57 protein-coding genes (2 of these 57 cut by a window edge) are annotated in these 55849 nt (G+C 59.3%); 20 read left to right on the plus strand and 37 right to left on the minus strand.

What is annotated here, in order from left to right:
- A protein-coding gene (locus ACN0SD_RS01985; RefSeq protein ID WP_417806533.1) for a phospholipase D-like domain-containing protein crosses the window boundary here: on the plus strand, positions 1–938 show its 3' portion. 637 nt of this gene lie to the left of the window's left edge; the window shows 938 of its 1575 coding nt (coding positions 638–1575); its start codon lies beyond the left edge, outside the window; its stop codon occupies positions 936–938.
- On the opposite strand, the gene ACN0SD_RS01990 is transcribed toward ACN0SD_RS01985, so the two are convergent.
- Entirely contained in the window at positions 939–1976 is a 1038-nt protein-coding gene (locus tag ACN0SD_RS01990) for an AI-2E family transporter (RefSeq protein ID WP_417806534.1), read from the minus strand. It abuts the gene before it with no gap.
- A gap of 137 nt (positions 1977–2113) precedes the next feature.
- Here ACN0SD_RS01990 and ACN0SD_RS01995 point away from each other — a divergent pair, with 137 nt between their 5' ends.
- A complete protein-coding gene (locus tag ACN0SD_RS01995; RefSeq protein ID WP_417806535.1) occupies positions 2114–2311 on the plus strand; it encodes a CsbD family protein in 198 nt (65 codons plus the stop codon).
- A 134-nt stretch (positions 2312–2445) separates the two neighbouring features.
- On the opposite strand, the gene ACN0SD_RS02000 is transcribed toward ACN0SD_RS01995, so the two are convergent.
- On the minus strand, positions 2446–3453 hold the full coding sequence (locus ACN0SD_RS02000) for a hypothetical protein (RefSeq protein ID WP_417806536.1): 1008 nt from the start codon (positions 3451–3453) through the stop codon (positions 2446–2448).
- Entirely contained in the window at positions 3450–3869 is a 420-nt protein-coding gene (locus ACN0SD_RS02005; protein ID WP_417806537.1) for a phage holin family protein, read from the minus strand. The genes ACN0SD_RS02000 and ACN0SD_RS02005 overlap by 4 nt, the downstream gene beginning before the upstream one ends.
- A 249-nt stretch (positions 3870–4118) precedes the next feature.
- On the opposite strand from ACN0SD_RS02005, the gene ACN0SD_RS02010 reads away from it, so the two are divergent.
- Positions 4119–4292 carry a DUF1328 domain-containing protein gene (locus ACN0SD_RS02010; protein ID WP_038075379.1) on the plus strand — a complete coding sequence of 58 codons (174 nt, stop codon included), beginning with the start codon at positions 4119–4121 and terminating at the stop codon, positions 4290–4292.
- Positions 4293–4372: 80 nt separating this feature from the next.
- Here the strand turns inward: ACN0SD_RS02010 and gyrB are convergent, their stop codons facing one another.
- The 9 genes from gyrB to mutM form a co-directional block, all read right to left on the minus strand.
- The gene (gene gyrB / locus ACN0SD_RS02015) at positions 4373–6823 is read right to left on the minus strand and encodes a DNA topoisomerase (ATP-hydrolyzing) subunit B (RefSeq protein ID WP_417806538.1); all 2451 of its coding nucleotides are present in this window, start codon (positions 6821–6823) and stop codon (positions 4373–4375) included.
- Between the two features lie 82 nt (positions 6824–6905).
- Positions 6906–7526 (minus strand): LysE family translocator, encoded by a 621-nt coding sequence (locus ACN0SD_RS02020; RefSeq protein ID WP_417806539.1) that lies wholly within the window; start codon positions 7524–7526, stop codon positions 6906–6908.
- Positions 7523–7951 (minus strand): VOC family protein, encoded by a 429-nt coding sequence (locus tag ACN0SD_RS02025; RefSeq protein ID WP_417806540.1) that lies wholly within the window; start codon positions 7949–7951, stop codon positions 7523–7525. Before ACN0SD_RS02025 ends, ACN0SD_RS02020 begins: the two co-directional genes overlap by 4 nt.
- Positions 7948–9006 carry a DNA replication/repair protein RecF gene (recF, locus tag ACN0SD_RS02030; RefSeq protein WP_417806541.1) on the minus strand — a complete coding sequence of 353 codons (1059 nt, stop codon included), beginning with the start codon at positions 9004–9006 and terminating at the stop codon, positions 7948–7950. The genes ACN0SD_RS02025 and recF overlap by 4 nt, the downstream gene beginning before the upstream one ends.
- Positions 9007–9058: 52 nt before the next feature.
- The gene (gene dnaN / locus ACN0SD_RS02035) at positions 9059–10177 is read right to left on the minus strand and encodes a DNA polymerase III subunit beta (RefSeq protein ID WP_417806542.1); all 1119 of its coding nucleotides are present in this window, start codon (positions 10175–10177) and stop codon (positions 9059–9061) included.
- A 117-nt stretch (positions 10178–10294) separates the two neighbouring features.
- Positions 10295–11659 carry a chromosomal replication initiator protein DnaA gene (dnaA, locus tag ACN0SD_RS02040; RefSeq protein WP_417806543.1) on the minus strand — a complete coding sequence of 455 codons (1365 nt, stop codon included), beginning with the start codon at positions 11657–11659 and terminating at the stop codon, positions 10295–10297.
- A 479-nt stretch (positions 11660–12138) separates the two neighbouring features.
- Entirely contained in the window at positions 12139–12405 is a 267-nt protein-coding gene (rpsT, locus tag ACN0SD_RS02045; RefSeq protein ID WP_417806544.1) for a 30S ribosomal protein S20, read from the minus strand.
- 206 nt (positions 12406–12611) lie between these two features.
- Positions 12612–13388 (minus strand): enoyl-CoA hydratase, encoded by a 777-nt coding sequence (locus ACN0SD_RS02050; RefSeq protein ID WP_417806545.1) that lies wholly within the window; start codon positions 13386–13388, stop codon positions 12612–12614.
- An 87-nt stretch (positions 13389–13475) separates the two neighbouring features.
- Positions 13476–14321, minus strand: coding sequence for a bifunctional DNA-formamidopyrimidine glycosylase/DNA-(apurinic or apyrimidinic site) lyase (mutM, locus tag ACN0SD_RS02055; protein ID WP_417806546.1), 846 nt, complete (start codon positions 14319–14321; stop codon positions 13476–13478).
- An 88-nt stretch (positions 14322–14409) separates the two neighbouring features.
- Between mutM and ubiE the strand changes: the two genes are divergently transcribed.
- The gene (gene ubiE / locus ACN0SD_RS02060) at positions 14410–15162 is read left to right on the plus strand and encodes a bifunctional demethylmenaquinone methyltransferase/2-methoxy-6-polyprenyl-1,4-benzoquinol methylase UbiE (RefSeq protein WP_417806547.1); all 753 of its coding nucleotides are present in this window, start codon (positions 14410–14412) and stop codon (positions 15160–15162) included.
- Complete coding sequence (gene ubiB / locus ACN0SD_RS02065) at positions 15163–16692, plus strand: 2-polyprenylphenol 6-hydroxylase (RefSeq protein ID WP_417806548.1); 1530 nt, start codon at positions 15163–15165, stop codon at positions 16690–16692.
- A gap of 14 nt (positions 16693–16706) precedes the next feature.
- On the opposite strand, the gene ACN0SD_RS02070 is transcribed toward ubiB, so the two are convergent.
- Both ACN0SD_RS02070 and ACN0SD_RS02075 read right to left on the minus strand, forming a co-directional pair.
- Positions 16707–17372: a flagellar hook capping FlgD N-terminal domain-containing protein gene (locus ACN0SD_RS02070; RefSeq protein WP_417806549.1), complete on the minus strand. Its 666-nt coding sequence runs from the start codon at positions 17370–17372 to the stop codon at positions 16707–16709.
- Between the two features lie 10 nt (positions 17373–17382).
- The gene (locus ACN0SD_RS02075; RefSeq protein WP_417806550.1) at positions 17383–19386 is read right to left on the minus strand and encodes a flagellar hook-length control protein FliK; all 2004 of its coding nucleotides are present in this window, start codon (positions 19384–19386) and stop codon (positions 17383–17385) included.
- A 110-nt stretch (positions 19387–19496) separates the two neighbouring features.
- Here ACN0SD_RS02075 and ACN0SD_RS02080 point away from each other — a divergent pair, with 110 nt between their 5' ends.
- The 6 genes from ACN0SD_RS02080 to ACN0SD_RS02105 all read left to right on the plus strand — a co-directional run bounded on the left by ACN0SD_RS02080 (position 19497) and on the right by ACN0SD_RS02105 (position 22849).
- Positions 19497–19796 (plus strand): rod-binding protein, encoded by a 300-nt coding sequence (locus ACN0SD_RS02080; RefSeq protein WP_417806551.1) that lies wholly within the window; start codon positions 19497–19499, stop codon positions 19794–19796.
- Entirely contained in the window at positions 19783–20127 is a 345-nt protein-coding gene (locus ACN0SD_RS02085) for a hypothetical protein (protein WP_417806552.1), read from the plus strand. Before ACN0SD_RS02080 ends, ACN0SD_RS02085 begins: the two co-directional genes overlap by 14 nt.
- Positions 20128–20341: 214 nt before the next feature.
- A complete protein-coding gene (locus ACN0SD_RS02090) occupies positions 20342–21169 on the plus strand; it encodes a flagellin (protein ID WP_417806553.1) in 828 nt (275 codons plus the stop codon).
- 86 nt (positions 21170–21255) lie between these two features.
- Complete coding sequence (gene flaF / locus ACN0SD_RS02095; protein WP_417806554.1) at positions 21256–21633, plus strand: flagellar biosynthesis regulator FlaF; 378 nt, start codon at positions 21256–21258, stop codon at positions 21631–21633.
- Positions 21630–22034 (plus strand): flagellar biosynthesis repressor FlbT, encoded by a 405-nt coding sequence (gene flbT / locus ACN0SD_RS02100; protein ID WP_417806555.1) that lies wholly within the window; start codon positions 21630–21632, stop codon positions 22032–22034. Before flaF ends, flbT begins: the two co-directional genes overlap by 4 nt.
- The gene (locus tag ACN0SD_RS02105; RefSeq protein WP_417806556.1) at positions 22031–22849 is read left to right on the plus strand and encodes a DUF1217 domain-containing protein; all 819 of its coding nucleotides are present in this window, start codon (positions 22031–22033) and stop codon (positions 22847–22849) included. Before flbT ends, ACN0SD_RS02105 begins: the two co-directional genes overlap by 4 nt.
- Before the next feature lie 3 nt (positions 22850–22852).
- Here ACN0SD_RS02105 and ACN0SD_RS02110 read toward each other — a convergent pair whose 3' ends face one another.
- The gene (locus ACN0SD_RS02110; protein WP_417806557.1) at positions 22853–23842 is read right to left on the minus strand and encodes an asparaginase; all 990 of its coding nucleotides are present in this window, start codon (positions 23840–23842) and stop codon (positions 22853–22855) included.
- Between the two features lie 165 nt (positions 23843–24007).
- Between ACN0SD_RS02110 and ACN0SD_RS02115 the strand changes: the two genes are divergently transcribed.
- Entirely contained in the window at positions 24008–24529 is a 522-nt protein-coding gene (locus ACN0SD_RS02115) for an invasion associated locus B family protein (RefSeq protein ID WP_417806558.1), read from the plus strand.
- A gap of 120 nt (positions 24530–24649) precedes the next feature.
- Positions 24650–25831: a 23S rRNA (adenine(2503)-C(2))-methyltransferase RlmN gene (gene rlmN / locus ACN0SD_RS02120; protein ID WP_417806559.1), complete on the plus strand. Its 1182-nt coding sequence runs from the start codon at positions 24650–24652 to the stop codon at positions 25829–25831.
- Positions 25832–25840: 9 nt separating this feature from the next.
- On the opposite strand, the gene ACN0SD_RS02125 is transcribed toward rlmN, so the two are convergent.
- Positions 25841–26665 (minus strand): LOG family protein, encoded by an 825-nt coding sequence (locus tag ACN0SD_RS02125; protein ID WP_417806560.1) that lies wholly within the window; start codon positions 26663–26665, stop codon positions 25841–25843.
- A gap of 82 nt (positions 26666–26747) precedes the next feature.
- Here ACN0SD_RS02125 and dapD point away from each other — a divergent pair, with 82 nt between their 5' ends.
- From dapD to ACN0SD_RS02140, 3 genes are all read left to right on the plus strand, one after another.
- Positions 26748–27575 carry a 2,3,4,5-tetrahydropyridine-2,6-dicarboxylate N-succinyltransferase gene (gene dapD, locus ACN0SD_RS02130; protein ID WP_417806561.1) on the plus strand — a complete coding sequence of 276 codons (828 nt, stop codon included), beginning with the start codon at positions 26748–26750 and terminating at the stop codon, positions 27573–27575.
- The gene (locus ACN0SD_RS02135) at positions 27575–27940 is read left to right on the plus strand and encodes a hypothetical protein (RefSeq protein WP_417806562.1); all 366 of its coding nucleotides are present in this window, start codon (positions 27575–27577) and stop codon (positions 27938–27940) included. Before dapD ends, ACN0SD_RS02135 begins: the two co-directional genes overlap by 1 nt.
- Positions 27941–28114: 174 nt before the next feature.
- Positions 28115–29290 (plus strand): lytic murein transglycosylase, encoded by a 1176-nt coding sequence (locus ACN0SD_RS02140; protein ID WP_417806756.1) that lies wholly within the window; start codon positions 28115–28117, stop codon positions 29288–29290.
- On the opposite strand, the gene ACN0SD_RS02145 is transcribed toward ACN0SD_RS02140, so the two are convergent.
- The 5 genes from ACN0SD_RS02145 to ade form a co-directional block, all read right to left on the minus strand.
- Positions 29287–29973: an NnrU family protein gene (locus tag ACN0SD_RS02145; protein WP_417806563.1), complete on the minus strand. Its 687-nt coding sequence runs from the start codon at positions 29971–29973 to the stop codon at positions 29287–29289. The two genes, ACN0SD_RS02140 and ACN0SD_RS02145, sit on opposite strands and share 4 nt — an antisense overlap.
- Positions 29970–30845 (minus strand): DMT family transporter, encoded by an 876-nt coding sequence (locus ACN0SD_RS02150; RefSeq protein ID WP_417806564.1) that lies wholly within the window; start codon positions 30843–30845, stop codon positions 29970–29972. The genes ACN0SD_RS02145 and ACN0SD_RS02150 overlap by 4 nt, the downstream gene beginning before the upstream one ends.
- Before the next feature lie 96 nt (positions 30846–30941).
- A complete protein-coding gene (locus ACN0SD_RS02155; RefSeq protein WP_038064337.1) occupies positions 30942–31229 on the minus strand; it encodes an HU family DNA-binding protein in 288 nt (95 codons plus the stop codon).
- A gap of 131 nt (positions 31230–31360) precedes the next feature.
- Entirely contained in the window at positions 31361–32836 is a 1476-nt protein-coding gene (locus ACN0SD_RS02160; RefSeq protein ID WP_417806565.1) for an AMP nucleosidase, read from the minus strand.
- A complete protein-coding gene (gene ade, locus ACN0SD_RS02165; RefSeq protein WP_417806566.1) occupies positions 32833–34635 on the minus strand; it encodes an adenine deaminase in 1803 nt (600 codons plus the stop codon). The genes ACN0SD_RS02160 and ade overlap by 4 nt, the downstream gene beginning before the upstream one ends.
- Positions 34636–34737: 102 nt before the next feature.
- On the opposite strand from ade, the gene ACN0SD_RS02170 reads away from it, so the two are divergent.
- Entirely contained in the window at positions 34738–35601 is an 864-nt protein-coding gene (locus ACN0SD_RS02170) for an SDR family oxidoreductase (protein WP_417806567.1), read from the plus strand.
- A gap of 98 nt (positions 35602–35699) precedes the next feature.
- Here ACN0SD_RS02170 and ACN0SD_RS02175 read toward each other — a convergent pair whose 3' ends face one another.
- The 5 genes from ACN0SD_RS02175 to ACN0SD_RS02195 all read right to left on the minus strand — a co-directional run bounded on the left by ACN0SD_RS02175 (position 35700) and on the right by ACN0SD_RS02195 (position 41587).
- Complete coding sequence (locus ACN0SD_RS02175; protein WP_417806568.1) at positions 35700–36881, minus strand: TIGR03862 family flavoprotein; 1182 nt, start codon at positions 36879–36881, stop codon at positions 35700–35702.
- Positions 36878–37900 (minus strand): DNA polymerase III subunit delta, encoded by a 1023-nt coding sequence (gene holA / locus ACN0SD_RS02180; protein WP_417806569.1) that lies wholly within the window; start codon positions 37898–37900, stop codon positions 36878–36880. The genes ACN0SD_RS02175 and holA overlap by 4 nt, the downstream gene beginning before the upstream one ends.
- Positions 37897–38391, minus strand: coding sequence for an LPS assembly lipoprotein LptE (lptE, locus tag ACN0SD_RS02185; protein WP_417806570.1), 495 nt, complete (start codon positions 38389–38391; stop codon positions 37897–37899). Before lptE ends, holA begins: the two co-directional genes overlap by 4 nt.
- Positions 38378–40936 (minus strand): leucine--tRNA ligase, encoded by a 2559-nt coding sequence (gene leuS, locus ACN0SD_RS02190; protein WP_417806571.1) that lies wholly within the window; start codon positions 40934–40936, stop codon positions 38378–38380. The genes lptE and leuS overlap by 14 nt, the downstream gene beginning before the upstream one ends.
- Before the next feature lie 153 nt (positions 40937–41089).
- Positions 41090–41587 carry a DUF3576 domain-containing protein gene (locus ACN0SD_RS02195; protein WP_417806757.1) on the minus strand — a complete coding sequence of 166 codons (498 nt, stop codon included), beginning with the start codon at positions 41585–41587 and terminating at the stop codon, positions 41090–41092.
- 289 nt (positions 41588–41876) lie between these two features.
- On the opposite strand from ACN0SD_RS02195, the gene ACN0SD_RS02200 reads away from it, so the two are divergent.
- Entirely contained in the window at positions 41877–42881 is a 1005-nt protein-coding gene (locus ACN0SD_RS02200) for a porin (protein WP_417806572.1), read from the plus strand.
- Positions 42882–42979: 98 nt separating this feature from the next.
- Positions 42980–43633: a YggS family pyridoxal phosphate-dependent enzyme gene (locus ACN0SD_RS02205; protein WP_417806573.1), complete on the plus strand. Its 654-nt coding sequence runs from the start codon at positions 42980–42982 to the stop codon at positions 43631–43633.
- On the opposite strand, the gene ACN0SD_RS02210 is transcribed toward ACN0SD_RS02205, so the two are convergent.
- On the minus strand, positions 43630–44181 hold the full coding sequence (locus ACN0SD_RS02210) for a L,D-transpeptidase family protein (protein WP_417806574.1): 552 nt from the start codon (positions 44179–44181) through the stop codon (positions 43630–43632). The two genes, ACN0SD_RS02205 and ACN0SD_RS02210, sit on opposite strands and share 4 nt — an antisense overlap.
- Complete coding sequence (ribA, locus tag ACN0SD_RS02215; protein ID WP_417806575.1) at positions 44181–45260, minus strand: GTP cyclohydrolase II; 1080 nt, start codon at positions 45258–45260, stop codon at positions 44181–44183. Before ribA ends, ACN0SD_RS02210 begins: the two co-directional genes overlap by 1 nt.
- A gap of 142 nt (positions 45261–45402) precedes the next feature.
- Here ribA and ACN0SD_RS02220 point away from each other — a divergent pair, with 142 nt between their 5' ends.
- Positions 45403–46089 carry a response regulator transcription factor gene (locus tag ACN0SD_RS02220; RefSeq protein ID WP_417806576.1) on the plus strand — a complete coding sequence of 229 codons (687 nt, stop codon included), beginning with the start codon at positions 45403–45405 and terminating at the stop codon, positions 46087–46089.
- A 79-nt stretch (positions 46090–46168) separates the two neighbouring features.
- Here ACN0SD_RS02220 and ACN0SD_RS02225 read toward each other — a convergent pair whose 3' ends face one another.
- The 9 genes from ACN0SD_RS02225 to ACN0SD_RS02265 all read right to left on the minus strand — a co-directional run.
- A complete protein-coding gene (locus tag ACN0SD_RS02225; RefSeq protein ID WP_417806577.1) occupies positions 46169–46513 on the minus strand; it encodes a DUF3775 domain-containing protein in 345 nt (114 codons plus the stop codon).
- 58 nt (positions 46514–46571) lie between these two features.
- Positions 46572–48020, minus strand: coding sequence for a DNA recombination protein RmuC (rmuC, locus tag ACN0SD_RS02230; protein ID WP_417806578.1), 1449 nt, complete (start codon positions 48018–48020; stop codon positions 46572–46574).
- Complete coding sequence (mutL, locus tag ACN0SD_RS02235) at positions 48017–49873, minus strand: DNA mismatch repair endonuclease MutL (protein WP_417806579.1); 1857 nt, start codon at positions 49871–49873, stop codon at positions 48017–48019. The genes rmuC and mutL overlap by 4 nt, the downstream gene beginning before the upstream one ends.
- 65 nt (positions 49874–49938) lie before the next feature.
- A complete protein-coding gene (locus tag ACN0SD_RS02240) occupies positions 49939–51264 on the minus strand; it encodes a M16 family metallopeptidase (protein WP_417806580.1) in 1326 nt (441 codons plus the stop codon).
- The gene (locus ACN0SD_RS02245; RefSeq protein WP_417806581.1) at positions 51261–52640 is read right to left on the minus strand and encodes a M16 family metallopeptidase; all 1380 of its coding nucleotides are present in this window, start codon (positions 52638–52640) and stop codon (positions 51261–51263) included. The genes ACN0SD_RS02240 and ACN0SD_RS02245 overlap by 4 nt, the downstream gene beginning before the upstream one ends.
- 101 nt (positions 52641–52741) lie before the next feature.
- On the minus strand, positions 52742–53293 hold the full coding sequence (locus ACN0SD_RS02250; RefSeq protein ID WP_417806582.1) for a DUF3035 domain-containing protein: 552 nt from the start codon (positions 53291–53293) through the stop codon (positions 52742–52744).
- A 71-nt stretch (positions 53294–53364) separates the two neighbouring features.
- The gene (lspA, locus tag ACN0SD_RS02255) at positions 53365–53844 is read right to left on the minus strand and encodes a signal peptidase II (RefSeq protein ID WP_417806583.1); all 480 of its coding nucleotides are present in this window, start codon (positions 53842–53844) and stop codon (positions 53365–53367) included.
- 74 nt (positions 53845–53918) lie between these two features.
- Entirely contained in the window at positions 53919–55505 is a 1587-nt protein-coding gene (gene purH, locus ACN0SD_RS02260) for a bifunctional phosphoribosylaminoimidazolecarboxamide formyltransferase/IMP cyclohydrolase (RefSeq protein WP_417806584.1), read from the minus strand.
- Between the two features lie 66 nt (positions 55506–55571).
- Positions 55572–55849, minus strand: the 3' end of a protein-coding gene (locus ACN0SD_RS02265) for a heparinase II/III family protein (protein ID WP_417806585.1). Its footprint extends 1444 nt past the window's final position; 278 of the gene's 1722 nt are visible here — the last part of the coding sequence; its start codon lies beyond the right edge, outside the window — the gene reads right to left on this strand; it ends in the stop codon at positions 55572–55574.

Raw genomic sequence — 55849 nt, forward strand, 5'->3', positions numbered from 1 at the left:
TGAACCTCAATGATCGCCGTTACGACACGCCAAAACACGCGCGGAAAGGGTCGCAGACTTGGCATGATGTGCAGTTGTTGATGTCGGGTCCGGTCACGCGCGAGGCGCGTCTGCACCTTGATAGCTTTCACGAGGTCGCAGCGGGTCAGCAGGACGCGGCTCCGCCACGGCGTTTGCTGCGCACGATTTCATGCCGCCGCCGATTTGCGCCCTTTGCGATTGGGCCGAGCCAGAAGAACCGTGAAATCGCCACTGCGCATGAGATGCTGACGGCGCGCGCGCAGAAGCTGATTTATCTTGAGACACAGTATTTTCGCTCGCTGTCTCTTGCCAGGCACCTGGCCAAAGCCGCCAAGGAGCGCCCTGATCTCAATCTGATCCTGATCGTGCCAGCGGCGCCCGAGGAGATGGCCTTTAGCAATGGCATCAGCACTGATCTGCGCTATGGCGAATATTTGCAGGCGCGCGCGATTGGTATTGTGCAACAGGCCTTTGGCGCGCGCGCATTTGTGGGTAACCCCGCGCAGCCCCGGCAGAAAGGCAACACAGGGCCTGATCACAGACGGGACCGCGTCAAAGGGGCTCCGCTGATTTATCTGCATGCGAAAGTCTCGATTTTCGATGACGAGTCAGCCATTGTGTCATCGGCCAATTTGAATGGCCGCTCGCTGGCTTGGGATACCGAAGCCGGCGTCTATCTACGCCGCAGCGACGGGGTTGCAGCGATGCGCGGGCGTGTCATGCGCCATTGGTTGCCCGACGACGCTGATCCGTGCTGTTTTGAGCTGGACAATGCCGCTGCTCACTGGGCGAAAATTGCCCAGCAAAATGCTGCGCTGCCCCCCGGGGACCGCGACGGCTTTCTGATGCCTTATGATCCCGATGCTGGCCGGCGCGTTGGACGACGCCTGCCCTTCGTGCCTGAGGAAATGGTCTGATCAGGTGTCGCTGGAGGGTTTTTGTTCGCGCAGACTATCTGTCAGCACCAGGGCCCAAAGCAAAAGCGGGATCGCGACGACACCGCCAAGCGGCCCCCAAAGCCAGATCCCGAATGTCAGCGACAGGAAGATCAAAAGCGGATTGATCTGCATGTGCTTTCCAACCAGCGTCGGGGTAACAAACTGCCCCTCCATGCTGTTCAAGCCGACATAAATCAGCGCCGGAAGTATCACGCGCAGTCCGTCGAACGCCGCAATGCCTGCGAAAATCAGCGCCATTGCCAGCATCGCAGGGCCAAGATAGAGAATATAATTGATCAAAAAGGCGATCACGCCCCACAGCGCCGCGTTTGGCATCCCGATCAATTGCATTGCTGCCCCCACGAATAGGCCAAGCCCGGCATTGATTACCGAGATCGTCAGAAAATAGCGCGAAACACGGTTTTCAGCGGCACGCAGACGCAGCGCCGTGTTTCCTCGTTGCGTAGATTGGGCAAGATGCTTGGCAACCCAGTCATAAATCTCACGCCGGGAAAGCTGAAAGAAGAAGAGCGTTCCGAAATACAGAAGTGCTTGACCCAAAAGAGCCGGTGCCAGCAAAAGAACGTCGGTCGCGCTTGGCATTGCCGACGCGCCACTCGCATCCTTGGCGGTATCCGAGGCCGGTGTAATCGCCTTAGAGACCTCGTCGCTGGCGTCTTGAATCCCTTTGAACATCTGACGCAGATCGAGAACGTTTGATCGCATGTCGTCCCAAACCTTCGGCGCTTGAACGATCATGTGCGCCAACAATGGCTGGATCACCAATATCAGCAAAGCGGCGACCAATAGAGAGATCACGAGCGAGGTAAGCGCCCCCCAGACGGGCGACAAACCTCTGTTTTCCCATGCATCGGAAATGGGTGAGAGAACGATCCCTACGACCAGTGCAAGCACGACCGGGGCAAGCAGGCTCTCCACCTGTTCAAGCGCGGCAACTACGGCAATCACGGCGACAACGATGATTGCGACGCGCGACAGGGTCTCTAGGCGATTCATGGTATGAGTATAACTCCCGATGTCGTGAACAACGCGGTTTGCACGCCGTGGTTCCGTCTATTTGATCAAATAGTTTTTGGAACGCATGGCGCGTGCTTGGCGTTTCTTTTCCAGTAACTGGAGAGAAAGGTAACACCATGAATTGGGATGAAATCAAAGGCAATTGGAAGCAAGTCAAAGGCAAAGCCCGTGAGAAATGGGGTGAGTTAACCGATGACGAGCTTGATAAAGCCGAAGGTCGTCGTGAACAGCTTGTTGGCCTCGTCCAAGAAAAATATGGCAAAACCAAAGAAGCCGCTGAGAAGGAAGTCGACGCTTGGTATTCGGCCAACTAATTCGACACTAATCTGGCTAAAAGAGGGCGTTTCGCGAGTGCGAAGCGCCCTTTTTTTCTGGGCTGCTAAAGGCATTTAGGCCATGAAAAAGCCGGGCGCTGAGCCCGGCTTCATCATTGGTGTTTGGCGCGTAGTTAATGCGTAACGCCACCATGACCACGCGCACGCAGATGTTGGCCCACATCTTTAATCGCTTTGCTGGCTTCGTCTGCCAGTTGCTGAGCCAGTCGTTCGCTCAAATCTTGCCCTGCATTGATTGCTTGCCCCGAGATATCACGCGCAGTTTTGCGCGCTTCGTCCGTCGCGGTTTCAGCGACATAACGGGCGGTGCGTTTCACCTCTTTGCCGACCGTATCGGCCAGTGATTTGACGCGCGATTTTTCTTCATCGTAGATCGACTTGGCTTCGTCGATCAAGCGATTGGTGCGCGGGCCGAACGAGCGGCGGTTCACTTCGGGCTTGGGCATCGCGTTGACGATCGCGGCGCCAATGGCAATACCAAGCGCCGCTGTAATCAGCGGATGGTCCTTTATCATCTTCTTACCAGACTGACCGGCATCTTTCGCGCGATCCTGAAGGCTCAGACGCGCCGAATAGGCCGCCTCACGCGCCCGCACGACACGCTCGCGTGCCTCGTCGCTAAGGTCGCTCAGGCCGGACTGTAGCGAGTTCCGCAGGTCCGAGGCGAACTCACTGACCATGCGGGCACGTTCGCTTGCATACTCAGCGGCTTTTTCGGTGTTGCTTGCCGCGTCGATCTCAAGCTGCTGCAGGCGCTCGGAAGCAGCGTCACGCAGCTCGTCGATTTCATCAAGCCAATCGTCTGACAGGCCATCTTGGGCCGTGATAGGGTCTTTTCCTGGGTTTTCAGTCTCTGCTGTATCATCGTTGCCCTTGCGGGCACTCAGGACGAGCCAAGCTAGGCCCGCGCCCGCCAGTGCGAATGCCAGCGGGTTGGCGCGCACAGTTTCTTCGGCCTTTTTGGCCATCGGGCGCGCATACTCTTGCACCATTTGCGAAACCTGCTCGGACAGATATTCGGGGGCGATGCGGCCTGTGAGATCAGCTAGGGTTGAGGCCAGATCCGCACGATCGTCACGCAGGCGGTTTTCGAGGTCTTTAATTTTTGCTTTCTTGCTCACTTAAAGGTCTCCTTGATGGTCTGCGCATCGGCAGACAGGTTTTCCTTGATCCGTTTAGGAGGACGTCCCGCGCGACGCATTTGCGTGATCGCTATCAACGCAAGAATGATCGCGACCAGCACAAGAACTGCACCTGCAATTAGCGTGGCCGGGCCTTTGTCCAGTCCAAGCCACTCCAGCGCGTAAACGCCCGATTGCACCAATGGCCCAATCGCGCCAATCCCGAAGATTAATGCGATGCCGGCAAAGATGACCGCGTTTCGCACAAGCGACACACGATGCATCGCCTCGGCACGCGCAAGGTCAGCCTCGGCACGCGCAATCTCGCGGGCTTGGTCGACGAAATGCGAAAACAACTCTGAAACACTACGCTCAGAGGTCTTGGTCTTGTGGTCGTCAGCTTCGTCGTCAGGCATCATCGCTCCTTTGGCACAGCGCACATCGTACGCTGTGAATGTAGCAAGATAACGCGGCAGTGTGCGAACGGTTCCTTACGCCGATAGCCCTCGTAAGCGAATGCGCGAAACCGCGTCGGTAACAAAAAGTTCCATCGAGTTCGAAGATTCTTTTCCGGGAACTTCTTGTTCAAGCTCTCGTTATTTCCCCATGAGACGCAAGAGAACGCGTCACTAATCGGTAGAAACAAGTTTGTAAGGAGATTCCCCATGCTAGGTTGGGCCCTGACGTTCCTCATCATCGCGCTGATCGCCGCAGCACTTGGCTTTGGCGGCATTGCGGGCGCTTCCGCTGGCATCGCGCAGATTCTGTTCGTGGTGTTCTTGATCCTGTTCGTGGTCGCTATGGTCGCGCGCGCCGTTCGCGGCAAACCGCCAGTATAATTGCACCGGAACAGAGAATGATACGCCAAGGAAAAGGGCCGCTCAAATGGAGCGGCCCTTTCACTTTTTGACACAGGGAATCAAAAGTCGAGATTGGCGACTGACAGCGCGTTTTGCTGGATGAATTCGCGCCGGGGTTCGACCACATCGCCCATCAGCTTGGAGAAGATATCCTCGGCCTCGGCCACATCCTCGATACGGACTTGCAACAAGGTGCGCGCGGAGGGATCGAGCGTGGTTTCCCAAAGCTGCTCGGGGTTCATTTCACCCAAGCCTTTGTAGCGTTGCAGGGACAGACCCTTTTCGCCCTCTTGCAAGATCGCATCCAGCAGTTCGAGAGGGCCGTGGATCAAAATCCCGCGCTCTTTGCGGATTAGGTTGGCGGGGCGGTCGTAAACGTCGGTCATCGTCTCGGTGTGTTGGCCCAGACGACGCGACTCGCCTGAGCGCAGGATGGCCCCGTCGAGTGTGCGCACCTCTTCGACACCGCGCAACACGCGAGTCAAGCGGATGCCATGATCCTGTGTTGGGCGTCCTTGCCAGCCGCGCTCATATTCCAGCGCGACAAGATCCAGTCGCTTAGCCACCGCATCGGCCACACCTTGCGCATCAGCATCCAGCTTGCCGGGTAACATCGCACCCGCAATCGCCGCTTGTTCCAGAATGTGGCGCGGATAATGGGTCGGGAAGGCGCCAAGAATGCGCTTGATCACGCGCGCCTCTTCAACGACGCGGCGCAAATCCTGCCCCGAGATTTCCTCGCCAGTGTTGAGCCGCAAGATCGCGCCATCAACGCCTTGTTCGATCAGGTAATCTTCCAGCGACGTTTGATCCTTGAGGTAGACCTCGGATTTGCCACGCGCGACCTTATAGAGCGGCGGTTGCGCGATATAGAGATAACCGCGCTCGATCAGCTCGGGCATCTGGCGGAAGAAGAAAGTCAGCAAAAGCGTGCGAATGTGCGCGCCGTCCACGTCAGCATCGGTCATGATGACGATCTTGTGGTAGCGCAGCTTGTCGATGTTGAATTCATCGCGGCCAATTCCGGTACCAAGTGCCGTGATCAGCGTGCCGATCTGCTCTGATCCGAGCATCCGGTCAAAGCGCGCGCGTTCGACGTTCAGGATCTTACCGCGCAACGGCAGAACTGCCTGATTTTTCCGTTCGCGACCCTGCTTGGCCGATCCCCCAGCGGAATCCCCCTCGACGAGGAAGACCTCGGACAGGGCCGGATCTTTTTCCTGGCAATCGGCAAGCTTGCCGGGCAGCGAGGCAACATCCATCGCTGTCTTGCGACGGGTCAATTCACGCGCCTTACGAGCGGCTTCGCGAGCCAAAGCCGCTTCGACGATCTTGCCGACGATCTGCTTGGCCTCGGTCGGATTTTCTTCAAACCACTCCGACAGCTTCTGGTTCACAAGGTTTTCGACCGCGGGGCGGACCTCGGAACTGACCAGCTTGTCCTTGGTCTGGCTGGAGAATTTTGGATCGGGCGCTTTGACGGACAGAACGCAAGTTAGCCCCTCGCGCGCGTCATCGCCGGTGAAATCGACTTTTTCGCGTTTCGCGATGCCGCTTTCCTGCGCGTATTTCGTGATCGTGCGGGTCAAAGCCGCGCGCAGACCCGCCATATGCGTGCCGCCATCGCGCTGCGGGATGTTGTTGGTAAAGGGCAACACCGTCTCGTGGTAGCTGTCATTCCACCACAGCGCGACCTCAACGCCAATGCCGCGCACTTCGCCGACCATATAAATCGGTTCGGGCATCACGGGAGTCTTGGAGCGGTCCAGATATTTCACAAATTCACGCACGCCGCCGTCATAGTGCAATTCGACATGCACTGGCTCGGCGGGGCGATCATCTTCGATCAGGATGCGCACGCCGGAATTGAGAAACGCCAACTCGCGCAGGCGCTTTTCCAGCGTCGCAAAGCTATAATCGAGGTTCGAGAACGTGCCTTCGGGGCTCGTTTCCTTGTTGGACGCGTAAAAGCGTACCTCGGTGCCCTTTTCGCCCGGTGCATCGCCCACGACATGCACATGCTCAACGCATTCGCCATGCTCAAACCGGGCTTTGTAAATCTTGCCATCGCGCCAGACCGTCAATTCCAGCCAATCCGATAGCGCGTTCACGACAGACACGCCAACCCCGTGCAAACCACCCGAGACTTTATACGCGTTGCCGTCATCATCGGTGTTGTTGAATTTGCCGCCCGCATGCAGCTGGGTCATGATGACCTCGGCTGCCGAGACGCCTTCTTCTGAGTGAATTCCAACCGGAATTCCGCGCCCGTTATCGCGCACGGAAACCGAACTATCGGCGTGAATTTTTACGTGAACATAGTCGGCATGACCGGCCAACGCCTCGTCAATGCCGTTATCAACGACCTCATAGACCATGTGATGCAGCCCCGAGCCGTCATCTGTGTCGCCGATATACATGCCGGGACGTTTGCGGACCGCCTCTAAGCCCCTGAGAACTTTGATAGAATCAGCGCCATAAGCGCTCGTGTTCGGAGTATTCTCGGCCATGCCCGCTCGTCCTTATTTATCTGTGGATTTTATAGGGGATGGGCGGGGTAATGTCACGCCTGAGACACAAGATTTAGCGTGTTCAGGTCACCGCAATGATAAGACCTACAAAGATCATCAGCCCGCCCGCGATCCGGTTGAGTCGCGCCATCTTGCCCCGGCTTGCGACAAAGCTGCGGATGCGGTCCACAAAGCCGGCAAGGATTAGGTTTCCAGTCAGCGGCACGATAGCGGAAATCAGGCTGACCAGCACGATATCGACCCATGTCATCGACGCGATCGGAAAAAAGCCCGGCAGGATGCCCATGTAAAACAAGATCGCTTTGGGGTTGCCGATAATCACGATCAGGCCCGCAACGAACCCCGCCCATTTGCCGGGCCGCGTCAGGCGACTGTCTGAACTGATTTTGTGATCGGCGTGGCGGATCAGCAGATATCCCATGCCGACAAACACAGCCACCGCGACCCAGCGCAGCACGATCAGGAAATAGCTAAATTCCTGCACCAGCCATGACACACCAAGGATCGCCAATGCAGGCCAGATCATATCGCCGACGGTGACCCCAAGGGCGAGCGGCCACGCCGCCGCAAACCCACCCGACATGCCGCGCGCCAATAGCGCCAGCCAGACCGGGCCAGGGGTTAGGAACAGCACGATAAGCGCGCCGGAATACAGCGCGATCTGCGCCAAGGTGAGCGTCATGGCAGGGTCAGGCCTCCATCATCGGCCAAGGGCCAGAAGGGATTGTGCGCGAGTTCCCAGACATGGCCGTCGGGGTCGGCAAAATAGCCGGAATAGCCGCCCCAAAACACCTTCTCGGGGCGTTTGAGCGCTGTGGCTCCTGCGGCGAGCGCTTGCTTAAACGCTGCGTCCACGTCCTCCTGCGTGTCGAAATTCTGCGCCAAAGTCATCGCGCCCGTGCCAAGCTTCGACCCGGCGCGCCCCTGATCTTTGGCCAATGCAGCCCGACCAAACAGACCTAAAACCAGCCCGTTTAACTGATAGAATACGACACTCTCTTGTTCTTCTGCAGGCTGCCAGCCAAGCGCCGTGTAAAACGCTTTGGCGCGGTTCAAATCTTGTACGCCCAAGGTGATAAGCGTGACGCGCTGCACCGGATAGGTCATGTCGTGCCCTCTGCTACCTGTGAGCCCTGCGGACCCTCGCTCACTTCTAGAAACTGCCCGCGCGCACCAAGACTGTCGAACAGCTCAGCGCCCGTTCCCGTCATCATCACTTGCGCATCAAGCGCGCAGATTTCGTCATAAAGCGCCGCGCGCCGGGTTGAGTCCAGATGGGCTGCCACCTCATCTAGCAATAACACCACCGCCTCGCCCGACAGCGCGCGCGCATTGGCGAGGATCAGCGAAATCAGCAGGGCTTTCTGCTCGCCCGTCGAGCACAGCGACGCCGGTGCGTTCTTCTCGGCATAAATGGCGACTAAATCGGCGCGGTGGGGGCCTTCAAGCGTGCGCCCTGCAGCCATATCCCGCGCGCGATTGGTATCTAGCGCTGCGGCAAGATCCTCGGGACCCTGATTTTCAAGTGTCAGATTTGCCGCCGGAAAGGCCGTCGCCGCGCCGTCTTGGGCCGCTGCGATGCGGGTCAATGCCTCGGAGCGATTGGCGCGAATGGTGGCGCTTGCCTCAACCATTTGCGCCTCAAGCGCGTGATACCACGCCGGATCGCGCACCATATCTTTCAGCAACCGGTTGCGTTCGCGCATCGCCTTTTCATAGTTGAGCGTGGCCTCGGCATGGGACGGGGTGAAACTCATCACCATTCGGTCCAAAAACCGCCGCCGCCCCTCAGCCCCTTCGATCCAAAGCCGATCCATTGAAGGCACCAGCCACAGAACGCGCAAGATCTGCGCCAGCGCGATTTGCGGCGCAGCTTTGGCGTCAATTTCAACGCGGCGCGGTTCGCCCGGCAAGGCAGAGGTTTCGATTTCATGCGTCTCAGTGCGCGCGCGCAGCTTCCAACCAACGGCCTCATCGCGGCGCATCAACTCGTCAGCACTGGCACGGCGCAGACCTCGGCCAGGCGAAAACAGCGACACCGCCTCAAGGATGTTGGTCTTTCCCGCGCCGTTTGGCCCGTAAATCGCCACAGGCCGGCCATCAAAGGCAATCTCGGCGCGCCGATGCGAGCGGAACTGCAAGATTGTCAGCTCACGCAGCATCGCACTCTTTCATCTAGCTAGAAATACTCCCGCCGGAGGCATCCGGCAGGCGTTACACGCGCATCGGCATGACGACGTAGACTGCCGACGTGTCACCGCCTTCGCGCATCAAGGTCGGATCGCCCGAGGAGTTGAAAAGGAAAACGGCGTTTTCACGATCCACCTGATCGGCAATCTCTTGCAGATACTTCGCGTTAAACCCGATTTCGAGCGGCTCGTCGTTATACGCTACGACCAGCTCTTCCTCGGCTGCCCCTGCATCGGGCGCGTTAACCGACAGCACTAGCTTGTCGGCTTCAAGCGACAGCTTAACCGCGCGGGAGCGTTCCGACGAGACAGTCGCCACGCGATCCACGGCCTTGGCGAATTCCTTGGCGTCGACTTCCAGCTGGCGGGTATTGCCCACGGGAATGACGCGCGTGTAATCGGGGAAGGTGCCGTCGATCACCTTTGAGGTCAGCATGATCGCCGGGGTGGCAAAGCGCACCTTGGTTTCAGACACTGAGACCGCGATTTCCTGATCGTCATCATCGAGCAATTTGCGCATTTCGTTCACCGTTTTGCGCGGCACGATGACACCCGGCATATCGGACGCGCCATCGGGAAGGGCTGCATCAATGCGCGCCAGACGGTGCCCATCGGTCGCCACGCAGCGCAGCACCTGACCGTCTTCGCCGGTTGCGACATGCATATAGACGCCGTTAAGGTAATAACGCGTCTCTTCGGTCGAGATCGCAAATTTCGACTTGTCGAACAGGCGTTTGAGCACCCCGGCCTTGGCCGCGAAATTCGCCGCATATTCCGAACTTGCCATGACCGGGAAATCTTCCTTGGGCAGCGTGGCAAGGTTGAAGCTCGACCGCCCCGCTTGCACGCTCAACCGTCCGGCGGCGGGATCATTGGCAATCGCCACAAGCGCCCCATCGGGCAGTTTGCGCACGATCTCATGCAGCATCAGCGCCGAAACCGTCGTCGCGCCAGCCTGTTCAACCTTGGCAGGCGCCTTGTCGACGACCTCAATGTCCAGATCGGTTGCGCGAAACTGTACGGTGTCGCCTTCGGCCTCGATCAGGACATTTGCCAAGATCGGGATCGTGTTGCGGCGTTCTACCACAGATTGGGCCTGCGAAACGGCTTTCAGAAGCACCGCGCGTTCAATGCTGAATTTCATGTCGTTCCCTCAAGAGTCTGTCCGGGGAAGGCAACGTAGCACCTCACCGCGCCGGCACAATAGATTTTCCGAGACATTCTGTTGCTTTGCACCGAGGGTCAAGCCCGAGTGGCCGTTTCAGCTTTCAAGAAGGCGACGCAGCATGTCGATATCTTCGGCAAGTTGCGAATCGGACGCACGCAGCTCTTCGATTTTGCGAATGCCGTGCATGATTGTGGTGTGATCCCGACCGCCAAACCGACGCCCGATATCAGGCAGCGACCGCGTGGTGAGCGACTTTGACAAGAACATCGCGACCTGACGCGGACGGGCAATGGCACGCAGGCGCTTGGGTCCGACCAGATCGGATAGGCGCACGTTGTAATGCTCGGCCACCTTGCGCAGGATTTCTTCGACAGTGACCTTGCGCTCGGATTGGCGCAGCTGATCCTTGAGACATTCCTGTGCCAGATCGAGAGAAATCTCGCGCCCGATCAGCGATGCGTAAGCAAACAAACGCGTCAGCGCCCCTTCGAGAATGCGTACATTCGAAGTGATGCGATGCGCGAGGAACTCCAATACGCCGGGCGCGATTTGTAGTCCCGGATACTCAGCGCGGTAATTCTCGGTTTTGGTTTGCAAAATGCCCAAACGTAGTTCGTAATCAGTCGGATGCAGATCAACGACGAGACCACAAGAGAGGCGCGACTTGATGCGTTCCTCAAGGTCCTTGATCTCACCGGGTGCGCGATCTGCGGAAATCACAATCTGCTTGCCCTGATCGACCAACGCATTGAACGTGTGGAAGAATTCTTCTTGGGTGCTTTCTTTCCCGGCGATGAACTGCACATCATCGACCATAAGAACGTCGATCGAACGGAACATCTCTTTGAAGTCCATGATCTGCTTGTCGCGTAAGGCTTGCACGAAGCGATACATGAATTGTTCGGCGGAAAGGTACAGCACGCGCAGATTGGAGCGCTGCTGGTGCAGATCATGGGCGATTGCGTGCATCAGGTGTGTTTTGCCCAAGCCAACGCCACCATAGAGAAACAGCGGGTTGAATGTTACCGGGCCACCTTCGGCGACACGTTTGGCGGCAGCGTGGGCCAGCTCATTGGGTTTGCCGACGACAAAGCTGTCAAAGGTGAAGCGGCCATCAAGCGGCGCGCTGGGCAGAGATGCGTCACTCGCACTTGCGGGTTTGCGCATTGCGGCTGCGTTCAGGCGCGCTGGTGCCGGGGCCGAATTGGCCGGGCGATGCTTATGCACCAGAATTTCGATGCGCTCCACGATCACGCCTGCATGGCGCATTTCGCGCAGGATCGGTTCGGCAAAATTGCGCGACACCCAGTCACGCATGAATTTGGTCGGCGCGTGAAACGACGCAATACCATCGGTTAGGCCCGCAGGCTCCAACGGCGCGATCCAAGTCGTATAATTATTTTGTCCGACAGCTTTTTGAAGCTGATTACAGACCTGCCCCCAGGTTTCGTCCGTCATGATCCCGCCCATCAAATACACACATCAGGTGCGACGCGTGTCACCTTGGGCGGAGAACGGTCAAAGCGGATGGCAGCCGCTTAAACCACGCAACGGGACATAGCTGACCACCCGACAAAAGTCGGTGGCAGCATTACCTGCCGAAGCCAAAGGGCAGAGGCCCTATAGAATCGGAATCGTATTTTTCCAGACCGAGGTTACGGCGTTACTTTATTGAAACGGCAGACTTATTACCGCCCTCGTTAGCAGAAAAATACGTTATGTCCCCCAAGGCGACGTGAATCGCTTGGTGAAACTAGCAATTCGGTGAGCGCGCAGGCAACTGACCTTTTCACTTGACGGCGGATTTCCGAAAACGAATCTGACAAGGCTGCGCAAAAAGGCAACACTGGTATGGCAAGTCCATGAAAAGTTTATAAAAATAAAAAAGAGCGCCAAGCTGGCGCCCTTATTCGAAAGTTTTATTCGCTTTTTACGATTTAAATCGAAAGAGCTTTCACCCGCGAGGCGAGACGCGACATTTTACGCGACGCGGTATTCTTGTGAACGACGCCCTTGGTCACGCCCCGCATCAATTCGGGCTGAGCCGCGCGCAACGCGGTGGTCGCCGCTTCCTGATCGCCCGAAGCGATCGCTTCTTCGACTTTACGCAGGTAGGTGCGGATACGCGAACGGCGCGCTTTGTTGACGTCTTGACGGCGCTCGTTCTGACGGGCGCGTTTTTTGGACTGGGGCGTGTTTGCCATGGTGTTCTTCCACTTTCCGGGTCTGTTCAAATATCAAAATTGCACGACAGCCCGGGTTCCAGCGAACCTAGTTGATTCTAGCCTAAGCGGGCTCCACGCGCATGTAAGCGGCGTCTTTAAGGCAAGAACGTTGCGAAGGAAACCCCCGAAAATGCGAAACGGGGCCAAAGCCCCGTCTGCATCGTCACAATGCTGCGCTGCACATCTTACTTGTCGCGAAACTGCGGCTCGCGCTTTTCAAGGAAGGCCGCCATGCCCTCTTTCTGGTCCTCGGTTGCAAACAGCCCGTGAAACAAGCGGCGCTCAAACAAAATGCCCTCGTGCAGTGTCGTTTCATACGAACGATTTACCGCCTCTTTCGCGGCTGCGGTGGCGAGCATGGATTTTTCGCCGATCTTTTTCGCGGCGGCCATCGCTTCGGAGATCAGCTTGGCATTGGGCACAACGCGGCTGACTAGCCCCGAGCGCTCGGCTTCAGCTGCATCCATGAAGCGCCCGGTGAGGTGCATATCCATTGCCTTCGCCTTGCCAACAAAGCGCGTCAGGCGCTGTGTGCCGCCAATCCCGGCGATAACGCCGAGGTTGATTTCGGGTTGGCCGAATTTCGCGCTTTCCGAACAAATGATGAAATCGCACATCAGTGCCAATTCACAGCCGCCGCCAAGCGCATAGCCCGACACCGCAGCGATGATCGGCTTGCGCGTGCGGGTGATGGCCTCGGATTCGGGGCCGAAATAATCAGACGTGAACATGTCCACAAAGCTTTTTTCCGACATCTCTTTGATGTCGGCGCCTGCGGCAAACGCTTTGTCCGAGCCGGTAATGACGATGCAGCGCACCTTGTCATTTTCATCCGCCGATTTCAGCGCATCCGCCAATTCCCCCAGCAATTGGGCGTTCAGCGCATTCAGCGCGTCCGGGCGGTTGAGCCGGATCAGGGCGACGTAATCCTCAATCTCGACGATCAGGGTCTGGTAGGCCATTCGGTCTTGCCTTTCCTTAACTTTGAACGGGAGTCCTATCAGGTGAGAAGGCCAAATCAAGCGTCTTGTTTGCGCCAACGCGTGACGTCACTTTTGGCATTGCGGGCAGAAAAAGCTGGAACGCCCGGCCTGTACGATGCGACGGATTGGTGTGGCGCAATGCTGGCAGGGGGCGTCTTCACGGTCATAGACATGAAAGCTGTGTTGAAAATATCCCAGTTCGCCATCCGCTTGGCGGTGATCGCGCAGGCTTGATCCGCCTGCCTCAATAGCCTCGCTGAGAACGTCGCGAACGATCGGCACGAGGCTGGCAATGCGTTGATTAGAAATGCGTTTGGCCTGACGGCGCGGATCAATTCCGGCCCGATGTAGCACCTCGCAGACGTAGATATTGCCCAGCCCCGCGACGACATGCTGATCGAGTAGCGCGGATTTGATCGGCGTGGCGCGGCGTTTAAGTGCCTCGATCAGATAATCCTCGTGAAAGTCATTGCCAAAGGGTTCGGGCCCCAGCCCTGACAGCAGCCAATGCGCCGCCTCACGATCGGTGCGCACCAGATCCATCGCGCCAAAACGGCGGGCATCGTTAAACGTCACGCGCGCACCGCCTTCCATGTACAGCACGACATGGTCATGTTTCAAAGGCGCGGGATGATCGAGATGGAACTCTCCCAGAATCACGCCCGACACCATCATCCGCCCCGACATGCCCAGATGAATCAGCAGGCTCTCGCCGGTATCAAGGTCAGCGAGGATATATTTTGAGCGTCGCCGCAACCGCTCTACCGTAACCCCGGCCAAGCGTTCTGCCATCCGTTCAGGCAAAGGCCAGCGCAGATCGGGGCGGTTGACCTCGGCCCGCTCGATCCGTGCACCTTCCATCGCCGGGGCAAGGCCGCGTCGCACCGTTTCGACCTCGGGCAGTTCGGGCATTGTTCACTCCTGTCGCATTGTAATGGCCGGAAGGGCTCTTATAAGAAGGGGGAGAATTCAGGATCGGCAAGGGCTTGAGAGCGAAAACATGAGCGCAGACACCTCCAAGACAACGCATTTCGGTTTTAAGACGGTGGATGAGGATGCCAAGGCCGGTATGGTTCATGGCGTTTTCTCGCGCGTGGCCTCGAAATACGACATTATGAATGACCTGATGAGCGTCGGGATTCACCGGGTCTGGAAAGACGCGATGATGGACTGGCTGGCCCCACGTCCGGGCCAGCAATTGCTGGACGTGGCAGGCGGCACAGGCGATGTCGCGTTTCGGTTTTTGAAGCGCGCAGGCCATGCCCACGCCACCGTTTGCGACATGACAGAGCCGATGTTAATCGAAGGGCGCAAACGCGCCGAGGCCGAGAGCATGGCCGACAGTCTCGACTGGGTTGTGGGCGATGCGATGGCGCTGCCCTTCGCTGATAATAGCTTCGATGTTTACACGATTTCCTTCGGGATTCGGAATGTGACTCGCATCGCAGACGCCTTGGCCGAGGCATATCGCGTGCTGCGTCCGGGCGGGCGGCTGACGGTGCTGGAGTTCAGCCAGCTTCCGAATGACATGATGCAGAAGGCTTACGATCTGTATTCCTTCAACATCATTCCCAAGATGGGCGAAATCGTGGCCGGGGATCGTGACAGCTATCAGTATCTGGTCGAATCGATCCGCAAGTTCCCCGATCAACAAAGCTTCGCGACGATGATCCGGGCGGCTGGCTTCGGCAATGTCAGCTATCGAAATCTCTCGCTTGGAATTGCGGCGCTGCATTCCGGCTGGAAGCTATAAATGCGCGGACCGCATAATATCTGGCGCTTGATTCGTACCGGCGCGACCTTCGTGCGCTCTCGGGCGATGCAACAGGCGCTTGAAGCGATGGACGCGCCGCCCCGGTTGCGCGCCTTGGCCTATGGCATCAGCTGGCCGTTCGCGTGGCTTGGCTACAAGGGCGACGAATCCCTACCACCGGTGACGCGGGCGATTACGGCGTTGGGGCCCGCCTATATCAAATTTGGGCAGATTCTATCGACGCGGCCCGATGTCGTGGGCGAGGAACTTGCCGACCAGCTGCGGGTGTTGCAAGACAAGCTGCCGCCCTTTGATAGCGCGATTGCAAAGCGGATGATCGCCGAAGAATTGGGGGCTTCCGCAGACGAACTGTTTATAGAGTTTTCCGAACCCGTTGCGGCGGCGTCAATCGCGCAGGTCCATTCCGCACGGCGCGCCGATACCGGGAAACAGGTTGCTGTGAAGGTGCTGCGCCCAGGGATCGAACGTGCGTTTAGTCGCGATATCGATGCGTTCCATTTCGCGGCGGGCATGATCGAGCGGCTCTCGCCTGCCTCGCGGCGTCTGCGCCCAACCGAGGTCGTCAAGCATTTCGAATCGGTGGTGATGGGTGAGTTGGATTTGCGGTTGGAGGCCTCGGCCGCCTCGCAATTCGGGGCCAATACCAAAGGCGATCCGGGGTTCAAAGTGCCCCAACCTGTCTGGCATCTGTCTGCCAAGCGCGTGATGGTTCTGGACTGGGCCGAAGGTCTGCCAATGGGCGATCGCGCGGCTCTGGTGGCTGCCGGGCATGATACGCAGGCGCTTGGCGAGCGTGTGTTGCAACTGTTTCTTAGCCACGCGCTGCGCGACGGGTATTTCCACGCCGACATGCATCACGGCAATCTCAAGGTCGCGGCAAATGGCGATATTTTGGCTTATGATTTCGGCATCATGGGGCAGATCGACGAATACACGCGCCGGGTCTATGCCGAAATTCTGATGGGCTTCATCCAGCGTGATTACCGCCGTGTTGCCGAGGTCCATTTCGAGGCGGGCTATGTTTCTGCCGATCAGGACGTCGAAGATTTTGCACTGGCTCTGCGCGCGGTCGGCGAGCCGATCTTTGGGATGGATGCCGGGCATATCTCAATGGCGCGCTTGCTTGCCTATCTGTTTGAGGTGACCGAGCGTTTCGGAATGCAGACCCGCACGGAACTGATCTTATTGCAGCGCACTATGGTTGTGGTTGAGGGCGTGGCGCGGTCGCTTCATCCTACAATCAATATGTGGGAAGTGGCCCATCCCGTTGTCGAGAAATACATTCGTGAAAACTTGGGGCCGCGTGCAGCGCTGCGCGATTTGCGCCGCACGTTTCAGGTGTTGGCGCGCTTTGGGCCGGAATTGCCGGATCTGCTCAAGGCCAGCTTGCGCAGACAGACCGAGCCGACTGTCACACCACCGGCCCCGCGCCGTTGGCCCTATGTTCTGCTAGGGGCCGGCGCGATGGGGCTTGTCATGATCGGGGTGATTTTGGGCGATCTTCTTTAGCCCTCGCGCAAGCTTCAACCCTCGCGCAGGGCGTTTACAGCGCTGGTCGCAATGACCGTACCGCCCCTTAGGATCAGTTGCGTGCCATCTGCGCTGCCTTGCGCCTCGGTAATGCGGCCATAGGTTTCGACTGTGCTCGTATCGATCAGCGTTCCGCTATTGTAGCTTTCGAGACTGAACGAATAGAGCCCCTCCGGAAGCGTGCCGCCAGAACCGTCCTGCCCCGCCCATGATAACTGCTCATTGGTTGTCGAGATGGCTTCGCGCGAGATCGCGTTGCCGTTGGCATCCGTCACTACCAACACAGTCTGATCCGCGCCGCGAACGGGGTTAGGGGCCAGCGTCACCGGGCTGCTGCCATCAAACCAAGCGGGCGCTTCTGTGCGCGCCTCCATACCGACCCATCCCGCCAATTCCGACATGCCTGAAGCACCGAGTTGCGCGGCCAGAGATTCCAACAGATCGTTGGTTTTCACCTGCTGCTCGACCCCTGAAAAGGTCGCCAATTGTGTGGCATAATCGGTGCTGTCGACCGGATTTAGCGGATCTTGGTTTTGCAACTGCGCGGTCAGCATCGTCAGAAAAGTTTGGAAATCTGCACTGATTTCCGAACGCGAACTGGTGCTCGACTGGTTTGCAGTTGTGGTCGTCGTGGCGGCGACAGAGGAAATAGTGGTCATTTGCGGTCTCCTAGATGCGCAGATCAAGCCCAGAGGCATTCGCGTCATGCGGGGTCTTGGGGGCGTGGGGAATGGGTGCGACGGTCTCAACGTTACGATTGCCACCGCTGTTGAGGCCCTGTGCCGTGGCTTCGGACTCGGCTTGACCGGAATGCTGCTGGGGGTGATCGCCGAAATTGAAACTCAACTCGCTATAACCCAGATCGCGCATGTCGGCGGCGAGCATGCCGATATTTCGCCGCATTAGATCAAGCGTCTCGGGCCGCTCAGCTTGCACAGTCACGACCATGCCGTGTTCTGACGCATGCAAAACCAGTCGAACTTTTCCCAACTCTTCGGGGGAAAGCGCGATCTCCACAGGTTGATCTCCCATCTGGACAACGGTAGCCGCGATTTGACGGCTGACAGATTGGGCCATGGTAGGTGCTGTCAAACTGATGTTTCCGATTGCCTCGCCACGCGCGGCGGCGGTGGCATGGGCCGCGACTGCGGTATCGGAGGGAACATCATCGATCGGATCGAATCTCGTCTCGTCGTCCTGTAAGCGCGTCGCGATATTTTGGGCCGCTTGCGGATTATTGGACAGCATTGTGCTCGCAGCTTGTGGGGCTGCCGCACTTATCTGCGAGTGAGACGCAGAAGCCTGCGGAGACGTGGCAAGTCGATCTAGCCGTGCGTCTGTACGCGTCTCGCCAACGGCAGAAAAATCACGAGACAGCGCAGGTTCAAGCAGTGAGGTATCGTCGGATGCTGGCCCTGATTGTGGTGCAAGAAACGCCGCATTTATTGACCCGCTCTGAGCCTTGCGAATGGCACTCACCTGAAATGGTGTGCTCGTCATCCCGAGCTCAGGCTCAGCACCAGATTGGGGCGTGGCACCCTGTAGTGGCGCAGGTTGCGTGGTTGTGCTGGCTTCGGTCTGGGCCGCCAGTAACTGTGCGCCACGCGCCTGAGGGGCATTAATATTTGCCCCGTTCGAATCGGACTGGATCGTCGCGGCGTGGGCGAGGACGTGGCGCGTGGCATACTGCAAAGATGCCGCCTGTTGCTCGGCTCCGGGCACTTGCGTGGACGGGGCAGCATTGGGCAAAGTCGTCAAATTGGCGATAGGAGGCTGCTCCGGCATCGCGACCATCCGATCATGCGTCAAGCCAAGGCTATTATCGGGTAAGTCTTGAAAGGCTGGCTTTAGGGCGTCTGATAAAGCCTTATTCTGAGAAATACTCTGTTCAAGCCGAGCACCAGATGCGAAGCCTTTTCCGGGAGTCGAGATGTCGGAGCGATTGGGTATCGTCTTCAGCGGGTTTTGTGCGACCGCTTCCCCATCCGTCGTCATCGATGCGGGTTTCGTCACTAGGGCTTCATTGTCCAGCAGATCACCTATCGGCGTTTGCTGCGACTGACGCCCGGCATTGTGAGCACCGTCAAGCGACGTGACAGCTGTTTCGAGTGGCGCCGCTGTACGCGCCAGCGCTTCTGCAGACGAACTCGGCAGAGCCGTCGTGGCCAATTCTGTGTTAATGAACTGGAAGGCCGTTTGAGTCGGATCGTATGGCGACATCTGACTTAACGAATTCGTTTGCGTCGCGTCCGTGATTGCAGCTGCCAAGTTCCTCTCGCCGGTATTCGATGCAAGGTTGGCGAACGAATGTTCTAGTGGCATCTGTACGGCCAGATTCAGAAGTGAAGTATCGTCGAAATTCGGCTTGCCCGCGAAGGCGCCACGCCCTTCGCTTGCCTGTTTTGACGTTGAATTCGGTGCCTGGGCCAATGTGTGAATGAGTTGCCCCGTGGAATTGGAAGCAATCTCGACATCTTCGGCCCTGCCAGCCGGATCCTGTTGCACAGCATTTTTCCACTGCTCTTGCCGCCCGACGGACGTCGGCCCCCTAAGCCCAAACTCGAGAGAAAAGTGCATGTCAGGCGAGGCCGATTGAGGCCATGCCGCGCTGACATCTCGATTCGATGGCGCGGTTTTCACTGTCAGCATGTCTCGGGTGGCAAGTGGAATCATGATTCTCACGACTTTCTGTCTGCGGCTGTCCCAACATGTCAGCAGAGAGTTACTGATTCTTTACCCCGCCATGGCACATTCAAAAAAAATAGCATCAATCGGAGCCATCCATGACCCTGACTCAACCGATCCCGCTAGGTGGCGCGCCACTCTCCTCAAAGACAAAACACGAGGAGACGATGCGCGCGGCTGCGATCGAACTTGAGGCAAACTTTCTGGCCGAGATGCTGAAACACGCAGGTCTTGGAGAGATGGAGGGCGCGTTCAGCGGGGGCGTGGGCGAAGAGCAATTCGCCTCATTCCTGCGTCAGGAGCAGTCACAGCTCATGGCCGGGGCGGGTGGAATTGGTCTGGCGGAAACAATTTTTGAGGCGATGAAAGCGCGAGAGGATGAAAATGTACGAAACTGAAAATGACAAAACGGCGGAGTTGATCGATTTGCTGCGTCTTGAGAGAGATGCGATTCGCACGGGCGATTTTTCGAGCCTCGCAGAGATGGCGAATCGTAAGGAGATTCTGATTGCCGAGTTGGCGGGGGCTGATCCCACGCGCCTTGAGGAGTTGAAAAGCACTGCGGCAGAAAACCATCGCCTGCTGGCGGCCGCATTGCAGGGCGTGCGCGCGGCGCAGCGTCGTTTGAAAGCAATTCTAAGCGCCTCCAAAGGGTTCAACGCTTATGATAAATCCGGCAAGATGAACCCGATCCGGCGCGGCGATGGCTCTCTCGAACATCGTGTATAAGCCATTAATCATTAAAGAAAATTCTATCGAATTAGGGCCGGCCACAGCGCCGGCCTTAGCAATTCATTAGGGCAAGCTGTGCAATCTAGCCCTGCATCACAGGTGATGGCGCGTCGCGATAAATCGCTGCGCAAAGGTCAGAATGACATGAGCGCCGTTTCAAAGAACGGTTTGGAAAATCTGGCGTAAAGCGCCAAAAACTTAGGAATATGATATGTCCAGCATTCTGACGAACAGCAGTGCCATGGTTGCACTGCAAACTCTCAAAGGCATCAATTCTAATCTGGCGAGCACGCAATCGGAAATCTCGACCGGTAAATCGATTGCCGGGGCAAAAGACAACGCAGCCATCTGGGCCATCTCGAAAGTGATGGAATCAGATGTCAGCGGCTTCAATGCCATTTCGGATTCGTTGGCACTAGGTGAATCAACGGTGGCCGTTGCAGTGGACGGCGCAGAGCAGATCACTGATCTTCTTCAGCAAGTTAAAGAGAAAATCGTATCGGCTACAGGAACGAACGTTGACCACACTAAGATCACAGCCGAAGTGACTGAGCTCACGAATCAGGTCACATCTATCATCAGCGGTTCGCAATTCAACGGCTCCAACCTTCTCAACACAGAGGGGGCGGCGGGTATCAAAATTCTCTCATCGATTGATCGTGCTGCCGACAATAGTGTGAGCGCACAGTTTATTGATGTCGCGTCGGTTGACTTCGAAGCGAATCTTGACCTGTCCGACATCGACGTGTCCGATGCGACTGCTGCGAACACGTCACTTGCGGCGATCGAGACCCACATTCAGACGGCTGTGAGTGGCGCTGCTGCCTTGGGTGCTTCGGCTGCCCGTCTGGACAACCAGAGCAGCTTTGTGGGCAAGGTAGTGGATGCGATGACGAACGGTATCGGCTCGCTCGTCGATGCTGACATGGAAGAGGCTTCGGCCCGTTTGCAAGCGCTTCAAACCCAGCAGCAGTTGGGTATTCAGGCGCTGTCGATTGCCAACCAGCAACCGCAGAACATCCTGTCGCTGTTCCGCTAATAAAAAATCGGGGCGCCGAATCCGGCGCCCCCTTTCGCCGCGGCAAAGCCGCGATTTGATGGCTTCAGTCACAGGAAGGATTTCCCGTGTTCGCTACAACCTTGGCCAAAACGGCCTATGCAAACCCCGAACAACCCGCGCGTACCGCGCGCGGCACCGAGTTCGAAGTATTTGCGCGTATCACACGGCGGTTGAAACAAGCTGCCGACGCCGGAAAGGCGCAATTTCCCGCCCTCGCAACTGCGGTTTATGACAACCGCAAGCTTTGGACGGTGCTCGCGTCAGATGTTGCCGATCCTGAAAATGAACTACCCAACGATCTGCGCGCGCGATTGTTTTATCTCAACAAGTTCACGCAGACCCATAGCCGCAAGGTTTTGGCGGGGGAGGCCACGGTTGATATTCTGATTGAAATCAACACGTCGATCATGCGCGGTCTCCGCCAAGAGGGGGGCGCGGCATGAGCGGTCTTGTTCTAAAACTTGCTCCCAAAGAGCGGGTGCTGATCAACGGCGCAGTGATCGAAAATGGCGAGCGCCGCTCGCGGCTTGCGATCATGACACCCAACGCGCACATCTTGCGGCTTCGCGATGCGATCCACCCTGAAGAGGTCAACACCCCGGTGCGGCGCGTCTGTTATATCGCGCAGCTCGTGCTGTCTGGAGATGCCGAGCCAGAAGACGCCAAAATGCAACTTCTTCGCGGCATCGAACAGCTAAGCCAAGTGCTAACAGATTTTGATAGTCGTGCGCAGTTGAACTCGGCAAGCCACGCGGTGCTGGAAGGGCAGCCCTATCAAGCGCTAAAATTCCTGCGCAGCCTTCTGCCACGGGAGGCGCGGCTTTTGGCCGCTCATCCACAATGAGCTATCAGCCGATCATTCCGTTCACGGGGTTCGCCGGGTGGAGTTTCCTCAATCGCACGATGGAGAAGCAGCAAGCGGCGTTTTCCAACTCAAGCGATATACAACGCAACGAGGATTATTTTCGCGAAAAGATCGGCTCTATCACGACTGCTCAAGAGCTGGTGGATGATCGCCGGCTCTTGACGGTTGCGCTGGGCGCATTCGGCCTAGACGATGATATCGACAATAAGTTTTTCATTCGCAAAGTTCTGGATGAAGGCTCGCTCGATACCGATTCGCTTGCGAATAAGCTGTCCGACAAGACTTACCTCGCTTTGACGCAAGCTTTCGGGTTTGGTGACTATACTATTCCACGCACGACACTATCGAATTTTTCAGACGAGATACTGGCGCAATACGAAACGCGCCAATTCGAAATCGCGGTCGGTGATAGCGATAATGACATGCGTCTTGCTTTGACGTTGCAGCGCGATTTGCCCGAACTCGCTGCCAAAGTTAATTCAGAAACGACAAAATGGTATACCATTATCGGGTCTTCGACGATGAGTAGCGTGTTCCAGACGGCGCTCGGCCTGCCAAGTAGTGTTGGTTCGCTAGATGTAGATGCGCAGGTGCGGATGTATTCAGCAAAGTCCAAGCAGCTTTATGGCTCCACCGACCCGGCGCAATTTAGCGATGGCAACAAACTTGAAAAGCTCACGCGCGACTTTTTGCTGCGCTCGCAACTCAGCACGACTAGCGCAATCAGCTCAAGCGATGCGGCACTAACTTTGCTGCAAAACGCCTCAAGTGGAAGCCTGTCGCTACTGCTCTAGCGATCAGCCAAATCCCGGTGCAATGCGAATTTCCCCGGTAACGATGCCACGCCAGTTTTTTTGCGCGCCGGTAAGCCACGTCTCTACCGTCGGATGATTGCGATCCAGTACGCCCTGCCGGATCAGCAATGCCGTAATTGCGGCTTCCGAGGCGCGCGTCGCGCCATCCACAATCTTGAGGGCGATGCCGCGCTTTTGTTCCGGTAGGATCGCTATATAAACCGCTTCCGCACCGGTTTTCACCGCCACCTTTCCCCCCATCGCGCGCATCAATTCCGTGCAGGCACGCCCGTCATTGGCGACCATTTCAGGGAAGGTCGCCATCGCTTGGGTCAGGCGGGCGGCGGCGCGCTCTCGCGTTGAACCCTCAGGGTTGGCGGCTGCAAACAATTGCATCGCGCGTGCCAACCCCGTCACCGTCGTTGCAAAATTTGGCGCGGAACAACCGTCAATCCCGAACCCCGGAGAGGTCACATCCGTCACTTCCTCAAACACCGTTTTGATCGTTTGCTGGAGTGGATGGGTAACCTCGACATATTCCGAGCCACCGCGCAAATGTCGGTTGAGCGTGAGAAATCCGACATGTTTGCCTGAACAATTGTTGTGCAACTGACAGGGCGCTTCATGCGAGCAGACCAGTCGCGTTTTTTCGGCCGTATCCCATGGCATATGGGTGCCACAGCGCAAGTCTTCCTCGCGCATACCCAAACCTGCTAGCCACTCAGCCGCCGCATCGCGATGTAAAGCTGCACCAGAATGGCTGGCGCAGGCGAAGGCCAGTTGGCGTTCGCTCAACCCTGCGGCATCTGCCGCGCCGCTCTCGACCAAGGGCAAAGCTTGGATCATCTTCACGGATGAACGCGGAAAAATTACGGCTTCAGGATCGCCCCAGGCTGCTTCGATCCCGTCGGGTCCGAAGACAACAGCGTGACCCGAGTGGAAGGATTCCAGCATCCCGCCACGCCAAAACTCGATCATCGGTGCCGCTGCCATTTTCAAACTCCTCATCTTATGCGCGATTTCTCGCCAACCAGGGGTTTTCCCTCTAGGCATTTATCGGTTAAACAGGTGTTATCGAGTGGAAAACGCATCCGCCAGCAAGAAAAGGGTGATCAGCCCGGGCGATGCAGAGGCAAATGGCAGCTGGAGGCTGTAAGCATGAAAAATATGTGTCTGCGGGTCGTGACCGTGATTGGGCTCACATTTGGGGTGGCGCATAGTGCGGTCGCGCAAGAAAGCACCAATCGGGTCGCTGCTGAAACCGATTGGAGTGTCTTTGTCGACGACAATCCCAAAGAGTGTTGGGGCGTGTCCAAACCGAAGAAAACGGTCAACACCAAGGACGGTAAAGTTGTGCAAGTGCGCCGTGGCGATATCTTGCTCTTCGTGACCTATCGCCCCGGCAAGGCGCCAGAAATTTCGTTCCGTGGCGGGTATCCCTTCGCGTCGGGTTCGACGGTCGAGTTGGACGTAAGCGGAAATAAATTCACGCTTTTCACTGATGGTGAAGGTGCGTGGGCTGGTTCTCCGGGTGAGGATGCCAAAGTGGTCGCCGCGCTCAAATCGGGCAGCGAAGTGACCCTCACGGCACATTCAGGCCGGGGCACCCAGACCAAAGATACGTTCTCATTGATGGGCTTTACCGCTGCCACAGACGAGGCCGCGACGCGCTGCAAATAAGCGCCGCGAAATTCAATAATGCGCCCTGGCCGCTGGTCGGGGCGTTATTTTTTTGGTTTTCCGCTACACGCGCGGGGGCGAATCCCCTATATGAGGCCCTTGATTTCGAGGAAACGCGCCATGACCCAGCCCAATGCACCGATCACGCAAGACGTGCACACCATTCCGCGCAAATTGCCCGAGGGCGGAAAGATCAATCTTGTCGGCTTGACGCGTGCGCAGTTGCGCGATGCATTGATCGAAGCGGGAACGCCCGAAAAGCAGGCGAAAATGCGGTTGGGGCAGATCTGGCAATGGATATATCATTGGGGCGTGCGCGACTTTGCTTTGATGACCAATCTCGCCAAAGATTACCGTGCGATGTTGGCGGAAAAGTTTGAAATCACTCTGCCCGAGATCGTCACGAAACAGGTCTCGACTGACGGGACGCGCAAATATCTGCTGCGCATCGCGGGCGGGCATGAGGTCGAGGCGGTTTATATCCCCGAAGACTCGCGCGGTACGTTGTGCATTTCCAGTCAGGTCGGTTGCACGCTTACCTGTTCGTTCTGCCACACCGGCACGCAAAAACTTGTGCGCAATCTGACGCCGGGTGAGATCGTCGGGCAGGTGATGGTGGCGCGCGATGATCTGGGAGAGTGGCCCGAGCAGAACACCCCCAAGAACGAGACGCGTTTGATCAGTAATGTCGTGCTGATGGGCATGGGCGAGCCGCTGTATAATTTCGACAATGTGCGCGATGCGATGCAGGTCGTGATGGACAATGAGGGACTGACATTGTCGCGCCGTCGGATCACCCTGTCGACCTCGGGCGTGGTGCCGGAAATCGCCAAGACGGCCGAGGAAATCGGCTGTCTCTTGGCAGTGTCTTTCCACGCGACCACCGATGAGGTGCGCGATCGTTTGGTGCCGATCAACAAGCGTTGGAACATCGAGACGCTGCTGAATACGCTGCGCGAGTATCCCCGGTTGTCTAATTCCGAACGCATCACGTTTGAATATGTCATGCTCAAGGGGATCAACGATAGCGACGAAGATGCCCATCGTTTGGTCAAACTGATCAAGGGTATTCCCGCGAAGATCAACCTGATCCCGTTCAACGAATGGCCCGGCGCGCCTTATGAACGCTCTGACTATCAGCGCATCGAAAGCTTTTCCGAGATTATCTACAAGGCCGGTTACGCCAGCCCGATCCGCACCCCGCGCGGCGAGGATATCATGGCCGCCTGTGGCCAGTTGAAATCCGCAACCGAGCGGTCGCGCAAATCCAAGGCGCAGATCGCGGCCGAGACGGGGCTGTAAGCCACCACCTCAGGCGCAGTTCTCGTAATCCCAACCGTCGATGATTGCCACCGCCTCTTCGGCGGTTTCGACGAAGCTCACGAGATCCAGATCTTCGGGCGAAATCGTGCCCGCTTCTTTAAGACGCTCCCAGTTGATGATCTCGCACCAGAACTCGCGACCAAATAGGATGAAGGGGATCTTCGCCATTCGCTTCGTCTGGATCAGGGTCAGTGCCTCGAACATTTCATCAAGCGTCCCAAACCCACCGGGAAAGACGCAAACTGCCTTGGCGCGCATCAGGAAATGCATCTTTCGGATCGCGAAATAGTGGAAGTTGAAGGCCAGATCGGGCGTCACGAATTCATTGGGCGCCTGTTCATGGGGCAGCACAATGTTAAGCCCGATGGATTGACCGCCCGCCTCGTGTGCGCCGCGATTGCCCGCCTCCATCACGCCGGGCCCGCCCCCGGTGCAGATCACGTTCTGGCGGCCATAATCCTGCATCGAACGTTCAGTCATCTCCTGCGCGAATTTCCGTGCCTCGTTGTAATAACGGGTCAGTTCCGCCAAATAGGGCGTCTTGGCGCTATCTTTGTTTTCGGGTGCGGGAATGCGGGCGCCGCCAAACATCACGATCGTGCTTTCGATCCCGCGCTCGTCCAAAATTAACTGCGGTTTCAGCAACTCCAGTTGCAGCCGCACCGGGCGCAGCTCTTCGCGCATCAGGAAATCGGTGTCGGTAAAGGCAAGCCGATAAGCGGGCGCGCGCGTTTGCGGCGTATCGGGGATGCGGTTCGCGGCGGCAGCGTCTTCTTGGCTGTCGCGGAACGGGTGGCGGCGATCGTCTTTCATACTAGTCCTGCTCATTGCGCGTTTGGCTTTGACCAACTATAGGCTGATCTCGATAAAGGCCACCTGAAAGAGGAAGATCGACATGTCCAACGCCGCGCTGGAAACTGCTATCGAAGCCGCTTGGGAAGCCCGCGACACGATCACGCCCGCGACCAAAGGCGCGATGCGCGAGGCGATCGAGGACACGCTGAACGCTCTGGACAGCGGTAAGTTGCGCGTGGCCGAAAAGCAGGAAGACGGCAATTGGCATGTCAATCAATGGGCGAAAAAGGCGGTTCTGCTGGGCTTTCGCCTGAAAGACATGGAGATGCAGTCGGGTGGTCCGCAAGGCAGCAGCTGGTATGACAAGGTCGACAGCAAATTCGCCGGTTGGGGCGAGAACCAGTGGAAGTCTGCAGGCTTCCGCGCGGTGCCCAACGCGGTGGTGCGTCGCTCGGCCTATATCGCGCCGGGCGCGGTTCTGATGCCGTCCTTCGTCAATCTCGGTGCCTATGTCGATACCGGCACAATGGTGGATACTTGGGTGACAGTTGGATCCTGCGCGCAGATCGGCAAGAACGTGCACCTCTCGGGCGGCGTCGGAATTGGCGGCGTGCTGGAGCCGATGCAGGCTGGCCCCACGATCATCGAGGATAACTGCTTTATCGGCGCGCGGTCCGAAGTGGTCGAAGGCTGCATCATCCGCGAAGGCTCGGTGCTGGGCATGGGCGTTTATATCGGCCAGTCGACCAAGATCGTGGACCGCGAAACCGGCAATGTGACCTACGGCGAAGTGCCGCCCTATTCGGTGGTCGTGTCGGGTACGATGCCCTCGAAAAATGGCATCAACCTCTATTGCGCGGTGATCGTGAAGCGCGTCGACGCCAAGACGCGCTCGAAAACCGGCATCAATGATTTGTTGCGTGATTGATGGCCGACAATCCCGAAAAACCCGCTAAAAAACCGTCTCGCCAGCAGGTCTTTACCCTGCTGGTCGAGGTCGGGCGTGCGCCGAATGATGGTTTACCCAAAGGGGCCTCGGGGGCGGGCTTGCTGTGCTATGCGAGCGGCGTCGATGAGGCCGAGGCGGTGCGCGAAACCGTTGCGATCCTCAAGCAGGCTGATCTAGCACCGCTTGATGTGACGGGCTACGGAACGATTGCCGAGCGCGAAGAGCAGGGCCATGAAATCCCCGATGAGGAACGCGAATTGATGGATCGCGCGCTGGCCGAGAACTCTGTGATCGTCGCGCAGATGACGCCTTATTACGGCGATGAGAAAAAGCCTTTGCAATAAACCGCCCGGCGCGACGAGTTCCGTTGTAACGCGCCATGCGCCTGTTAGACTGTTTCGAAATGGCAAACATTCGGGCAGAACATGGCAAACCTTTCCTATCTTATCCCTCTGAGTTTTATCGCGTTTTCTGGGCTGGCGGCCTGTGCAGGCTCGCCCGAATCCTCGCCGCGACCGATGGCCAAAGGGGCAACGCCCATGGCTGACGCGATCCCCGCTACCGATCCCGCGACCGAGGCGCGCTTTGAAGCGTGGCTTCGCGGGTTCAAATCGCGCGCGATGGCCAATGGCATCACCGAGTCGACGTGGAACCGCGCGATGGCGGATGTGCGCTATAATCCCAAGGTGATTGAGCGCGACCGCTACCAATCTGAGTTCACCAAGTCGATCTGGGATTACCTCGATAGCGCCGTTTCGCCCGAACGGGTCGCAAACGGTCAGCAGATGCTGCGCCGATATGGCCCGCAGTTGAATGCGATCGAAAAGAAATACGGCGTCGATAAAGAGGTCGTGGTCGCGATCTGGGGCATGGAAAGCCGCTATGGTGCGCATCGCGGCACTACAGCGATCATCCCCGCACTAGCGACGCTGGCCTATGATGGGCGGCGCGGTGAGTTCTTTGCCAAGCAGTTGATCGCCGCGCTCAAGATCATCCAGTCGGGTGATGTCGATGAACGCCATATGACCGGGTCTTGGGCGGGCGCGATGGGGCACACGCAGTTCATCCCAACCTCGTATGAGATTTATGCGGTCGATTTCACGGGCGATGGCAAGCGTGATATCTGGTCGAATGATCCGACCGATGCGCTGGCCTCGACGGCGGCCTATCTGGCGCGCTCGGGCTGGTCGAAGGGGCAGCCTTGGGGCGTCGAGGTCGCCTTGCCCGCGGGCTTCAATTACAGCCTGACCGGGAAGGGCACCAAGAAGTCGCCTGCGGAATGGGCGGCGCTGGGTGTGCGCTCGGCGACGGGCGGATCGATTGCGAATTACGGTCCCGCCTCAATCCTTGTGCCTGCGGGTGCTAAGGGGCCTGCCTTTATGATCTTCGGGAATTTCCGGGCGATCTCGCGCTACAACGCCGCCGATAGCTATGTGATCGGCGTTGGGCATCTGGCGGATCGTATCAAGGGCAAGGGGCCGTTCGTGCGGGATTGGCCGCGCACCGGAAAGCCGCTGAGCGCGCCGCAGAAGATCGAGTTGCAGGAGCGGCTGACGGCGGCGGGCTATGATACTGATGGCACGGATGGCAAAATCGGGCCGAACACCGCCAAGGCGATCGTGGCCTATCAGAAGGCCAAGGGCCTTGCGCCCGATGGCTATGCCACGCTGGAGCTGTTGCGGACTCTGCGCTAAGGCTGCGGGCTGACACCGATAACGGGGGCGTGCAGGTAATAGAGCGCGCCCCACGCGGCCACCGCTACGATCAGGCGCAGCGGCGAGGGCAGGGCGCTTGGCCGCCAGCGCCCGGACAGCAGAGCTGCAAAGGGGATCAGCGCTGTGTGCTCGCTTAGCCGCTGCCATTCGCTAGCACCCCAGACACGGCGCTTGCGTGCCTCAAGCGCGCGCATCCCCGCCCCGGTGAACAGCGCAAATGCACCAAACAAGATAACATGGGCCAAATCGCCATTGGCAATCAGATGCGCGCTTGCCCATAGCAAGATCGCCCAAAGCAGTGGTTGGCGGGTTAGCCCTGCGACGCCGGGATGGACGGGATCGAACCCGCTGGCGCGACCTTCAAAGGCGAAGGGATTAGGCGCGCCCACCCCGTAACTGCCCAGCAAAATCGCCAAAGGCATCGCGATATTGACCAGCCAGCGTGCCCAAGTGTCTTGCGGCCACAGCTCGACATAAGGCGCGCGTCCGGCGGCAAAAATCAGCCAGAACAGCAGCACGGTGGAGAGTGTGGAAAAGGCGACAATCCATCCGCGCAGGCCAAGCGTGGCCACCAATACGCCCTTGAGGCGCGGCATCGACGGGATCGCGTGCGAGGCGAGAAACGCAAACCCCGCCAGTATGAATTCGCCCCAGCCGCTCATCGCACGGCCTTTTGTTTGGACAGTTGCACGGCCAGAATACCGCCTGCAATCACCGCGACGCCCAGCGCATCATGCCAATCCAGCGGCTCGCCCAGAACGACCGCCGCAATCGCGACGCCAAAGACCGGGGTGAGGAAGTGGAACGTCGCCGCGCGCACCGCGCCGATCCGTCCAACCAGTTGAAACCAGATCCAGGTCGCGGCAAGCCCCGGCACAAGGACGGTATAGATGAAGGCGGTGGCGAGTTTGGGCGTGACATTGACTGAAATCGTCTCAGTCAGCACCGAAACCACGGCCAACACCGCTGCCCCGATCAACATCTGTACCCCCACAACCATCAACACGCCGCCCCTGCCGGAACTCGCCCCGCGCACGGTCAGCGTCGCCACCGCCAGCGCCAGCGCCCCAAAGACGCAGAGCATCAGGCCATACGGGTCCACCCCGCCTTGCAGCCGCGCGCCCATGATGATCGCGACGCCCGCAAATCCCGCGATCAGCCCGAACAACCCCAAGGGTGACAGGCGCTCGCGGAATACGATCCAGCCCAATGCGCCGACAATCAGCGGCATGGTCGAGGCGATGATCGCGGCAACCGAGGCCGCAACCGTCGTCATCGCGACCCAGTTAAAGCCTAGATACAGTGCGTTCTGGCAAATCCCGAACAGGATCGTGGCGCGCCATTGTGCCCGGTTCAGCCGCCAGCTTTGTCCCAGCGCGAGGGCCAGCACGATGCCCAAAACCCCTGAGATCAGAAAGCGGAAAGACAGCGAAGCAAGGGGCGGTGCCTGTGCCACGATGATGTGGGTCGATGTAAAGGCCGACGACCACATCAGGGCAAAGGCCAGCCCCATTCCGATTGCGCGCAGATCCATGCGTCCCCCAAAGCCTGATTGCGGTAAAGAAAAGGGCCGCCCGCGTCATTGCGCTTGCGGCCCTGTCCGTATCTTGTCCCTCGTCAATAAGAGGGATCAGGCGTTGACGCTGTCTTTCAGCGCTTTGGCCACGGTAACCTTGACTTGCTTGTCAGCGGGCTTTTGCATCTGCTCGCCGGTGGCGGGGTTGCGCACCATACGCTCGGGGCGTTCGCGGCAATACACTTTGCCAATGCCCGGCAGGGTCACGGCGCCGCCCGCTGCGACTTCTTTGGTGATCACGTCGGTGATTGCGTCCAGCGCGACCGTAGCGGTTTTCTTGTCAGCATCCATTGCTTCGGCGAGTGCAGCCACAAGCTGGGTCTTGGTCATCGGTTTCGACATATTTATTCCTCTCTTCGCCCCGCTTGGCCGGGGTCAAGTTCGTCCGCATTGCACGGTTGGTCGGCAATGTTCGACACGTTTTCATTCAGCAAGGCAAGACCTTTTCGCCTTGTTTCATGGATTTTCCTGCGTTACAGGAAGGCGGTCTCCTCAAAACTTCGCAATTTGCGACTGTGGATGCGCTCCAGCGGCATTTCGCGCAGCTTTTCCATCGCGCGGATCCCGATCAAAAGGTGATTGGAAACTTGCGAGCGATAAAATTCGGTCGCCATGCCGGGCAGCTTCAATTCGCCATGCAGCGGTTTGTCGGAAACACAGAGCAGCGTGCCGTAGGGCACGCGAAAACGAAACCCGTTCGCCGCGATCGTCGCGCTTTCCATATCCAGCGCGATGGCGCGTGACTGGCTCAGGCGATGCACTGGCCCGGATTGGTCGCGCAGCTCCCAGTTGCGGTTGTCGATTGTGGCCACGGTGCCGGTGCGCATGATCTTTTTCAGATCATAGCCCTCAAGCTTGGTAACCTCGGCCACAGCCTCTTGCAGCGCGACCTGAACCTCGGCCAAAGCCGGAATTGGCACCCAAACGGGTAGGTCGTCATCCAGAACGTGATCTTCGCGCAAATACGCATGCGCCAGCACGAAATCGCCCAAGCTTTGGGAATTGCGCAAGCCCGCGCAGTGACCCACCATTAGCCAAGCGTGGGGACGCAGCACCGCGATATGATCGGTCGCGGTTTTCGCATTGGACGGACCAACCCCGATATTTACCAGCGTGATCCCCTGCCCATCGGGCCGCTTGAGGTGGTAGGCGGGCATTTGCGGTAGTTTCGCAAGGCCGGGAATCTGGTCTTGCGGGTCGGTGATTTCTTGATTGCCGGGCGCAACAAAGCTGGAATAGCCCGATTTCGGATCGGCCAACATTTGGCGGGCCACATCCTCGAACTCATCAACGTAAAACTGATAGTTGGTGAACAGAACATGGTTCTGGAAATGCTCGGCATGGGTGGCGGTGTAATGCGACAGCCGGGCCAGCGAATAATCCACGCGCTGGGCAGTAAAGGGGGCCAGATGACCCGAGCCATCGGGGTTCGGTCCGGCCATGCCATTTACGATATCATCGTTCATCGAGGCGAGATCGGGCACGTCGAACACATCGCGCAGGCTGAAATCCAGCACGCCTTCCTGCGGCACCGTTACGTCCGGATGCGCGGCTACCGCGAAATGCACCGGCATCGGTGTATTCGAGGGGCCAATCTGCACCGGAACGCCATGATTGCGCATCAATAGGCCCAGTTGTTGGGTCAGATAATTGCGAAACAAATCAGGCCGGGTCAGCGTCGCGGTGTAGACGCCGGGCACCGCGACATGGCCAAAGCTTAGCCGGTTGTCGCTTTTGATATGCGAGGGCACGGTGATGCGCACCTCGGGGTAAAACGCGCGAAACCGCGCCACAGCGCGCTTGGAGTCCAGCGTGTCGTTGAATTTCTCCAGCAGAAAGGCCGTGGCCTCTTCGTAAAGATCTTCGAGGCGTTTCACGGCTGCAGCTGCATCGGTGAATTGCTCCGGATCGCGCGCGTCCGGGCTGAGTGTTGTCAGTGGTTCATTCATGTAAAGAGTTCCGTTAGTTCAAAGCGCGTCACGTCGACCAGCCCCAGATCCGAAATTCTGATTTCCGGGATGACGACAAGCGCGAGCAGCGAATGCTGCATGTAAGCATTGTTCAGGGTGCAGCCGCACTCGGCCATGGCTTGCACCATTTTACCGGCGCGCTCGGCCACGATGGCGGCTGGGTCATCCGACATCAGCCCCGCGATTGGCAGCGGCACGGCAGCGATTTCGGCCCCGTCTTTCCAGACCGAAATGCCACCGCCCATCTTACCCAAGGCATTGGCGCAGGCGGCCATCATCTCGCGATCGGTGCCCACGACGATCATGTGGTGGCTGTCATGCGCGACAGTCGAGCCTATCGCCATACGCCCCTTGTAGCCAAAGCCCGAGACAAACCCGTTGGTCACGCCGCCGGTGCCTTGGTGACGCTCGACCAGCGCGATCTGGGCGATATCTGTGTCGGTATCGGGGCCAACGATGCCATTTTCGACCGCGAGTTCCACTGTCAGTGCCTTGGTCGGGGCTTGGTTTTCAACCACCCCGATCACGCGGGCGGTTGCGGTGTTTGCGCCTTCGGGGGCGGTGATCTCGAAATCACTGGCAGTCAGGATTCTGCCCAAATGCACGGTATCGCGCGCGCTGTCGGGCCACTCAAAGTGCGGGCAGTCCGCCAGCAGCTTGCCATTTTTTGCGACCGTGCGACCGCGCGCGATCACATGCTCAACCGGCAGGGTTGCCAGATCCGAGGTCAGGATCAGATCGGCGCGCCGACCCGGCGTGATGCTCCCCAGTTCCCGCTCTAGTCCGAAATGGGTGGCGGTGTTGATCGTGCACATTTGCAGCGCGACCAGCGGCTCGGCCCCGCAGGCAACCGCATGGCGGTAGACCCGGTTCATATGCCCGTCATGCACCAGCGTTCCTGAATGGCAATCATCGGTGCACAGAATGAAGTTGCGTGGGTCGAGCCCCTTTTCTGTGACCGCCGTGATCTGCGTTTCCACGTCATACCACGCCGAGCCGAGCCGCATCATCGAGCGCATCCCCTGACGCACCCGCGCGATGGCATCTTCCTCGCAGGTGCCCTCGTGATCATCCGCCGGGCCGCCCGCGACATAGGCGCGAAACGCGGCCCCCAGATCGGGCGAGGCATAATGCCCGCCCACCGTTTTACCGGAGTTCTGCGTGGCGGCGATTTCAGCTAGCATCTTGGGATCGCCCGCAACCACGCCGGGGAAATTCATCATCTCGCCGAGGCCCACGATGCCGGGCCATTGCATCGCCTCGGCGACATCTTCAGGGGTGATTTCAAATCCAGTTGTCTCAAGCCCCGGCGCAGAGGGCGCGCAAGATGGCATCTGGGTGAAGATGTTGACGGGCTGCATCAGCGCCTCGTCATGCATCATCTTCACGCCCGCTAGGCCCAGCACATTGGCGATCTCATGGGGGTCGGTGAACATGCTCGTCGTGCCATGCGGGATCACAGCGGCGGCAAATTCCGCCGGCGTCAGCATGCCGCTTTCGATGTGCATATGCGCATCGCACAGGCCCGGCACCATGTAGCGCCCATTGGCTTCGATGACCTCGGTGTCGGGTCCGATGGCGGCTGACAGATCCGGTGCGATGGCGGCAAAGCGCCCCTCAGCCACGGCAAGGTCATAGCCGTCCAGTACCTCACGCGAGTGCACGTTCACCCATTTGCCGCCTTTGATGACAAGATCGGCAGGCTCACGCCCAGCGGCAACGGCAATCAAGCGCGCAGCAGCCTTGGGCCAAGATTTGATTTTGTTGTTAAGCTCCATGTCCCAGCCTGTCATTGCCCGCGCGAAGGTTCAAGAGACGTTGTGATACGTTCACGCAAGCTCTACCTAGGTCAGATGACAGTTCGGCAAAAGGGGGCCGCGATGCCCACGCTTCTTTCCATCGGACATGGCTATAGCGCGCGGACCCTCGCACCGCGGCTGCTAGCGCGCGGCTGGCGGGTGATCGGTACGACGCGCTCGGCTGACAAGGCAGATCGATTGCGTGCGCAAGGGGTCGAGCCGGTAATTTGGGACGGCGGCGCATTGCCGCTAGAGGGCGTGAGCCATCTTCTGACCTCGGTTGCGCCGGGTGAGCATGGCGATCCGGTTCTGACGGCGGCGGGCGCGCAGATTGCGCAGGCGGCGGCGCGGCTTGACTGGGTGGGCTACCTTTCGACGACAGGCGTTTACGGCGATCATGCGGGCGGTTGGGTGGATGAGGCAACGCCGCTGGCCCCTTCAACCAAACGCGGGCAGGCTCGGGTCGAGGCCGAGGCCGCTTGGGGGGCACTTGCCGCCGCCCATCGTTTGCCGCTGCATGTGTTCCGCTTGGCGGGGATTTATGGCCCCGGTCGAGGTCCGTTCGAAAAGCTGCGCAATGGAACTGCGCAGCGCATCGTCAAGGCGGGGCAGGTGTTCTCGCGTGTTCATGTGGACGATATCGCGCAGGTGTTGCTTGCCTCGATAGATCGACCCGATCCGGGCGCGGTGTATAACGTTTGCGACGATGATCCGGCCCCGCCGCAAGACGTGATCGGCTACGCTGCCGAGTTGTTGGGCCTGCCGTCACCGCCCGCTATTGATTTTGAAACGGCTGACTTATCGCCGATGGCGCGCAGCTTTTATGCTGAAAGCAAGCAGGTGCGAAACGACAAAATCAAGCGCGATCTGGGTGTCACGCTGCGCTATCCCACCTATCGCGCTGGCCTGCGCGCGCTGCTGGATCAGGCGTGTGGCGAAACGTGACGGGGGAGGGGCGCTGCCCCCCGTCGCCAGATGGCGATAATTAAGCGTCAAAGAGGGGCGCTGCCCCTCTGGCCTCCGGCCATTCACCCCGAGATATTTCAATCAGGGGAAGACAAGAGGCGGCGCGCCGCCGCGCGTCCGGCATGACGTCCCGAGGCGAGGCAGGCGGTCAGCAAATAGCCTCCGGTAGGTGCTTCCCAATCGAGCATCTCTCCGGCGGCGAAAATGCCGGGCAAGGCGGAGAGTTCCAGATCGTTACTGAGACTGTTCCACGCAATGCCACCTGCGCTGGAGATCGCCTCGGCAAGCGGACGTGGCGGGCCAAGGGGCACGGGCAGCGATTTCAGCGTAGCGGCCAGCGCCTGCGGGTCGCTTGGCAGCGGGCGGCCCCATTCCATCGCAAGCGCGAGTTTCACGGGATCAAGCTTGGCACCGCGGCGCAGACGGTTGGACAGGCTTTGCTTGGTCGGGATCGCGGCGAGGCGCTGGGCGAGGGTATCTGCGTCGATATCTGGTGCAAGATCGAGATGCAGCGGAGCGCCCGTGCGCAATTGCGCCGAGATCTGATACAGCCCGCCGCCTTCGATGCCGCGCTTTGAAATGACAAATTCACCCCGTGAGCGACCTGTGGGCGTGATCAGTGCTGCGCCTTTGACGGGCTGTCCCAGATGCGGCGTCATGTGATCGGACCACGCGATCTGAAACCCCATATTGGCGGGCTGGAATGGCGTGACGGTGACGCCCTTTTCGATCAGCCAATCCCGCCACGCGCCATCGGACCCAAGGCGGGGCCAACTCGCCCCGCCAAGCGCCAGCACGGTGACGTCGGCCTGTAAAGTCTTGCGACCGTCCGGCGTGTCAAAGACCAGCGCCGCGCCATCAAACCCTTGCCAGCGCCAACGCGTGCGGGGTGTGACGCCCAGTGCACTAAGCCGCGCAATCCACGCGCGCAGCATCGGCGAGGCTTTCATGACCTTGGGAAAGACGCGCCCCGTTGACCCGGTGAACAGATCGACACCCAAATCACGCGTGAATTGCTGCATCTCATCGGGGCCGAAGGCACGGGTGATATCGGCAATCTGAGGGTGTGAGTAATGCGACAGGAACGCATCAAGCGGTTCCTGCTTGGTCAGGTTCAGTCCCGATTTTCCCGCCATCAGGAATTTACGCGCGAGGGTGGGCTTGGCCTCAATCAGGGTCACATCAGCCCCGGCGCGCGCCAGTTCCTCGGCCGCCATCATGCCCGCAGGGCCGCCCCCGATGACCAGTGCCGTTTTCATCGCCGCGCCAACATCGCCAGCCGCATCAATGTGCGTTCGATCACCGCCATTTGCGGCGCGCGCGAGGCAGAGCGCAGGGTCAGATCAGCCTCAACCAGATCTTTGAGCGCGGTTTCCAGTTTGAACATGCCCCAGCTTTGTGCCTGACGCTGCATCTTGTCACGGCGCGGGCCAAAAATCGGCGGGCGGATGCGCGCGATTCCCGAACCGGGGCCTTGCGGGTCCGAGGCCGCCGCGTGCAGCGCGCGAAAATGGCGCAGCGCCATGATCGCCAGCAGCACCGGTTGCACGCCCTGACTTTCGAGTCGCTGGATCACCGGGCCAAGTTCGGGCGCGCGCCCCTCGGCCACGATTTCCAGCACATCATCAACGCCCGCCTCAACCGATGAGGGCGCGCAGGCGGCAACATCGGCAGGCGTCAGCGCTGTGTCGTCGCCAAATTTATACAGTGAAATTTTTTCCACCGTCTGGCGGAAATCACCGGGATCAAGCGCGCGCGATAGCGCTACGAGATCGGTCATCGCCTCAGTTCCGATTTCCCGCAGCCCCGCACGACGCAGGATATCCTCGATTTCCTCGCGTGAGGGGGGATCATCGTAAATGCCGACTGCATAGGCGCTCGAATGGCCCTCAAACGCTTTACGCAGCTTTGACTTCGCGTTGAGCGATCCGGCGGTGACAACGATACGCGCATCGCCCTCGCGCCATTGCGACAGCGCCGTGGTGATCGCATCCGACATGGTTTCGGTCGCATCTTCGAGAAAGGCGACGCGCAGGCCGGGGAAAAACCCGACCTCTTTGATTGCATCCAGCAGCAGGGATGGCGATTTGCGCAGATCGGCCCCCGCGATCCGGGTGAGGCGCATTTCTTCTTCGCCTTGTGGGCCGATCAGGGCCGCGATCACTTCTTGGCGGCGCAAGGCTACGCGCATTGCATCGCTGCCATAGATCAGCAGGCCAGCGCGGTCGGGATCGGGCTTGGCGAAATAGCGCGCCGCAGCGGCCCCGGCCAGTTTCATTGCGGCAGGCTCGAGGCTTGCGCCAGTAAACGGGTCACAATCTGATCGGCGAGAATGGTCATCAGGCGGGTATGGGCGCCTTGTTCGGCGGATTGCGTGGCAACAATGGTGCCGCTTGCCGACCACGAGGTAAAGGAATTCACCCGCCCGGTCAGTAGAACCGCATCGCTGGCCCCATCGCGCAGGGTGTAATCAACCGTGCCACTTAGCTGATAGCGCGTGGTGGCGTTGTCCGTTGAAATCCCTTGGCCCGTGGCGGTGGTCTGGATCGTGTAGCTTAGCCGATAGCGCTTGGGATTGGCCGGGCCGAGACGCTTTTGCAGATGCGTCACCAGCGCAAAGGCATCTGGGCTGTTTGGCGCATCTGGGGAGACGCCATTCAGCAGCACAGCCGCCCCACCCTGCGGGCCATAGGCCGGCGTGAAACCACAACCGGTCAGCGCCAGCGCGCCCCCGGTTAGCAGAAAGGTTCTTCTATTAGATGACCACATTGACGATGCGCCCCGGCACGACGATGAGTTTCTTGGGCTGACCACCCGCCAACGCCTTGATGACATGTTCATCCGCCAGCGCCAGCTTTTCAACCTCTTCCTTGGCCATGCCCGTGGGAACGGTCAATTCCGAGCGCCGCTTGCCATTGACCTGAATGGGCAGCGTTACGCTGTCCTCGACCAGAAGGGCTGGATCAGCCACAGGCCATTGCGCAGCAATCACGAATCCCTCACCGCCCAGCATTTGCCAGATATCTTCGGCCAAATGGGGCACCATCGGGGCCATCAACTGCGCCATCAAACGCATTGCCTCGCGTTTCGCGCCTGCACCTGCCTTGGATTTCGACAGCGTGTTGCTCAGCGCGTAAAGCGCCGCGACCGCTTTGTTGAACGTGAATCCCTCGATAGAACGCGTCACCTCATCAATCGCCTTATGCGCCGCCTTTAGCAGCGCCGCATCCTCGGCCGCATCGGCAGGCGCGTCGGAGCCGGCGATCTCGTCCGCGATTCGATGCACGCGGTTGAGGAATTTCGATGTCGCCTCGGCTCCGGCTGCCGTCCATTCCACGTCACGCTCGGGCGGGCTGTCAGACATCACAAAGAACCGCGCGGTATCAGCGCCGAACGCGGCGATGATATTCATCGGATCGACGACGTTCTTCTTGGATTTCGACATTTTCGCCGAGGGGATGATCTCGACAGCTTCGCCGGTGGCCTTCAGCTTCCCGTCTTCGACCTCTTCGGGAAGGTGATAGACAGGGCGGCCTTTAGCGTCGCGCGTCTGATAGATCTCATGCGTGACCATGCCCTGCGTGAACAGCGCATTGAACGGCTCGATTGCCTCGGGGGGTAGATGGCCAGTTTTGGCCATCGCGCGGGCAAAGAAGCGCGAGTAGAGCAGGTGCAGGATCGCATGCTCAATGCCGCCGATATATTGATCAACATTCATCCAGTAGGCGGCCTCCGTCAGATCGGTCGGCGTGGCCGCATGTGGCGAGGTGAAGCGCGCATAATACCACGACGAATCGACGAACGTATCCATCGTGTCGGTTTCACGTTTCGCGGGCGCACCGCATTTCGGGCAGTTGCAGTCTCGCCAGCTCGGGTGACGATCCAGCGGGTTGCCGGGGATCGAAAAATCAATCGGCGTGCCGTCTTGATCATAGGGCAACTCGACGGGAAGGTTCTCTTTCTTCTCAGGGACCACGCCGCAGGTCTCGCAATGCACGACCGGAATCGGGCATCCCCAATAGCGTTGGCGCGACAGGCCCCAATCGCGCAAGCGGAACTTGGTCACGCCTTGGCCAATGCCGTTCTCTTCGCAAGTTGCGATGGCCGAGGCCACGCCTTGTTCGCCGGTTTGCACTTCGTCGCCCGCGAAGCCGCGGGTATAGCGGACCTTCTCGGATTTCAGCGGCACGAATTCGGCGATCGGGTAGTCGCCCTCGAGAGGTTCGAACACCGGAACGATGGGCAATTCGTATTTCGTCGCGAATTCGAAATCGCGCGCATCATGGGCCGGGCAGCCGAAAATCGCGCCGGTGCCGTAATCCATCAGGATGAAATTCGCGATCCAGACGGGCAGCTCGATCTCGGTATTGAGCGGGTGGCGCACGGTGATCCCGGTATCCATCCCCAGTTTCTCGGCGGTCTCGATGGCTTCTTCGGTGGTTCCACCGGCCCGGCATTTCGCGACGAAGGCGGCGATCTCGGGATTGTGACGTTCCAGATGCTTCGCCAAGGGGTGATCGGGCGAGATCGCGGCGAAACTTGCGCCCAGCAGCGTGTCGGGGCGCGTGGTGTAGACCTCAAGCGATTCGAATCCGTCGGGCGCACCCTTGGTCGAAAACGCGAATTGCAGACCGCGCGACTTGCCGATCCAGTTGGCCTGCATCAGGCGCACCTTTTCCGGCCAATCCTTGAGGCCGTCCAGCGCATCCAGCAATTCCTCGGAGTAATCCGAGATCTTGAAGAACCATTGCGTCAGCTCACGCCGCTCAACCGCAGCACCAGACCGCCAGCCCTTACCGTCGATCACCTGCTCATTGGCCAGCACGGTCATGTCGACCGGGTCCCAGTTCACCACCGCGTTCTTGCGATAGACCAGACCCGCAGACAGCATGTCGATGAACATCGCCTGCTGCTTGCCGTAATATTCGGGATCGCAGGTGGCGAATTCGCGCGTCCAGTCCAGCGAGAAGCCGAGCGGACGCATTTGGTCCTTCATGTCGGCGATATTGCCGTAGGTCCAATCCTTGGGGTGGCCGCCCCGCTCCATCGCGGCGTTTTCAGCGGGCATCCCGAACGCATCCCAGCCCATCGGATGCAGCACCGAATACCCCTGCGCCATCTTATAACGCGCGACCACATCGCCCATCGTGTAGTTGCGCACATGGCCCATGTGGATGCGCCCCGAGGGGTAGGGGAACATCTCGAGCACGTAATATTTCGGGCGGGCCGGATCATGGTGCGCGGCGAATAGCTGCGCTGCGTCCCAGGCTTTTTGCCATTTCGCTTCGCTTTGGCTTGGTTCGTAGCGCGACATATCTGGGCCCTCATCGGTCATATTCTGCGCAGGCTTGCTACACCGCGCGCGGGGGCAAGGTCCAGCCACAGCCGTCATCTGGACATAAATATCCCCGCCAGAGGCAGGCTCGGGCGGGGGATATTGAAAACCGTCTATCTTAAAGCGGGCTGCTTACAGCTTCGAATCACGAATCCGAAGTTGGCGGGCGCGGGTCAGGATCGCGTCTTCGACCGCGCGCTGCGTATCGGCTGAGACCGGACCACTGCGTGAGCGCAGCGACACTTTCAACGACCGCGCATCCAGCGCCGGATCGGTCACATAGACCGTCGCCATATACGCACGACCGCCACCCGGAGGCGTGCCATAACCCGTCACGATCACGCCCGAGAACGGATCGACCTCTTGGATGGGAAGGAAATTGAGCACGTCCAGCGACGCCTGCCAAAGGTATTTGTTCACCTCGACGGTGATGTTGGGGTCAGCTGTATTGCCAAACAGATCCCAAATCTTGGTCTGCTTGCGCGCGTTAACCTCATTCGTTGGCTGCTTTGCCTTTGCGGTGTCTTCCGGGCTTGCCGAGAAGAGTCTACCACTAGAGGTGCCACCGCAGGCGGAAAGTGCAAGGCTAAGGCCAAGAGCTGCGGTGATGTGCAAAAGACGTCTGCTGATCATGAGGCGCTGTCCCTGTCGGCTCACTAGAGTTGGTTGTCTCGTCTCTAGCCTATGCCCCCCAGAGCGACAAGGTTTTTCCGGCACTGAACTGTTTTCCATGCAAACAAGGGCCTGCAGGTCGCGAAACCGACTGTGACATGTCTGCACCATCCTGCGGGGCTTTGCTGCGCGGCCCGCGCTTTGAGTTGCAATGAAGGGCGCTTGAGAGGAAAACAGCGTCATACCCAGTTCGGACTTCCCCGGAGTTGGGGGTTACCTTTAGTTTAAAAGAAGATGAGGGAAAACGATGAAAAAGGTTCTCTTCGCGACAACCGCTCTTGTGCTTTCGGCTGGCTTCGCGTCCGCTGATGTGACTCTGTCGGGCTATGGTCGCTTTGGTCTGCAGTATAACAGCAAGCCTGGTGTTACTTCCGGTTTCATTCTGGGTGCTCCCGGTGTTGATAAGTCGAAAGCCACTGTCGAAACCCGTATGCGCCTGAACATCGACGCTTCGACGGAAACCGACGGCGGCGTGACCTTCGGTGGCCGCATTCGCGTACAGTACGACAATGGCAAAGTAGACTCCACAGTCTCCCCTGCTCTGATGTATGCGACCTACGGCGGTTTCCGCATGGAAGTCGGGAACGCAAACACCGCGCTTGACTCGGCTCCGCTGGTTTACGGTTCGGAACTCGGTCTGGTTGACTCGTCGTTCGGCGACATTCGTTCGAGCTTCTACGCGTTTAACTCGGACTGGTATGGTGCTACCGGCGCATCGCTCTCTACGACGTCAACCACCGTCAACAGCGATCGTATGGGTGTTTCGGCATCCTACTCGATGGGTGGCTTCAGCGGTATGCTGTCGTATATCACCCCCGATCAGGCCACTTCGTCGCTCCGCGCATCGTACGGCGCTGGTGTGAAAGCTGAATCGTCGCTGTATCTCGCATATGCTTCGGGTCCGCTCACCGTTGCTGCGGCTGGTACCTGGAACGCTGCTGGCGTTGACGGCAACGATATCGCCTTCATCGGTGCGGCTTACCAAGTCAACGACGCGATCAATCTCGGCCTGAACTACACCGACGAAGCTGGCGTTCTTGGTGAAACCGTTGTCGGCTACGGTAGCTACACGATGGGCGCAACCACCTTCCGTGCTTACGTTGCCAACAACACTGCGGTGGCGAACCTGAACGACACCGCTTACGGTATCGGCGCTGACTACGACCTCGGTGGCGCGACCCTCAAGGGTGGCATCCAGTACGGTTACGCAGAAGAAACCGTTGCTGACTTCGGTGTGAAATTCGCATTCTGATCTTTCGCGACAAGATGACGGAAAGAGCGGGCCTTGTGCCCGCTCTTTTCTTTTGCGCGCCAAGCGTGTTTTCTGCGCGCACTATATGGAGGCGCAAAATGGCATTGGCCGAAATCAAGGACCGCATCACACAAGCCGAGACCCGCGCCGGGCGCGCGCCCGGATCGGTGCAGCTGATCGCCGTGTCCAAAGTGCAGCCGAATGAACGGGTCGAGGCCGTGCTACGCGCGGGCCACCGCCTTTTCGGCGAAAATTACGTGCAAGAAGCGCAGGGTAAATGGCCCGCTTGGCGCGCCGAATTTCCCGGCTGCGCAGTGCATATGATCGGCCCGCTGCAAAGCAACAAAGCCAAACTCGCCGTTGAGCTGTTTGAGGCAATCCACACGCTCGACCGCCCCTCGCTGGCGAAAAAGCTGGCCGGGCTGGCGCAAGCGCGCGGTGCGTCACCCGATCTGTTCGTGCAGGTCAATACCGGGAGCGAGCCGCAAAAGGCAGGCGTGCTGCCCGACGATCTGGATCGATTCGTCACGGATGCGCAGGGGCTGGATTTGCCCGTAAAGGGCCTGATGTGCATTCCGCCCGAGGGCGAAGATCCCACCCCCCATTTCGCGATGCTGGCCCAGATGGCCGCGCGCAACGGGCTGGATCAACTCTCGATGGGGATGAGTTCGGATTTTGAGGCAGCGATTGCGGCGGGGGCGACTCACGTGCGGGTTGGGTCAGCCATTTTCGGCGCGCGGGATTATTCCTAGGCTTTATCGCGAGAGGCGAGGGCGGACCGGGGCGCTGCCCCGGACCCCGGAGTATTTGTGGCTAGATGAATGGGAATATCGAGCGCCTCGCCGGGCGTGATGCGCTGCGCGATCCAGATCAGGTGATCGCGGCGAAAAGCAAGACAGCCCGCCGTGGGATAGCCCGCGCGGCGGCGCTGATGCAGGAAGATCGCTGAGCCTTTGCCGGGTTGCGCATCTGGGTAGTTCCAATCGGTGACAAGCACGATATCATAAAGCGGATCGGCGCGGCGCAGGGGCTCGTGGCTGGCGGCGAAGGGCGCGCTGACGTGCTGGTTGTAATCGGGGTGATCGGGCGCGTCGCACCACAGATCGCGCGGGCCAATCGCCTCGGCCCAGTCTTGCGGTGCGGACAGGCGATCGGCGCGGTATAATATGCGCACGACGCGCAGGGTGCCGGTGGGCGTGGCACCATCGCCTTCGCGTTTGTGCGTGGTGATACCGCCGCGCCCGATCTGCACCGGAAAGCGGCGGCCCCGAAACCGCAGCCCCAAAGGCGTTAGGCGCATCACAGGATATGCCCCGATTTCGCCGCCTTGGTCGCAAGGTAGCCCGCATTGTGGCGGCTCATCCCAACCTTGAGCGGCACGCGCTCGGTCACGTCGATGCCATTGGCTTGCAGCATCGTCACCTTGGCGGGGTTGTTGGTCAGCAGCCGTACCGCGCTAAAGCCCAGCTTTTTCAGCAGCGCGGCGCCGATGCGGAAATCGCGTTCGTCGTCTTCAAAGCCAAGTCGGTGGTTCGCCTCGACGGTGTCAAAGCCCTGATCCTGCAAGCTGTAGGCACGCATCTTATTGGCCAGCCCGATGCCGCGCCCCTCTTGGTTGAGATACAGCAGCACCCCCGCCCCCTCATGCCCCATCCGGGTCAGCGCTGCATCGAGCTGCGGGCCGCAATCGCATTTCAGCGAGCCCAGCACATCGCCGGTGAAACAGGCGGAGTGGAGCCGCGCCAGCACCGGTTTGCTGCGGTCGGGCTTACCGATCTCGACGGCGTAATGCTCTTCGCTGCCATCATCGGGGCGGAAGATATGCAAGCGGCCTGCCTCGGCGGCGCGCAGCGGCACGCGCGCTGCGGACACGGGGGCAAAGGCTTGCGGGATATCGGCGGCCTGCAGCGCGTCTTGAACGGTGATCGTGGTCAGGTCCGGCGGTGAGCTGTGCGGTAGGGCGACGATCAACGCTGCGGGCAAAAGCTGCGCCGATTTCGCAAGCCGGATCGCGGCGCGGGCAAAACCGGGATCGCCACCGCGTTCGGCTTGCAGCGGCCCTTTCATCGGCACGCGCAAATCATCCGCCGGATCGGCTAGCGCGCGCAGCCAGCCGAGATCTGCGTCCTTTGGCACCGCGATTCGCGCGATATCTTCGTCATAGACACGCGCCTTAAGCGTTTGCGCCCGCCGGGCCGTTAGCACCAGCGTCAGCGGGCCGAGCGTGCTCAAAGCAGCCAGCCGCTCGGGGCTGAGGGTTTCGATCGCCACCGCAAGCCCGTGACCGGCCAGCACAACAGGCACCCCCATGCGTAAATCTGCGCGGGCGCGGTTGAGCCGTTCAGTCGGGCTGGGGCCAAGGGTAAATTCTGGTTTCATCGTCTTCCAGATAGCCTTGACTGTAACAAATTGAAATAACCAAGCGCGTTTCGACACGAGCGCGTGAGATAGGTTTCACTACCCTTGCCATATGCGTGAGAGGGTAACAGCTATGCTTTAAATGCAATCGGAGGCAAAGAAGATGGCATCGTTGAAGAAAATTCTATTGGTGGATGATGATACTGACCTGCGGGAGGCTTTGTCCGAACAACTGGTCGCAACCGATGACTTTGAGGTTTTTGAGGCCGAGAATGGCCATGATGCCGTCGATAAGGCGAAAGCGGCGCTTTATGACCTCGTCGTGCTGGATGTAGGCCTGCCCGATACAGACGGTCGCGAGCTGTGCAAGAAACTGCGCAAGCATGGCGTGAAATGCCCGATCATCATGCTGACGGGGCACGACACCGACGCTGACACCATCCTCGGGCTCGATTCCGGGGCCAATGATTACATCACAAAACCGTTCAAATTCCCGGTGCTTCTAGCGCGGTTGCGCGCTCAGCTACGCACGCATGAACAATCGGAGGATGCCGTCTTCCAGCTTGGCCCGTATACGTTCAAACCGGCGATGAAGATGCTGGTGGATGAGAAGGATAAAAAGGTCCGTCTGACCGAGAAAGAAACCAATATCCTCAAGTTCCTCTATCGCGCCACCGATGGCGTCGTGCCGCGCGATGTGCTGCTGCATGAGGTCTGGGGTTACAACGCGGGGGTCACGACCCACACGCTGGAAACCCATATCTACCGTCTGCGCCAGAAGATCGAGCCCGATCCCTCAAATGCGCGCCTGTTGGTCACGGAATCAGGTGGCTATCGCCTCGTCGCTTAAAGCATTCTTTGTCAGTGACTCCCAGTGTGACGAGCAACCTCAGCGGTCCCTCAGGGGGCCGCATTTCTCGTCGTGGGGGTTAGACAGAGGGGTCAATTTCTTCTTGGGCCTCTTCAAGGCTGATGCCTAGGGCGCTGAGACCGTCTTCCAGATAATCCGCCAGCATGGGGACGCCCAAAAGATAATCCTCGGTGGGGACAGTGGCCTCGGCGCGGGCGGTGTTGATGGCCTCTTGCAGTTCCGATGCGTCAAAGGTCTCGCGTCCGATCCACATTACGGCCGTAAGCGAGGCTTGTTCGTCCTCGTTCATCGCCGAGATGAAACCCCGCAATTCGCGGGCATGGCCAGATCCGGGCACGTCGGCGTCGTATTTGCGCGCGCGCATGATGACAGTCGCAATTTTGGCCGGGCTGATGTTAAGCATGGTCCCTCCGATTTGGGGCATTTTCACCCCGACGCACGGTTTTCGCAAGCGGCAAAGCTTATTCTTCTTGCGTAAAAGCCGGGGCCGAAAGGGGGCGGGGCTGGCCATCGACCAGCGCGGGCGTTTCCAACTGGCCCTCGTCGGCGACCACGCCCATCGCCTCGAATTTGCGTGCCGAGGGCAGCACGCGGCTTTCAAGCGACCCCACAGCCTTGTTGTAGCTATCCACTGAACGGGTCAGCGCCTTGCCCACAGCGTCGATATGGCCGCCAAAGGTCTTTATGCGCTCATACAGATCCTGCGCAGTCTTTTGTACCTCGACCGCGTTTTTCGCCATTTTCTCTTGCTGCCAGCCATAGGCAATCGCCTTAACCAGCGCCATCAGCGTTGTCGGGCTGGCAATCAACACTTTGTTCTGAAATGCATATTCTATCAGGCCGGGATCAGCCTCGGCAGCGGCGGCGACAAAGGTTTCGCCGGGAATGAACATCACCACGAAATCGGGGGTTTCCGCAATCTGCTGTTGATAGGCTTTCGAGGCGAGCATTTTGACATGCTGGCGCACCTGTTGCGCGTGACGGTTGAGTGCTGCGTTTTGCAACTCGGGCGTCGCGGCTTCCAGCGCGTCGAGATAGGCCTCAAGCGGAGTTTTCGCGTCCACCACGATACTTTTGCCGCCGGGGATATGCACGATCGCATCGGGGCGGCGCGCGCCCTCGTCGGTATTCATGTGATGTTCAAGATGGAAATCGACATTCTCGGTCATGCCGGCCATCTCAAAGACCTGACGCAACTGCATCTCCCCCCAGCGCCCGCGCGTTTTGGGCGCGCGAAGCGCCTGCACCAGCTTGCGGGTTTCCTGACCAAGTGAGGATTGCCCCTCGGCCAGCGCGCGCACCTGTTGATGGATCGCGCCATATGCCTCGTTGCGGGCTTTCTCGATGGACTGGATCTGCTCGCCAAACTCGTTGAGACGCAGATTGAGCGGTTTAACCAGATGCTCGATTGCCTCGCGGCGGCGGTCCAATTCATCTTGCGCGGTCTTTTCATGGGCTTTGAAGCGCTCGCTGACCAAGCTGAGGAAGGTCTCGGAGTTCTTTTGCAAAACCCCCGAGGCGACCGATGAAAACCGATCCTCGATTTCCTTTTTCATGCCGCGCAATTCATCAAGCCGCGCCTGATGTTCCCGTTGCAGGCTGTCATAGGCTTCGGATTTGGCGATGCGAGCACGGTATTCGGCATTTAGCTGATCCCGCGTGCGGTTAAGCTCGGTTTCCACCTCATGCAGGCGTTCGGCGGCCGCCTCGGACGCGGCCAGCGCCTCACGCAGGTTTTGCGCCTCATCGCGATAGGGCATGGCATCGGTCAAGTCTGCCCGCGCTTCGGCAAGATTGCGGCGCGCGGAAAGCCAGAGAAACGCCAGCACCAAGACCAGCGCGCACGCTCCAAGCAGCCCCTGAACCAGCGGATCGTTCAGGTCCAAAGTGATATTTCCGATCTGGATCATGTGCGGCCAAACAGTCTTTCGATGTCGCTTAGGTTCAGCTCCACATAGGTGGGGCGACCGTGGTTGCACTGGCCGGAATGGGGTGTCGCCTCCATCTGGCGCAACAGCGCGTTCATTTCGTCAGCGCGCATCTGACGACCGGAGCGGATCGAGCCGTGACAGGCCATGCGCGACAGCACGGCTTCAATCCGCGCCTGCACCAACTGGCTGTCGCCCAGATCGGATAGCTCATCCAGCACATCGCGCAGCAGCGCCTCGGCGTTGATTTCCCCTAGAACGGCGGGAGTTTCGCGCACCGCAACGGCAGAACCGCCGAACGGGTCGATGCTAAGGCCAAGTTGGCCAAGCGCCTCGGCATGTTCCAGCAACAGCGCCGCATCCCCGGCGGACAGTTCGACGATTTCGGGGATCAGCAGCGCCTGAGCGGGCACACCGTTTTCGGCCATCTGCCGCTTGAGCTTTTCATAGACCAGCCGCTCATGCGCGGCGTGCTGATCGACAATCACGATCCCGGTTTCGGTTTGCGCGATGATGTAGTTTTCATGCACCTGCGCACGCGCGGCACCCAGCGGTTTTGCCACCAGTTCGGGGGCATCGGGCGCTGGGGCTAGTTCGGCACGCGCGGAGGGCGCGTAGTCAAAGCCGGGGGCGCTTTCCTCGAATGCTGGGGCTTGCCAGTCATACGAGGCGCGCGTCGCACCAAGGCTGGGCCGATCCATCTGATAAATGCGCGGCGGCTGCCCTGCGGCGGGTTCAGGGCGCATCGCACCAAGGGTCGCATCGGCCACGGTTGAAGACGCCCGGTGTCCCGCCTGTGCAAGCGCGTGGCGCAGACCCGTCACGATCAGCCCGCGCACCGTGCCCGCCTCGCGAAAGCGCACCTCGGCCTTAGCGGGGTGCACGTTCACATCAACCCGTTCGGCGTCACAGGTCAGGAACAGGCAGGCTGCCGGGTGACGGTCACGCGACAGGAAATCCATATAGGCGGCACGCAGCGCCCCGGTCAGTTGCTTGTCGCGCACCGGGCGGCCATTGACGAACAGGAACTGTTCCACTGCCGCGCCGCGCGAATAGGTCGGCAGCGCCGCATAGCCAGTTAACTGCACGCCTTCGCGTTCGGCATCGATACGCACGGAATTGTCCGAAAATGCCCGTCCGATCACCCGCGACAGCCGGGCGGCGAGGGCATCGAACAGCTCTCCCTGCTCACCATCGACGCGGAAGATCTCGCGCGATTTGTCGCCCGAAATATCGGTGAGGGTAAAGCTGACATAGGGTTCGGCCATCGCGAGACGCTTCATCACATCCGAGATCGCCTGCGCCTCGGCGCGATCGCTGCGCATGAATTTGAGCCGCGCAGGCGTGGCGTAGAACAGATCGCGCAGTTCGACCACGGTGCCTTGATTCAGCGCGGCGGGTTTCACCGGGCCGATGGCACCGCCCGCGACCGTGATTTGCGCCGCGTCAAAGCCTTGCGGGCGGGACGTGATCGTCAGCCGCCCAACTGCGCCAAGTGAGGGCAGCGCCTCGCCGCGAAAACCGAACGTGTGGATATTCAGCAGATCCGAGCCGTCGATTTTCGATGTCGCGTGACGCGACAGCGCAAGCGGTAGATCATCGCCCGTCATCCCACAGCCATCGTCGCACACGCGGATCAGCGTCTTGCCGCCATCGCAATAGGTGACGTCGATGCGCGAGGCTCCGGCATCCAGCGCGTTCTCGACCAGTTCCTTGACGGCGCTGGCCGGGCGTTCGACCACCTCGCCCGCCGCGATGCGGTTGGCGGCAGCATCGTCGAGCTGGCGAATGACGGGGCGCTCATCCGCGCCTATATTGCGGTTGTGCTGGTTCATGCCACCAGAGATAGCATAGCGCGCGGCCCAACCCAACAGATTCGCGCGCCTTATCCCCAGCGAATTCAGTTCAGCCCGCTGGGACGCCCGACCACGACAAAACGCAGCGCCGATGGGTCAAGGATACGCTTGGCGACGCGGGTGATATCGGCCTTGGTCACCGCATTCACCTTGTCGTTGCGCGTGTCGATATAGCTGACCGGCATCCCGTTGAGCTGCATCCCCGTCATGATCCCCGCAATCGTGCCATTGCCGTCAAAGCGTAGCGGATAGGCGCCGGTCAGATAGGTTTTGGCGTCTTCGAGTTCTTTGTCGGTGACCTTGCCGGTCGCGGCCTTGGCCCATTGCTCTTTGACGACGGAAATCGCCTGCGCGACCTTTTCATTGGCCGAGGCAAAGCTGCCCTGCCACGTCTTGGCTAGATCCTTGTCGACCAGATACGACGCGATGCCATAGGTCAGTCCTCGCTTTTCGCGCACCTCATCCATCAGCCGCGAGGAAAATCCGCCCGCGCCGATGATTTGGTTGAGAACATAGGCGGCAAAGAAATCAGGGTCGGTCATAGCGATGCCCTTTTGGGCGAACATCACCACCGATTGCGGGCTGTCGAAATCGACCGTGGTGACGCCGCCAGTCAGATCGGGCGTGATCGCGGCGGGCATTGGGGCCCCTTTGGCGGGCAGATCACCCAGCAGGTGGTCAAGCATCGGGCCCAATTCGGCGGGCGTAATGTCACCTACAACCGAGACCACCATGTGATCGCGGCTCATCACGCGCGCCTTGGCGTCAAACAGGTCTTCTTGCTTCAGCGCCTTGACGCTATCCATGGTGCCGTTGAGCGAGCTGCCATAAGGGTGATCGCCAAAGGCAAGCTTGCGCATCGTTTTCGCAGCGATAGCGTTCGGGTCCGTCGCGTCAGAGGCAATAATCGCCAAAACCTGCGCGCGCACACGGTCGATGGCGGTCTGCTCAAAGCGCGGATTGATCAGGGCCGAGCGCAGCAAATCAACGGATTTATCGCGGTTCTCGGTCAACATCCGCGCCGAGATATCCAGCGAATCGTCGCCCACATCAAAACCGAACTGGGCGGCCAAGGCTTCTTGCGCCTCGGCAAATTGCTGGCTGTCCATCTGGCCCGCGCCTTCCTCAAGCGTGGCGGTCATCAGATTGATCGCGCCGCGTTTGCCGGGGGCGTCCAGACTGGCGCCGCCCTTAAAGGCGATGTCGAGCGCGGTGAACGGAATGTCGTGGTTCTCTACCAGCCAAGCCTCGATACCGCCGGGCGAGGTGACCTGCTGGATCTCAATCGCGCGCGCGGGCAGCGCGAGGATCAGGGCGAACAGGCCCGCCAGCGCCAGCCGTGCGGGAAGCGTGAAGACGGCGCGGATCATTGCGTGACCTCCTGCGTGACGGGCGGCGCAATCGGGGCCGAAGCTTGCGTCGGGGCCGCGCTGACGGGCTCGGCGTAGCCAGTCACCGACTCGCGCGCTTGAAACAGGTCTTTCGCGGCGGCCATTACATCGGCCTCAGTGACCGAGGTCAGCACATCGGGCCAGTTTTCCACATCCTGCACGCTAAAGCCCGAGGCCAGCGCCTCGCCATAACGGCGCGCCAGGCCTTGCGTATTATCGCGCGTGTAAATCTCGGAGGCTTTGACCTGCGTTTTGATGCGGGCGAATTGATCAGGGTCGATCCCGTCTTTCAAGAATTGCGCCAGCGCGTTGTCCAGCGCCTTTTCCGCCTCGGGCAGAGTGACGTCTTTGGCGGGCATGACTGAAATATTAAACGTCGTCGGGTCAATCGACATCCCGTCGTAATAGCTTGACGCATAGATCGCGGTGCCGTCGCCATAAATCAGTTTGCGCCCCAGAACCGAGGTCGCCTGATTGCCGCCCAAAATCTCGGACAAAACCGTCAGCGCAGCGGCCGTTTTCTGATCGCCGGGGTTGCGTTCGGGGGCCAGATACGAGCGCATAAAATAGGGTTGCGCGATCTGGTCATCCTTGAAGGTGACCTGACGCGCCGCGCGTTGCGGGGGCTCTTGCGGTCGGGCGCGCGGTTTCAACCCTTCGGTGGGTTTGAGCGGGCCGTAATATTTCTCGGCCAGTGTTTTGACCTCGTCAGGCGTTACGTCACCCGCAACCACGAGGATCGCGTTATTGGGGGCGTAGAATTCGTGATACCAGTCCAGCGCGTCCTGACGCGTCAGGCCTTCCATCTCTTTGCGCCAGCCGATCACCGGCGTGCCATAGGGCGAGTTGAGAAACTGCGCGGCGCGCTGCTGTTCGGAAAACAGCGCGTTGGCGTTGGAATCGGTGCGCTGCGAGCGTTCTTCGAGAATCACCTGCAGTTCGGTTTTCGCGTCATCGGGCGAGATCCGCAAGTTGCGCATCCGGTCGGCTTCCATCTTCATCACCAAAGGCAGGCGATCAGCGGCGATCCGTTGGAAATAGGCGGTGTAATCGTAGCTGGTGAACGCATTGTCCGAACCACCATTTGCCGCCACGGTTCTTGACAACTCACCCGGCGCCATCGTGTCGGTGCCCTTGAACATCAGGTGTTCAAGGTAATGAGCGATGCCCGATTTACCGCGCCGCTCATCAGCCGCGCCGACCTTGTACCAGACCATATGCACGACGACTGGCGCACGGTGATCTTCGATCACAACGGCCTTAAGACCATTTTGTAACTCAAATGTTGAGACATTTCCGGCGATTGCCGGGCTCAGTCCTGCCAATATCAGCAGGGCGACCAGTAATGCGCGCAATGCCCAACTCCTTACCAAATACAGTTGGTGGCAAGATAAGCATACATGCGCGCTGATGAAAGGGGCTGACGGTGACGTGATCACCGATCTTCGTCACAAGTTTACTGGTGGCTTTTCTGCGCCTCGCCCGAGGGCGGTGCTGCGGGGGTTTGTGCCCCGGCACGACGCCAGCGCTCAAGCTCTGCCGTCTGGTTCAGTTCCATCGGTTTATAGGCTTTGTAATAGACCGAAATACTGAACAGCCGCTCTAGCAAACGCCCGTCATGCTTCTTGCGATACTGCAAATCTTCGCTGGCCAGCGTCTTGCGAATGCCCGCTTGCGCGCCATAGCGTGAGACCGCCGAAACCAGCGCGCGATCAGAGTTGGGAACTGTGCCCGTCATATCCAACCGACGGGCGTTGCCACCAAGGGCGGCGACCGCATCGGCCTCCGGAGTCGGATCGGTCAGGTTCTTGCCCCCCGGCGTCGGGGTCGGAAGCTGGCTAAGATTTTCGGGCATTTGCAGCGGTTTGTTCGGCAAAACGCCAAATTCATCCGGCCCTTGATGCGACGAGCGCAGATTCATTAGGGTCGGCGCGCGGTCGTTGCCGCAGGCCGCAAGCGTCAGGACCGCTGCCATCGCGATGCCGAGCGTGCTGAATCGAACCTGCATGAACCACTCCCGTTGCCGTTTGCGTTTCCGTCTTAGCGCAACATTGCAGCGCCGTCACCTGCGAAAAACGCTTAGTCCTTCGTCGGATGTTTCTCTTTGCCTGTAAAGGCCACCAGCCCAAGCGCGCCTAGAAAAATGGCGACATCCGCAATGTTGAACGAAAACGGATTGTTCCAGCCGGGCAGCGAGGTGTTGATGAAATCGGCTACCGCGCCATAAGCAATGCGATCAACCACGTTGCCCAGCGCCCCGCCGATCAGCAGACCAGCCGACAGATGGACGCGTCTGGAATGAGGCTCGCGCGCGATCCAGAACCAGACCCAAGCTGAAATAACCAATGCCACGACGATCAAAATCCAGCGACTGATATCGCCTTCGCCGGAAAACAGCCCGAAATTAACGCCCCGATTCCACGCCATGCGGAAATTGAGCCACGGCGGAAGCACGTCAATCGCGCCAAGGCGATCCAACTGCAGCTGGTGCACCACGATGAATTTCGAGAGCTGATCAAGGACCAGCACGCTCGCCGCGGTTTTGCCTGCCAATTGCATCGGGTTTTTGCTTTCGCTTGGTATCGAGGGCTCTGCCCCGCTCGATGGCTGAGCTAGGCGCAGAACCCGACAATTCAATGGCGGAAATGACGCATTCCGGTGAAGACCATTGCAAGACCGCGCTCGTTGGCCGCGTCGATCACCTCTTGGTCGCGCATCGAGCCACCCGGTTGGATGATTGCCGTCGCGCCTGCTTCGGCTGCCGTGATTAGGCCATCCGCGAAGGGGAAGAATGCATCTGACGCCACAACGGAGCCTTTGGTCGGCGTTTGATCGAAACCACAGGCCTCCATCATGTCTTGCGCTTTGCGCGCGGCAATGCGGGTCGAATCAACGCGGCTCATCTGGCCCGCGCCCACGCCAACCGTCGCGCCGTCTTTAACGTAGATGATTGCGTTGGATTTGACGTGTTTGGCGACTTTCCAAGCGAATAGCAGGTCTTTGAGTTCGTCTTGCGTGGGCTGGCGTTCGGTCACGACTTTCAGATCGTCCAGCGTGATCGCACCATTGTCTTTGCCTTGTACCAAGAAGCCGCCCGCGACCTGACGATAGGTCGTGATCTCCGCCATCGGGTCGGGCAAACCGCCGGTTTCCAGCAAACGCACGTTCTTTTTCTTTGCGATCACCTCTTTCGCGGCGTCCTCGACCGAAGGCGCGATGATGACCTCCGAGAAGATCTTGGTGATTTCTTCGGCGGTCGCTGCATCAAGCGGTTTGTTCAGCGCGATGATGCCCCCAAAGGCCGAGGTGCGGTCGCAATCAAAAGCGCGCTTATAGGCTTCGATCACGGTGTCGCCGGTTGCCACGCCGCAGGGATTGGAGTGTTTGATGATTGCTACGGTCGGCTTGTCGGTGCCGAATTCCGCGACCAGCTCAAAAGCGGCGTCAGTGTCGTTGATATTGTTGTAAGACAGCTCTTTGCCCTGCAATTGCTCGGCCGTGGCCACGCCGGGGCGGTCGGTGCCATCAAGGTAAAACGCAGCCGTTTGGTGCGGGTTCTCGCCATAACGCAGGGTCTGCGCCAAGGTGCCCGCAAAGGCACGCCGACGCGGCATGTCCTCGCCAATCGCGCGGGCCATCCACGTTGAGACAGCCGCGTCATAAGCAGCGGTGCGCGCATAGGCAATCTGCGCCAGCTTCTGACGGAACGGATAGCCGATCGCGCCGTCATTCTTGTCCATCTCGGCCAGAACCGTCGCGTAATCGTCAACATCCACTACGGTCGTCACAAAGGCGTGGTTCTTGGCCGCCGCGCGGATCATCGCAGGGCCGCCGATGTCGATATTCTCGATACACGCGGCGTAATCGCCCCCCTTGGCCACGGTTTCCTCAAACGGGTAAAGATTGACGACCAGCAGGTCGATCGCCTCGATCTGATGCGCTTTCATTGCGGCGAGATGTTCTTCGTTGTCACGCAGCGCCAGCAAACCGCCATGCACCTTCGGATGCAGCGTTTTCACGCGACCATCCATCATTTCGGGAAAGCCGGTCACTTCGGCCACATCGCGCACGCTTAGGCCCGCCTCGCGCAGGGTCTTGGCGGTGCCGCCAGTGGACAGTAATTCAACGCCGCGCGCCGCAAGCGCTTTGGCGAAATCAAGTAAGCCAGTTTTGTCGGAAACGGAAATCAGGGCACGGGTCAGGGGGATCGGGCGGGTCACGGGCAGCATCCTCGCTTGGCGGTGGTCAGGAAAGCGCCCGAGGCCGGCCTTGGAATTGCCCCAAGGTCAGGGCGCGTCGATCGCCGTGGGGTTATCGCGTGCTTGCGAAAAGGTCCAGTCGATCTGGCAGGCGCGGTCCAGAACTCGGGCAGAAAGCACGATCTGCAGGGCCGGACGGGGCCGAATACGCCCTTTTTCCAGATAGACCGAGGGTTCCAGCGTCAATTCCCCCACCCCGTCATGGCGAAACACCCAGATCTCGCCCGAGCGCAGCGCGACCGATACCGCATGCCCGCCCATATCCAGCGTGGCGTCGCAGTCGGGATGCAAATGAAAGCGAATAT

Source organism: Thioclava sp., assembly GCF_048263065.1.
Classification (GTDB): domain Bacteria; phylum Pseudomonadota; class Alphaproteobacteria; order Rhodobacterales; family Rhodobacteraceae; genus Thioclava.

Bases quoted from the DNA above. Each gene is read 5' to 3' on its own strand.
- mutL (WP_417806579.1), bottom strand. From the start codon at position 49,873: ATGAACCAGCACAACCGCAATATAGGCGCGGATGAGCGCCCCGTCATT.
- ACN0SD_RS02160 (WP_417806565.1), bottom strand. From the start codon at position 32,836: ATGAATGAACCACTGACAACACTCAGCCCGGACGCGCGCGATCCGGAG.
- ACN0SD_RS02070 (WP_417806549.1), bottom strand. From the start codon at position 17,372: ATGACCACTATTTCCTCTGTCGCCGCCACGACGACCACAACTGCAAAC.
- ACN0SD_RS02140 (WP_417806756.1), top strand. From the start codon at position 28,115: ATGGCCAAAGGGGCAACGCCCATGGCTGACGCGATCCCCGCTACCGAT.
- ACN0SD_RS02150 (WP_417806564.1), bottom strand. From the start codon at position 30,845: ATGGATCTGCGCGCAATCGGAATGGGGCTGGCCTTTGCCCTGATGTGG.
- holA (WP_417806569.1), bottom strand. From the start codon at position 37,900: ATGAAACTGGCCGGGGCCGCTGCGGCGCGCTATTTCGCCAAGCCCGAT.
- flbT (WP_417806555.1), top strand. From the start codon at position 21,630: ATGAGCGGTCTTGTTCTAAAACTTGCTCCCAAAGAGCGGGTGCTGATC.
- ACN0SD_RS02110 (WP_417806557.1), bottom strand. From the start codon at position 23,842: ATGGCAGCGGCACCGATGATCGAGTTTTGGCGTGGCGGGATGCTGGAA.
- ACN0SD_RS02010 (WP_038075379.1), top strand. From the start codon at position 4,119: ATGCTAGGTTGGGCCCTGACGTTCCTCATCATCGCGCTGATCGCCGCA.
- ACN0SD_RS02090 (WP_417806553.1), top strand. From the start codon at position 20,342: ATGTCCAGCATTCTGACGAACAGCAGTGCCATGGTTGCACTGCAAACT.
- dapD (WP_417806561.1), top strand. From the start codon at position 26,748: ATGTCCAACGCCGCGCTGGAAACTGCTATCGAAGCCGCTTGGGAAGCC.
- mutM (WP_417806546.1), bottom strand. From the start codon at position 14,321: ATGCCCGAACTGCCCGAGGTCGAAACGGTGCGACGCGGCCTTGCCCCG.
- ACN0SD_RS02025 (WP_417806540.1), bottom strand. From the start codon at position 7,951: ATGACCTATCCGGTGCAGCGCGTCACGCTTATCACCTTGGGCGTACAA.
- ACN0SD_RS02020 (WP_417806539.1), bottom strand. From the start codon at position 7,526: ATGACGCTCACCTTGGCGCAGATCGCGCTGTATTCCGGCGCGCTTATC.
- ubiE (WP_417806547.1), top strand. From the start codon at position 14,410: ATGAGCGCAGACACCTCCAAGACAACGCATTTCGGTTTTAAGACGGTG.
- ACN0SD_RS02075 (WP_417806550.1), bottom strand. From the start codon at position 19,386: ATGATTCCACTTGCCACCCGAGACATGCTGACAGTGAAAACCGCGCCA.
- ACN0SD_RS02105 (WP_417806556.1), top strand. From the start codon at position 22,031: ATGAGCTATCAGCCGATCATTCCGTTCACGGGGTTCGCCGGGTGGAGT.
- ACN0SD_RS02220 (WP_417806576.1), top strand. From the start codon at position 45,403: ATGGCATCGTTGAAGAAAATTCTATTGGTGGATGATGATACTGACCTG.
- ACN0SD_RS02145 (WP_417806563.1), bottom strand. From the start codon at position 29,973: ATGAGCGGCTGGGGCGAATTCATACTGGCGGGGTTTGCGTTTCTCGCC.
- ACN0SD_RS01990 (WP_417806534.1), bottom strand. From the start codon at position 1,976: ATGAATCGCCTAGAGACCCTGTCGCGCGTCGCAATCATCGTTGTCGCC.
- ribA (WP_417806575.1), bottom strand. From the start codon at position 45,260: ATGAAACCAGAATTTACCCTTGGCCCCAGCCCGACTGAACGGCTCAAC.
- dnaN (WP_417806542.1), bottom strand. From the start codon at position 10,177: ATGAAATTCAGCATTGAACGCGCGGTGCTTCTGAAAGCCGTTTCGCAG.
- ACN0SD_RS02125 (WP_417806560.1), bottom strand. From the start codon at position 26,665: ATGAAAGACGATCGCCGCCACCCGTTCCGCGACAGCCAAGAAGACGCT.
- ACN0SD_RS02240 (WP_417806580.1), bottom strand. From the start codon at position 51,264: ATGATCCGCGCCGTCTTCACGCTTCCCGCACGGCTGGCGCTGGCGGGC.
- ACN0SD_RS02205 (WP_417806573.1), top strand. From the start codon at position 42,980: ATGGCATTGGCCGAAATCAAGGACCGCATCACACAAGCCGAGACCCGC.
- rlmN (WP_417806559.1), top strand. From the start codon at position 24,650: ATGACCCAGCCCAATGCACCGATCACGCAAGACGTGCACACCATTCCG.
- ACN0SD_RS02250 (WP_417806582.1), bottom strand. From the start codon at position 53,293: ATGCAGGTTCGATTCAGCACGCTCGGCATCGCGATGGCAGCGGTCCTG.
- ACN0SD_RS02175 (WP_417806568.1), bottom strand. From the start codon at position 36,881: ATGAAAACGGCACTGGTCATCGGGGGCGGCCCTGCGGGCATGATGGCG.
- lptE (WP_417806570.1), bottom strand. From the start codon at position 38,391: ATGTGGTCATCTAATAGAAGAACCTTTCTGCTAACCGGGGGCGCGCTG.
- ACN0SD_RS02085 (WP_417806552.1), top strand. From the start codon at position 19,783: ATGTACGAAACTGAAAATGACAAAACGGCGGAGTTGATCGATTTGCTG.
- ade (WP_417806566.1), bottom strand. From the start codon at position 34,635: ATGGAGCTTAACAACAAAATCAAATCTTGGCCCAAGGCTGCTGCGCGC.
- rpsT (WP_417806544.1), bottom strand. From the start codon at position 12,405: ATGGCAAACACGCCCCAGTCCAAAAAACGCGCCCGTCAGAACGAGCGC.
- lspA (WP_417806583.1), bottom strand. From the start codon at position 53,844: ATGCAATTGGCAGGCAAAACCGCGGCGAGCGTGCTGGTCCTTGATCAG.
- leuS (WP_417806571.1), bottom strand. From the start codon at position 40,936: ATGTCGCGCTACGAACCAAGCCAAAGCGAAGCGAAATGGCAAAAAGCC.
- dnaA (WP_417806543.1), bottom strand. From the start codon at position 11,659: ATGACGGACGAAACCTGGGGGCAGGTCTGTAATCAGCTTCAAAAAGCT.
- ACN0SD_RS02200 (WP_417806572.1), top strand. From the start codon at position 41,877: ATGAAAAAGGTTCTCTTCGCGACAACCGCTCTTGTGCTTTCGGCTGGC.
- ACN0SD_RS02080 (WP_417806551.1), top strand. From the start codon at position 19,497: ATGACCCTGACTCAACCGATCCCGCTAGGTGGCGCGCCACTCTCCTCA.
- ACN0SD_RS02170 (WP_417806567.1), top strand. From the start codon at position 34,738: ATGCCCACGCTTCTTTCCATCGGACATGGCTATAGCGCGCGGACCCTC.
- ACN0SD_RS02135 (WP_417806562.1), top strand. From the start codon at position 27,575: ATGGCCGACAATCCCGAAAAACCCGCTAAAAAACCGTCTCGCCAGCAG.
- ACN0SD_RS01995 (WP_417806535.1), top strand. From the start codon at position 2,114: ATGAATTGGGATGAAATCAAAGGCAATTGGAAGCAAGTCAAAGGCAAA.
- ACN0SD_RS02210 (WP_417806574.1), bottom strand. From the start codon at position 44,181: ATGCGCCTAACGCCTTTGGGGCTGCGGTTTCGGGGCCGCCGCTTTCCG.
- ACN0SD_RS02005 (WP_417806537.1), bottom strand. From the start codon at position 3,869: ATGCCTGACGACGAAGCTGACGACCACAAGACCAAGACCTCTGAGCGT.
- ubiB (WP_417806548.1), top strand. From the start codon at position 15,163: ATGCGCGGACCGCATAATATCTGGCGCTTGATTCGTACCGGCGCGACC.
- rmuC (WP_417806578.1), bottom strand. From the start codon at position 48,020: ATGATCCAGATCGGAAATATCACTTTGGACCTGAACGATCCGCTGGTT.
- ACN0SD_RS02050 (WP_417806545.1), bottom strand. From the start codon at position 13,388: ATGGCCTACCAGACCCTGATCGTCGAGATTGAGGATTACGTCGCCCTG.
- recF (WP_417806541.1), bottom strand. From the start codon at position 9,006: ATGCTGCGTGAGCTGACAATCTTGCAGTTCCGCTCGCATCGGCGCGCC.
- gyrB (WP_417806538.1), bottom strand. From the start codon at position 6,823: ATGGCCGAGAATACTCCGAACACGAGCGCTTATGGCGCTGATTCTATC.
- ACN0SD_RS02155 (WP_038064337.1), bottom strand. From the start codon at position 31,229: ATGTCGAAACCGATGACCAAGACCCAGCTTGTGGCTGCACTCGCCGAA.
- ACN0SD_RS02225 (WP_417806577.1), bottom strand. From the start codon at position 46,513: ATGCTTAACATCAGCCCGGCCAAAATTGCGACTGTCATCATGCGCGCG.
- ACN0SD_RS02115 (WP_417806558.1), top strand. From the start codon at position 24,008: ATGAAAAATATGTGTCTGCGGGTCGTGACCGTGATTGGGCTCACATTT.